A 57,671-nucleotide genomic window follows, 5' to 3' on the forward strand; every position below is an offset into this window, starting at 1 on the left:
CATGACCCTGATGAAAGGCTTGGACTAAGCACAATGATTTCAATCACGTGGGCTCTTGGTTTTGTACTCGGGACTCAAATCTATCTTTTCCAAACAATGCTGGAAAATCACGGATTTACACCTGCCAAAGCATTTCAAACGGTTACCGTACTGTATGGTATCATCGGCTTCATATTCATGTTATTACCAATCGTATTTATCGACGAAAAGCGCTACTGCGAACAGCATACGGTCAACGAAGGTGGTTTAGAAGCAATTGTCACAGCGTTCAAAGAAAAGCATTTCGCCATTTTCGTTATCCAAGACCTTCTTTACTGGATAGGACTAACCGGCATAAGCCTTGGCCTTGTATATTACGTTACGGTACTTTTGAAACTTCCAAAGGAGCAAGCATCTCAAGTGCAAATGATAATGTTCCTCTTGTCATTCCTTTTCTACGTTCCAGTGAACTTCTTAACCAAGAAACTTGGTAAGAAGCAGGTCCTTATGGTTGGTTTTCTCGTATTTGCAGTCAACTTTGGCTTTGCAGCACTCTTAGGTAAACTCAACTTTTCACCGTATGTTCAAAGCTACATTGTGGCCATCCTTGCAGCCATCCCTCTTGCGATATTTGGTATTCTACCAAATGCAATGGTCGCCGACATTGCAGAAGCACACGGTAGAAAGACAGGGAACTATAAGGCCGGAGTTTTCTTCGGTGCCAGGACATTCATGCAAAAGATGGGACAAACAATCGCAGGACTAGTATTTCCATCGATCTACATTCTCGGCAAAAACGAAATCAACGAATTCGGCTTAAGAGTAAGCGCTATCATTTCGTTGGCTTTAATGATGCTCGGATATATCGTTATGCTGTTTTACAATGAGAAAGAAATACTTGAAATACTGAAAACAAAACTTGCAACGGAAAAAGAATAGGTGCGTCGAAAACGAAAAAACAAAGTAAATACCAAGTTTTATTTGCCCCTATATCTGTGATTATATCACGCGATATAGGGGCTTATTTAACACATCTTTTTTGAGAATATTTTCACAAATCATCTTGACATTCCGTAGTTACAGTGATAAAATAACAACTGGAATGTGAAAAAAATCACGACTGGGCAGAGTGATTATCTATAAGTTGGAGTGACTATTTGTAAGGAGGTTAGGACGCATGTTTGAAAGAAAGGTGAACATTTACAACGTTTTTGAATTGAGATGCAAAACAACATGTTACTTTGGTGTTGGCGCATTGCAGAAGATGAAAGATATTTCCGAGTATCTTTCAGTACGTGGTTTGAAAAAAGTGATAGTTGTGACTGATCCTGTTGCCTACAAAGTAACTAGTGCGTGGGAAGTTGTTATAAAGTACTTCAAAGAATACGGTATAGAATACGTACTGTACGATAAGGTTACACCAAATCCGACAGTTGAACAGATAGACGAAGCAACGAAGCTTGGAAAGGAATTTGGAGCTCAGGTTGTGTTTGGTATAGGTGGAGGTAGCCCAATAGACACTGCAAAAAGTGTTGCAGTGCTTTTAGAATACGAAGAAAGAACAGGTGCAGAACTCTACGAAGGAAAATTCCTTCCTGAGAAAGCTAAACCGATTATTGCAATAAACACAACGCATGGTACAGGTACGGAAGTGGACAGATTTGCTGTTGCATCGATACTTGAAAAAGAATACAAACCTGCGATTGCGTACGATTGTATCTATCCACTATTCTCTATTGATGACCCACAGTTGATGGTCACACTTCCCTACAAACAGACACTTTACACAACAATAGATGCGCTTAACCACATAACTGAGGCATCGACAACGCTTTCCAGGAATCCGTATTCGATATTGCTTGCAAAGGAAACAGTCAGACTTATTGCAACATACCTACCACAAGCACTAAGTAATCCGAATGATTTAAATGCCAGATACTGGCTACTCTATGCCTCTGCAATTGCCGGTATTTCTTTCGACAACGGACTACTCCACTTCACACACGCACTTGAGCATCCACTTAGTGCAGTAAAACCAGACCTTGCACACAGACTTGGACTTGCGATGCTCCTTCCTGCAGTTGTAAAAGAAATATATCCTTCCGTTGCTGAGATACTCGCTGAAGTGTACGAACCGATAGTTCCAGGTCTTGAGGGAAAGCCAGGAGAAGCTGAAAAAATTGCAAAAGGAATTGAAGATTGGCTATTTAACATGGGTGTGACGGAAAAGCTTGAGGATGTTGGATTCAATGAAGAACATGTTGAAAAACTAACGGATCTTGCGATGACCACACCATCTTTGGGACTATTGCTCAGCCAGGCACCTATTAAGGCGGAGAGGGAGGTTATAAGAAGAATATATAAGACTTCTCTGAAGAAAATATGAAGAACAAGGAAAAACAAAACCGGGGAGCCACACCCGGTTTTGTTTTTTGTCTTACGATATTTTTTATACTCTTGATTCGAAGAATTCAGAGATTTCGAAGATTCGCCTTCACTATTTCTAAGATGTAATGGCAGATATCTACAACCTCCACATAGTCTATATTTGACTTGTTTTCGTCCAATTTTGTTGATATGAGTAACTTTTTATTTTTAACAGTTAAACTTATTCAATCGTACTTTAAGAAATGTTTCTTTAAGTCGTACGGAATTTCTTCTATAAACTCTGGTGGTTTAACAATGAAAAGTTTTGAAAAATCGTCTGTTTTAGAACTCAAAAGAGAAAAATTAGTACTACGCGGCGCGATTACGAATTCTGGTAAGCCTGTATTTAAACCTTCTAAAAGGTAACAAAAAAATTTTTAAGATGAATTATTATCAACTGTATGAAGTTCAAAATAGAAAATCTTCTCAACCACATTTTCGGATACAAAAATATTTCTCACCCGTATGTTTATGCCGTTAAACGCTGGGTTCATTTGTGCGATTCCGTTGATAAAGAGTGCTCGAACTCCATGTCATAACCGATGTACTTGTACCCTAAAGTTTCAACACGCATCTGAAATTCGCGATTCTTTTTAAGTTCTCTTTTTAATACCAGAAAGAAAATCAGGACAAAAAGCAGAAGAACAACCCATATCACGTCTAAATCACCTACGAGATTCTTCATCATTTGCCTAATCGTACATCCGCAAAATATCTAAGATTTCCTGGCAAATGTTCAATGCCCTAAACAGGTCTTCGTGTCTTTCGTACTCCTTGGTAATCAGAAGACTGCCTTTTGTGAGTATAACTGAGATGCGTTTGTACCTGAGAATTTGCTGTTTTAAGTCTTCGGGAATATTTTCGCTCGCCTCTGTGGGGATGACCTTGTAGCTCCTATCAAAAGCGGCTTTCGATTTTGAAAACAACGCTGAAAGCGGTGGACGGGGAACTACTGAGCAGTCTGGGAGTTGGGAGGTGAAGTTTTCGTGCAAAAGGCACAGGTACTTTTTGCGATAATTTTCCGCAGTTACGGTCAGTTCGAAGAAGAGGACTTGACTATCTTGGTCTGGGAACGTGGATATGTTCTTCACCATCAATTTCTTCCATTTAAAATACGGGTTGAGCTTTGCAAATTTCTTTGAAAATTCTTTTTCGAAAGCTATATCCTTAGGTCCAACGTATCGGTATCCTTGTGCTTCAATGCGATTTTTTAATTGTTTATCTCTTTCCTTTCTTTCCCTTGTGTATCGGACGACTATCGCAAGTACGAAAAGATCTACGAGCACAACGATAAGTATTACCGTTAATACCATTGGATTCATCGCTTCCATCCCCATTTTCAGTCTTCTTCTTTTCGCCTCTTTCCAGTTATGTGTTCCACCACCAATTTTACCACAGTTGTATTTGCACACTCGCGTTCTAATTCTTCGATGTTTGGTTGTGAAAATCTCTCGTAAAGTTGTGGCGCGTATTTATGGATAAGTTCCAAGAGCGCCATTTTCTTTTCTCCACCCTCGATTATTCTTGCTTGCCCAAAAGCGATGACACTATCGTAAGCTGTTGATAATTTATCTGGCAATAGCTTAGATTTCGTGACGACAGAAAAACTTGCGTTCTTTTGAAAAGAAATATTGTCGAGCTTTTTACCAACACTTGCGCAGTGGAAATATATGGCACCGTCTTTGTATACATAGTTGACAGGTACGGCGTACGGGTACTTCCCATCCCAAGTTGCTAAAAATCCATATTCTCCGATTTTCAAAAGCTCTATCGCCTCTTTGGTAGATAGTTCTCTATCCTTTCTTCTCATCTTAGCAAACACAGCAATACCTAAGATTTGCTTAACGCAATTGATTAAAACCCTTGGTGGGAGCTGACTGACGATTGCGATATTTCTATTTGTATAAAGCTTGAACCCATCCATGTTCAGCCCACAACCCAGTTCGTAGGCCTGCTCGTATTTTTCAAAAGCCTCGCTTTCGTTTTTGAGTTCGACTTCGACCATGTATTTGACCTCAACGTTGTACGGCACATCCAATTCAATAAACTCATCAAGCACGACTTCTGCGGGGGTTTCGGAAATAAAGTATCTCACCTTTGCAGTGACAGGACTTTCGGATAGTCTTTTGAAAAATTCATCCCAAAATTCATCCGTTTGATTTTCAACGACGTCGGTTAATTCAAATTCTTTCTCCGCTCTTTTAAATCCCTCAGACAATTCCGATTTGAAAGCGATGATCCAACTCTCTTTTCCTGATTCATCGACGGTGTAGCGCACTCTACATTCCTGATGTGGCATATCTTCCAAGTTACGAAGTAGTGCTAAAAAAGAGCAGTCCAGCAGATACCACTGGACTACTCCAAGCTTTTGTTTTGAAATTGACCTTAGTTTTTGAGCTTTCTCCTCATTGATGAGGTACTTCTTTTCACGTTCAATTCCGTCGTTCATATATAAACGCTCCTAATAAAGTCACATAATCGTTGCTGATTCGACGGGATAGTCGATTTCTTCGAGCTTTTGGACAACTTTTTCGATGTTGTTCGTTTCTATGATAATCTCCTTTTGCGCAACTCTGATTTCGAAATCGTTTTCTCCGATTTCTTCGAGCGCCTTTGCTATTCTCATCTTACAGTGGTTGCATGAGATGTCTGGGACTTTCAATAAATACTGTGCCATTTTTACCCCTCCTTTTAAGTGTTCTTTGCATTTTTTGAGCGTCCGAAAATATAAGAACAACAAGATGAAGTGTTTACGAAGTTTTCAAATTTTTGGAATTTCTTTCTGATGTTCATAGAATTCAAAATAACCGTTATCGAACTCATCGCCATGGCACCTTCTGCGATAGCTGGGTGCAAAAGCCCCATCATCGCAAGTGGGATGGCAATTATGTTGTACAAGAACGCAAAAAGAAGGTTTGTCCTTATCGCACTGAATGTTACTTTTGAAATGGATATCACATCGGCTATCTTCGATATACCACCTTTGGTCAATATTATATCAGCGCTATCTATGGCCAAATCGCTTCCACTTCCGATGGCAATCCCAATATCGGCTGCCTTCAAAGCGGCAGCATCGTTGATACCATCACCAACCATGATTACCTTCTTGCCTGTTGATTGGTACTTCCTCACGATGTCCATCTTTTCTTCAGGTTTTACACTTGCGTAAACTTCATCTACACCAACGATTTTTGCTACGTGATTTGCCGTTTTCTCGTTATCACCGGTCACCATCACAGGTATTATACCATGCGATCTTAACCTACGAATCGCTTCTTTCGCATCTTCTCTTACGGTATCCTCCAACGCAAAGAAACCAATTACATCACCATTTTTGTGTACTTCAACTATCGACATACCTTTGGATGTGTACTCTTCGTACATCGAAGAGTCCCTTGGCTTTCCAATCAAGTATTCATCAAAACCTATCCTCGCTTTTAAACCTCTGCCGTGTATCTCTTCGAATTCTTCAACTGCTTGATGTGTATCGTACCCATCCAAGTACTCCGCAATAGCTTTCGAGAGTGGATGGGCCGATAATTTAGTTACATGTTTTATCTTTGGCTTTTCTTCTTCCGGTATATTTTGCACCACTACGCGTGGCTTACCGTACGTTATCGTACCAGTCTTATCAAGCAGCACGTATCCAACGCTTTTTACCGTCTGAATTGCCTCGGCATTCCTTATCAAAAGCCCTTTCTTGGCTGCGAGTGAAGTTCCCACTATCAAAGCCATTGGCGTTGCCAAACCGAGTGCGCAAGGACATGCTATCACAACAGTTGTTAAAAAAACAAATACTGCAAACGAAGGTCTATCAGCTGTATGCAACGACCATGGAAGTACCATTCGGATGGAGTGTGTTAAGTTGTTTAAGTAATCAAAATTGAAATACCAAAAGGCAGCGCTTAACAATGCCAAAAAGATGATTGTGGGAACAAAGTAATTCGTTATGGTGTCTGCAAGCTGTTGTATGGGAACTTTGGCACCTTGGGCTTCTTGGACGAGCGAGAGCATTTTCGACAAAAATGCGTCCTCGCCAACTCTTGTGACTCTTAACTTGATTGCTCCTGTTAAATTCAAAGCACCACCGACTACTTCATCATTGATACCCTTTTCAACTGGAACTGACTCGCCTGTTATCATCGATTCATCTATCAAAGAAAAGCCTTCGATTATTATTCCATCGGCTGGTATTCTCTCACCGGGCTTCACAAAAACCACGTGTCCTTGCTTGACTGCATCGATTGGAACCAGAAATTCTCCTTTATCCGTAACGATTCTCGCTTCTTTTGATTGAAGTGCGAGCAACTCTTTAACTTGCTTTGATGCCTTATCTCTTAGTGAAGATTCGATGTATCTCCCAACAAGGTGCAACGAAACAATCATCGCACCTATCGTACCAAACGGATGCACATCTACACCAAAGTAGGTGATTACATTAGTTAGCCAAGCAGTTACTGCACCGAAGAATATCAATGTGTCCATGTTAGAATGCTTATGCAAAAGTGCAATTGTTGCACCTCGTATGGTATCCCTTCCTGCGTAAAATATAACGATTGCAGAAAATATAAGCTCGATTTCTTTGAAAAACGGGATATGTTCTCCAGCCATGTGAAGAAGCATAAGTACCATAAGCGGAATGGTTACAAACAGAGCGGTAAATGTATTATGCTTAATTCTTCTGAGCCTTTTTTCTTCGATAGCTTCAATTGGTTCATTTGAAATCCCATATCCTACGCTTTCCACAGCTTTTTGAAAAACATCGTCTGAGACCTCTTTTTCCGTTATCACAAAAGCTGTATTCGTAGCCAAATTCACCGCAGCGAATTTAACTCCATCGATTTTCAAGAGTGATTTTTCCACTATCCGAGCACAATTTGCACAAGTCATCCCGGTAATTTTTAAGCTTTTCTTTTGCTCCATTTCTCTGCTCACCCGCCAGGAAGAACGATATGATTGTCTAAGACAACTAAAAGCAGTAAGAAGCCGCTTTTTTAATCCCAATAACATTTTATCAGTTTTCTCACATAAGTCAATAAGTACAGACTAAGTACTTGTGTAAAATAAAAATCGGCTTGTGGATTGAAAAACGTAGATTTCCAAGATTTAAGAAAGCTTTCAAGGTCAGACCTTCAAATTCGAGGCGAGGTAGAAATAAAGTCCGTTGTTTTTTGCGTGGTACATGGCTACGTCTGCCATCAACAGCAGATCACCGAATGACTTTGCATCTTTAGGGTAAATCGATATACCAAAGTTAGCAGAGACAGTTATTATATTACCTTCACAATCGATAGGTTTTTCGATCTCTTTGATAACTCTTTCAATGAATTGTAGGTATTCTTTGCAATCGTAGAGCAGATAAACGAACTCATCACCACCAACTCTGGCAACGAAGTCACTTTTTCGAGCAACCGAAATCAGCCTATGACCTATTATAGAGACAGCACAATCTCCGACCTTGTGTCCGAATCTATCGTTAACGGGTTTGAAATTTTTCAAATCCACATAAATTACGCACACCTGCTTTCCTTCCCTATCTGCAAGTGCGAGCATTCTGTTAGCTTCGGTTTCAAGAGCCCTTCTGTTTGGAAGGTCTGTGAGAGGGTCCCTTAATGAAATGTATTCAAGGTATTCTTTTTGTTTTTGGAGCTCTTCTTCGAGCTTGATTCTTTCAAATATAACCCCTATTTGGTTTGCAAAGACCGTTGCGATTTTTACAGAAAACCGATCGAACGCTTTTTCGCTTTCGAAGTTGTCAAGATTCAGGAAAGCCACGATTTCGTCTTTTACAATTATGGGGACAGATAGCATAGCTTTAATCTCTGAAACTCTTCCGTATTTAACGAGGATCTCCAACCGTTCATCTGCGATTTTTGCGGAGTCAAAACTGTCAAGGCGTGTGAGGACCTTTACTCGTTCATCCATACTTTGTGCGAGTTCCTCGGGTCTAAATTTCACCTTCGACAGTTGAGAATAGTCGTAGCCTACGCATGCTGCAAATTCGTAGAACTCATCATTTTTCACCAGTACCGAGCCGGCTTGGGCACCTGGGATTATTTCAACGGCCTTTTCAAGTATGAATTGGTAAGATGGCACTAATATACCTTTTAGTAGTCCCTGAGACAGTTCCGCGATTGCTTCAAGTGATTTGCTAAGGATTTCTTCCGTCTTGAGTAACCTTTGAGTTTGCACTGTGTTCATTAGCAAAACTACCAAGAACAAAAGAACTATTAAAGTCAAAAGGAATGAAATCTCTTTTGTTGATAGAGGTCGTTCGAACTTAAGACCGTAGACAAAATCCTTTGAGAATTCCCTCTTATCGGTAACTATCCTCACACCTTTGATTTGATATTTTTCCAAAATACCTTCTGGATTAATTTTTACAAGTGCTGTTTTGTCGGGTATGTATTTTTCAAAAAATGAATCGGTAATCTTGAATCTAAAAACAAGTAAACCATCTTCGGACGTGATTTCGTAGAAATCTTTCGGAGGATTAACGGAAACAAACTCAATGCTGACAACATAAGGATTGTCTTTCTTTATCATTTTGTTCACATTCTCGATGAATTCTTTATCGTTTTTTAGAATCGCTTCGTATAATTCAGTCCATTGAAAATAAGAAAACGATAAAACCCTCGCTTCGTTTTCTATAGCCAACTTAGCAATTTTTCTTATGCTATCATCCTCTGTTCGGATGTAGACATTCAGCATTAGAACAAGTGCAGCAACGCTTATTAAAATAAGAAGCACATATCTCCAATTCCTGAGGTATTCAAACATAGCTTTGAACATCTCACCCCGGGTTTTTGATTTTCAGTGAAATTATAACACGTTTTGTGATTTTTTTGATAAAATAAATTCAGATAGCTTAACTAAAGAGGTGAGAAAAGATGATCTTCACTTTAACTATGAATCCCTGTCTTGATAGGTATGTTTACGTTGATGAGCTTGTTGTTGACGATACTATCCGGGCAAAAAAGGTTGTCGATTACCCTGCGGGGAAAGGTATCGATGTCTCGCGTGTGATCAGGGAACTCGGAGGGGTATCTATAGCTATCGCACTTGTTGGGGGTGAAAACGGAAGAAGGCTCGAAGAGATGCTTGATAAAGAAGGGGTCATATACTCATCGATCCGAGTTCCGCAAGAAACGAGGATGAATATTATATTGGAAACAAGCAAAGGGCAATACAGGATAAGTATGCCTGGAGAAAAGATAAGTGCGAAAAAGCTCCAAATTGTTCTCGAGGTGCTCAACGCTCTGGTGCGTGAAGGCGACGTAGTTGTTGTGTCTGGTAGTCTTCCAAAAGGTGTTGCCGCAGAATTCTATACAGGAATAATATTCTCCCTAAAACAGTGGGGCGCAACAGTTTACTTTGACGCAGATGGAGATAAATTGAAAGCCGGTTTGATAGGCCAGCCTGACTACATCAAACCAAATCTGCATGAATTCCAAAGACTAACAGGAAAACATGTATCATCACGTGAAGAGATCATATCAGAAGCTAAGAAAGTGATAGAAATCCACGAACTGAAGGGTATACTTCTAACACTTGGAGGCGAAGGGGCATATTTTATTTCTCAAGAAAAGGTGCTTTACACCAAGACAATAAAGGTGCCTGTAAAAAGTGCCGTTGGTGCTGGCGATTCGTTCCTTGCAGGTTTTGTACTAAAAAAGACTGAAGGAGCAACTGATGAAGAAGCGTTGCGGTGGGCAAATGCAGCGGGAACAGCCGCTGTAATGACGCCGGGTACAAGGCTGTGCAGAAAGGCGGATGTGGAGAGGCTCATTGAAAAGGTTGAGGTTGAAAGAATAGCTTAAACTTTGCGAGAGCAAAAAAAGAAGGGGATTTTTCCCCTTCTTATTCAAGGTTTTACCTTAAGTCTTTTTACACCACTCTAATACCTTTTCTACATCTATTGTTGCAAGTGCTATGTAGTTGTCTGCTGCACCATAATATATGTAGTACTTCCCTTTGTATTCAACCATTGCATCGCTAAATACAACATTTGGTACTCCACCAAAAACTTCCCATTCTTCTTCAGGCTCAAGAATAGGTTCTTCGCTTCTTTTAATAACTTTTGTTGGGTCGTTTAAATCTAATAACATAAAGCCAAGTCTGTAAACGGGTCGCGGGGCTTCCTCGACCCCGTGGTAAAGTAATAACCATCCGTACGGAGTCCTTATCGGTGGTGCACCTGCACCAATTTTTAAGTTGTCCCAGTATCCCTGTCTGGGTCCTGCTATGCTCACATAGTCTTTCCAATTGTTTAGGTCTTCTGAAAATGCTAGCCAGATATCTGGTTCAAATCTGTGCAACATAACGTATGTTCCGTTTATCTTTTCAGGGAATAGTGCAGCGTCCTTGTTGTTTATCTCGTCTTTAATAGCGATTCCGTATCGTTCCCAGGTTATAAAGTTCTTCGTCGAAGCTAACGCAACCCTCGGACCCTTCGGAGAATAGGCAGTATAAAGCATGTAATATCTATCGCCGATTTTCGTAACCCTTGGATCTTCCACACCGTAAAGCTCATCTTTTGTAGCAGGCGCAAATACAGGCTTTTCAAGTCGATTGAACCGAATTCCGTCCACGCTGACTGCATATCCTATCCGAGAAACCATATCAGCACCCTGAGCCCTATAAAGCATATGGAACAGTTCACCGTCGAAAACTACTGCACAGTTGAAAACAAACTTATTCTCCCAAAGATGCTCGGGTACAGGTTCCAGTATCGGGTTGAGTGGATGTCGCTCGAGTTTTAGTTCCATATCAGCTCGCCTCCTTATCTTGACGAAAAAGTTTATCTGAGTGACATCGATATGCCTTGCAAGAAGTAGTTTCTGAGTAGTAAAAAGATGATAACCATCGGTACAGTCTGGATTACAGCACCGGCAAGTACAGGTCCTATATAACTTGCGTACTCATGGTTGAATGAAGCCAGTAAAACGGACAATGGCATTTTTTTATAGTCTTTCATCACCATCAACGGCCACAAGAAATTGTCCCAGACACCTATGAAAGTGAATAATCCTACAATAGATGCGGTTGAGCGACTTAGTGGTAACATGACACGTAGAACAACCCAGAAGTTATTTGCTCCATCTATTTTTGCAGCATCAATATAATCCTGAGGTATAGTCTTGAAGTTCTGTGCGAACATGAAAATACCCCATGAGCTTGTCAAAGAAGGTACGATCAGAGCCTGGTATGTATTAAGCCAGCCAAAGGTTCTTATCAAAACAAACATTGGTATAGTGAACATGAACCCCGGAAAGAGCATCTGGTAGATAATGAAATTGAATAAAAACTTCCCAATTCTAAATCTTATCCTTGAGATTGCATAGCCTACAAGCATAGATGTGAATATAACGGAGAAAGTCACTGTTGAAGAAATGAAAAGGCTGTTTAGAAAAGCCCTAACAAATGGTCTTTCAAACCTGTCTGCCATAACAAATATGAAGCGATAGTGTTCGAGTGTGAACCGCTTTGGGAAAAACGTTGTAAATATATCCTCTGCAGGTTTGAATGATGAAATAAACAACCAGAGATACGGATATATCCAAACGATCGCAAGAAATAAAAGAAGAAAGGTTACCACATACGAATAAATCTTTTCACGCCTCATACAAAGCTCACTTCTTTCTCAAAGAACTTACGAATTAACATAACTATAACGTAGCTCGTCAAGGCCGTTACAATTGCCACGGTTGTTGCATATGACGGGTCAATTCTTTTAAAAGCAGTATCGTACATATAAATCAAAAATGTCGTTGTCCTTTGCATTGGACCTCCGCCGGTTATTAAGTACGGTTCTGTGAAGATTCCGAAAGTAAGCATTACGGCCAAGACTGTTACCGTTATAAGAGAAGGATTAAGCAGAGGCAAAGTGATTTTCCAAAATATTTGACTTCTATTTGCACCATCAAGTTGTGCAGCTTCGAACAAAGAAGATGGGATTGACAAAAGACCAGCGTAAAGAATAAGTCCATAATATCCTATAAATTTCCACGTGATTATTAGGCATATCGAAAAGACTGCAAGCTGTGGATTAGAAAACCAAGGGATCGTGATTCCAAATAAGCGATCCAGCAATCTGTTAATCGGCCCATTCACCGCAAAAAGATTCGAAAACAGCAGTGAATAAGCAACTCCAGAGGACACGTTAGCCACCAAGAAACTCAACATTATGAACGTTTTTCCAAATCTGACCTTTGTTAGCGCAAGAGCAAAAAGTAGTGAAGCTGTTAATACCATCGGAATTAAGTATGCTAAAAAATTCAAAGTGTTGAGAGCAATTCTTAGCACGGTACTATCCGTGAATATTCGCATGAAATTTTGGATTCCGAAGAATCTTGGTTTGGAAAAATAGTTCCACTTTGTGAACGCCAGAATTACCATCCATATAAACGGATAGCCCCAGAAAACAGCGGTATATGCTAAGTATGGAAACACTATCGAATAGCCGAATAAACGTTCCCTTCTACCGAATTTCGATCGCATTCGCAACGTTTTCACATCCATTCGAAAAGTGTGGAATCTTAATAAGTTTTAGAAGAGAATCTTGTTAATTTCCTTCACAGCTTTGCTTAATATATCTTCCGGTTTGCCTTTCAAATACATTAAGGGTTCTATTAAATGTGTTGTCATCGCCTGTTGCAAGTCAATAGTTTTGTCTATTAGTGCGGGTGGCACGGCATAGGGAACAAAAGACGCGTAAGCTTTGAAAAATTTGTCGTTCATGAACTTCGCAAATGCAGGGTTTGTTGTTAAATCTTCTCTCGCGGGAGGCATTTGGGTTTTCTCAATCCACAGTACGTCATTCTGAACGTTGGAGAAGACCCATGATATAAACTCAAATGCTGCTTTCTTATCCTTACAAGTTGAATAAATAACAAGCCCTTTGGTGTCTGCAAAAGTGTATATAGGCTTATCCTTCGGATAGTTATCTGGAACTGGGGGTGCTGAGAACCAGATATTTGGAACCACCTTTGGGAAAGTTTCTTTAGCCCAGTTAACTTCCCAAGGACCTGTTATCTTTGCGAGTATCGTGCCATTGTAGAATGGGTTTGTACCCAGCTCAACGGCAGTCCATTTATTTTGGAACATCGTATAGATAAATTGAGTGATAGCCTTTCCTGCTTCATCACCAAAGTTAACCTTGCGTTTTTCAACGTCGATGTAGGGTTTTCCACCGGTAGCAGCATAGTAATAGGTAATAAAATCAAACCACCGATCCCACCAGTTTCTGCCTGATATAACTTGCATTGTGAAATTTTTCTTACCGTCTGCGAACTTCTTACTGACTTCGTAAATCTCACTGTACGTTCTTGGAGGTTCTTTGTAACCAAGATTCTTTAGAATATCGCCACGCCACCAGAAGATCATTGGGTTAGAATAAATTGGGAAGACATAATACCTACCCTTGATCTTCCATGATTCCATGATACTCTTCATTTTCCTTGTTTCAATGAGTTTTTGAAAATCCGCTCCAAAGTTGTCGAACGCATAAATTGCGCCGATCTCGGCAAGCTGTGCTGCAAAACCGCTGAAGATATTTTCTGAGAAGTCAGGTGCGTTTCCTGCGGCTATTGCACTTAAGATAGCTTCTTCAGAACTTCCAGCGGCCGGAATAGTCTGAACTTCAATCTGGATATCAGGTCGTAACTTATTCCACTGGGTGACGACTGTTTTCCAAAATTCTTCTTGAAATGCGTTTGGTGCCGTCCAGAAGGTTAGTTTAACTGCAAAGCTGACCAATGAAACCATCACTATCAAAAATAATACGGATAACTTCTTCATACTAATCCCTCCCTCGGATGAGTAAGATGGTACTTCTGAGTTTAAACTACATAACTGAACTATTCCTCTTGATGTACGTCGTGTAAATGCATTGTTTGTAAGGATGTGCAGATTGCTTGCTGAGAATTTCATTGATTCTTTTAACAGCATTTACACCTAGTTCGACCTTTTGAACACGTAAAGTAGATAATCCTTCCTTTTCAGCAGCTGGTATATCGTCAAATCCGATTATACTTACATCTTCTGGAACTCTATAGCCCCACAGTTTTAGTTTATTAAGCACTTTAATGGCTATTGGGTCATTTGAACATATTATTACCTCTGGTACCCAATCACGGAGAGCTCTTCTCAAAACAGAATCGATTTCCTCATGCAAATCATCGTATTCAAATACTAATGGAAGCTTTCCAAACTTTGTCATTGCAGCAACGTAACCGTTGTATCTATCACGAAAACCGTAGTATTTCAAAGGCCCGTGGATGTGAATAATTCTATTAAAACCACTGTCGATGAATTTCTTGGTTATATAAAATATCCCATCGTAACCATCGCTAACTATACTGTCGACCCTAAGCCCGTCTATGTAATGATCCACTAAAACAACCTTAGAACTTCGAGAAAGCTTTTCTATCTCCTCTTCAGAAGCATCACTTCCAACAAGTATGTAACCGTCATACGTCCTATGCTCACCTGCGATGACTTCTTCTAACAAAACAAGGTCGACAGAGACTTTATAGATACTTGCGGCATTTTCAATAGCCTCTAGGATAATCTTATAGAAAATTCCAACATCGCTTTTGATCAACTCACTTATTCTTTTGCTTATCACAACCGCTACGCTAAAAGTCTTTTTGCGAGCTAACGTTTTGGCCAAAGTGTGCGGAACATATCCAAGTTCTCTAACAGCCTTAAGGACTTTAATCTCAGTTTCTTCCGAGACATACCCAGTTCCGTTTAATACCCTGGAGACTGTTGCAGTTGAGACTCCAGCCTTTTTCGCTATATCATCTATGGAAACCATGATTTTGTCACCTCCGAGAAGATTTTGCCAAAGAAGCTGTTGAACAATGTTTCTTATTGCCAATCTGTAAGCGTTTACATATCGAGCATATTATATCAAATTGTATATTACTGTTCCAAAAAAACTTTTAGATAGAAAATGCAAGAAAAAATTTGCTAATAGAAGAAATTTGAAGATTAAGATTTGTGTTAATTAATAATTTAAGATTTTCGTGTTCGTTTAAATTTCAGATTATTACAACAAAAATATATAATACGGTAAATGTGTAAACGCTTACATATTTATTCCCTTCTTTCAAACTCTTTCAAGGAGGTGGGTTGGTATGAAAAGGTTAGCTATTTTATTTGTCGGCTTGCTTGCTCTGATGGTGTTCGCTGAATCTGTCTCTATTCCAGTTATCGCCGGTCAAGTGGAAGTACCAGTAGTTTTACAAATGGGAACCTTGTCGGAGATGATACCCGAGGATTTTGAACCCGACTGGACGAGTTTAAAGGTCTTAGTCGAGGGGAAGGAAGTACCCTTCCAGATTGAGGACGTCGATGGTAACAAACGTGTATCTGCTCCAGATTATCTGGTTTTCATTGCTAAGGGTAAATCGGAGATCGTAGTTCAGGATACTTCTTCAAAAGCGGTTGTATATCCGAAAGCATTTGATGTTGTAAAAGACACTAAAGAATGGATCATTAAGGCTGTTGATGGAACAATCGAAGCGGTAGTTAATGACCACGGGTTGGTACAAGTTACTCGATTCGGCAACGTGAAGGCCAAATTGGTTGACGAAATTGGAATAGCAAGGGTTAGTGGCTGGTACAACTCCACGTATTATGTTGACGGAAAACTCGGTGATCACCACGAGGAAACAAGTGGTGCTTTCAGAGTTGTTTCTTTAAAGGTATTAGATCCTGGCCCTGTGGCAGTAGGTATAATCGCCGTTCTTAAGTCGGAAAAGTTCAACGGACTTAGACAGGAATTAATTACCCATGTTTTTAAGAATGGGGACATACTTGTCGATAACAAGTTTGTCTTCGAAACGTACGCTGATATGATGAAGGTACAAACAATGGTAACAAGACCCATAATTCCAGCTTTCGATGATACGCTTCATATATTACCAGTTTTCAGAAGACTTGTATGGGCTGACCAGCTCAATATAACGCCGTATGAATACTGGCTGCAAAGAAACGCAGTTACCTGGGTTAATAACATGCCATATATAGTTTTCCCGGCTGGTAATAGCATGAAACCACTCTGGTGGGGAGCTACTTACATATTTGCTTCAATGGAACGCTGGAGAAGCAACTTCTCACCAAAGGGGAACGTTGGTATCGCTGAAATTCTTCCGGAAATCCCAGTTATTCCTGCAGACTACAAGAAATGGTTAGACGGTGATACTTGGGTCTACGAAAGCCTTGAATTCCGCGATGGAGTTTTCAAATGGATGCCAGGTGAATTCGACGCTTATCCGTCAACCACAGGAGTTTATTCGATGAAAGTTGAAGACATGCCTAATAGGTACAAAGCAGGAGATGTTGTTCAACATGTCAGATTGTTCAGTCTGTACAACGCAAAAACTGTCGAGGAAGCGGTCAAGTTCATAGAAGCTAAGAGTGAATCGTTCAGAAACTTAAAGATAGGGGAATGAAATACTAAAAATTTTCTGGAGGCCGCGTCTTCGGCCTCCTTTGTTTAATTTTCTAAAAGTTTTTTGGTCGTAGAAAGGGTGATCTTTCGAATGAACAAAATGCTTGTTATTACGCTTTCAGTTTTTATTTCTTACATCTGCTTTGGTGCTATAACTTTCGACAATACACACCTTGAACGGCTTAGCCAATATTTCACTCTTAACGGAGAAATTGTTAAAGGGTACTGGGTTTACGCTGATAACAAAGGGGACAGATTTGAGGTAGCGACAGCTCCAAATGAAGGCGACTTTTGCGTTGATGATGTAGCTCGTGTTGTTCTACTGTACACGGATGCTTACGAGATTCTCAAAGATGAGAAATACCTTTCTCTCGCAATCGAGGCTTCGAAATTTGTACTTCAGATGCAAGCCATCGATGGTGAATTTTACAATTTTGCATGGCAAGATGGGACTATAAACAAACACGGTTTAACAAGTGAAAAATCTACGTCTTGGTGGACTCTACGTGCGTTTGCAGCACTCTCAAAACTTTCTAAATATTACAAAGATGCAAGTGTTCTGAACGCAGTGAAGAAGACTTACGGTGCAATTAAAAAATCACCACCGGTCTACGGTGACCAGCTTGCGATGTATGTTCTTGGACTGTCGTATTATGTTGATTCAATTAGGGATGAAACTGCTAAGAGGGATTTAAAAAAATATGCAGATGAGCTTATCAATTACCAGTGGAAAGAGTACAAATATCTACCAGGCTTCTTTTCAGTTTACCAAGATAGGTTTAGTTGGAACGGATGGGGTAATCATTACGCTGAGGCGCTTATTGAATCATACAAAGTGTTAGGTGATAATCGTTATCTTTTGGTTGCTCAGCAATCTTTAGATTATCAAGTTCCTTTACTCGTTTCAACTGGGTTGATTTATTCAATCGGGAAATATATCAAACTTTTTCCTGAACTTTCTTATGCATTAGAATGTGTGACCGTTCCTTCCATTAAATTACATGAGCTTACACAAGATGAGAAATACGCTTACTATTCTGCACTTTTGACTTCCTGGTTGTACGGAGGGAATAGGTTAAACGTAAGAATGCTTGGCGAAAATGTGGAAGGTTACGACGGTTTAGAATACATGCACTACAACCGCAACGCAGGTGCCGAATCAACTATTTGTGCCTTAAGAACCTCTCTATACGCCACAAAGCTCCCGGCTGATTTTCAGGAGTTTTCAGTTAATCCGATTATCTTAGGTAGGAATGGTATCACTGTCTTGGAGGTTGAATCCTTTGATCCAGGACTGTCTGATGTGCGATTCATCAATGGAGATTTTGGGGCTGGGGCAGCTTTCCAAATTGAAGGCAAAGCGAGATTGAAAAAAGAAATTTCGGAAATTTCAGAAGGCCTTTATAGTGTCCTTTTATCTGGTAGTTTTAGAAATACAACGGTAACTGTTTCTTCAAAACTGCAAGTCAAAAAGGAAATCACAGGAACCGGGCTTTTTGAGTTAGGTGAAATTGAGGTTTCTGGGAATATAAGTTTATCAACTTCTAACTCTTGTATTGTTGATCAAGTGATATTGATACCTGAAAAAATGGGCGTCTCATTTAAGATAGCAAGCGAAACAAAAACACTTTATTATGACTTCAAAGATAAACGGACTAAAATAATTAACGATGTTCTGTTTTTGAAAAAAGAAAAGGAAATGTCTACAACGTTGATACCGGAAATGATGGTTATCGATAATTTCACAATCCTTAAGTTAAGAGAACTTTTCAACAACGACGGTTTTGCCGTACCTCAAAAACCTGGGAACTTTGACAACCTTGGAGGTATCGTAGGGGCGTATTTACCTGAAAACGAGATATCAGAAGGAATAATAACGATAAAAGGGATACCATTTGAAATTGTAACAAGAGGCAACGACAACATACGTTGCGCTGGGCAGAAGATTATCTTGAATCAGCCTATCAGCAGTGGTAAGGTATACATTTTGGCAGCTGCGAACCATGGTGATTACAGAGTTGAGTTTCTAATAAATGAGAAGGCCTATGTAATTACGATAACTGATTGGTGTAACCGGCCAGATGGAGTTGTATTCGATTATCGGTACACACAAGGTGGGGAACGACAGTTTATCAGATGTGGATTGAGCCTTTACGAGTTAGACATTTCAAACATAGGAGAGCCATTAAAAGAAATAGTTCTACCGCGTGAAATCAACGTCCATATTTTCGGAATAACTTTGAAATGATCAACTTCAGACAATGCGAAATGGTAATACAAGAAGGCGCTGCGTTTAGCGGCGCCTTCTTTTTCAATCAATTTTCCTCTGATTTTAATTAGAAGTTCTGGAAAAGTTTCCATAGTACGTAAAAATTTCCAAGTGATATGAGAAAATATTTAAGATAAAAGTACTACACTCTGTAAAAAGGAGGGGTATGGATGGCGTGGATGAAGAGACTATCCATTTTGTTACTCTTAGTTAGCGTTTTATCGCTTGCAGCTCTGAAAGTAGAGGGGAACAAGGTTATCTTCACATTTACTTATCCACAAGCAAGTACGGTTCACCTCGCTGGTACGTTCAACAACTGGTCTACAACAGCCAATCCGATGAAAAGGGAAGGTGACACGTGGATCACAGAACTCGAGCTGAAACCGGGAACGTATCAGTACAAATTCGTTATCGATGGCGGTAAAGTTTGGAAAGAAGATCCGGACGCACCAGGTTACACGGATGATGGATTCGGTGGGAAAAACGGTGTCTTTACTCTTGCTTCAAAGGATGGAAAGTTGGTCATCCTCGCACCTGCTCCAGATATCGCTGGAAAGATTGAACTCAACGAACAAAGAGAAGAGAATTTCTCCATAGAAGACAACACATATGTTGTCATTCGCTTCTACAAACCGAGCGCAAAATACGTCTTTATCGCTGGTTCATTCAACAATTGGAGTTCGACAGACACAGAATGCTACAGTGCTGGTGACGGCTGGTGGGAAGCTGTTCTTGAGTTGACACCTGGCGTTTATCAGTACAAGTTCGTCGTCGATGGAAAGGATTGGACTACCGATCCAAATGCACCAGCATATGTGGACGACGGTTTCGGTGGTAAGAACGGTGTATTTGAAGTTTGGAAAGAGAACGGAGTATTAAAAGTCGGTGCTCCGAGAGTGCAGATGCAGGTAGAAGAAGAAAAGAAAGTTGAAATGCCAAAGGAGAATGTGGTAAAGTCTGTCGAATATTCAATTGATGGAAAGCTCACTGAAACTGAGAAGAAAACTGCGTACTTTGAAGGAACGGGTGTCTTCAAAGTAGCTTACATTGCAAGAACATCATCAGCACTTTATGTTGCCGTAGAGCTTGACAAACCTGCAAAGGATTATCTCAACCAAGATTTACTTGTTGAGGTATACACGGACTCTCCAAGAATGTCGGCTGTGAATACGAGAACCTTCAACGGAACGGAACTTGCTAAGAAAGTAGGTTTCAGATTCTCAATTAACATGAAGACATATGCAGCGAGAAAGCGCGGCTCATTCTTTGCGGCAATGGGTGATAATACGTGGGTCCTCCAAGCAAATCCGTTCAAGACCGCTGTCGATGAAGTCGTTGAATTTGAAATACCTTACGATGTAATCGGTGTTAAAAGCGGGGAAACTTTCAACGCTTTCGTGGTGGTTTCGGTTGCGGGTAAAGATCAAGTAGTGCCAGCACAAGGAGTTGCGGTCAAAACACCAAGTATGATCTCTGGAAATGTTATAGCTAAATTCGTCGACAAAGTCGGTGATGATTACGGATTTGGTACGTACACGTATCCAAAAGATCCAGCCTTTGCACCTTACAAAGGCTTGTGGGACATAACGGAAGTCACAGTCCTTGAAAACGAAGAAGCCTACGTATTCGCTATTAAATTTGCTGAGATGACTAATCCGTGGGCGTCACCGAAAGGATTCTCTCACCAGTTGATCAATATCTACCTTGATACCAAACCTGGCGGAAGAACGAACACTTACAAAGAAGGTGCAAGGGTCCAATTCAAAGAACCTTGGGATTACTTCATAAAGATCGCAGGTTGGCCAGATTATGGTCAAGTCTTTGCGACCGCTGACGGAAAGGAAATGCCTGAGGCTATAAACTACGAGGCTGATCCAGCTGATAAAGTGATATATGTTGTAATCTTCAAAAAATACCTGCAAGTAGAATCAGGTATCAAAGCGTACATCTTGTCTATGAGCCAAGACGGTTTTGGAACAGACCACATAAGGGCTGTAACTGCAAATGCTTCGCAGTGGACACTTGGAGGCTATCCAGCCGATTCAAAGGATTACGCACCATGGGTACTCGATATCATCGTTCCGGAAGGATACACACAAGAGCAAGTGCTGAAGTCCTACATCCCCGGCCAAGCCTACGCAACACTTGTACCAATTGTAGTTAAATAAGCATAAGTTGAATAATTGTTTAAAACCTGCCAGTGTTGAGCTGGCAGGTTTTTTATTTTTACTGTTCTTTCAGCCGAGGTTTTTCTGATGAAATTTTGCCAAACTTTCGTTTTTTTGTGGTATAATTCCAAGTAAGATATTTTTTAGCTAAGGAAAACAGAGCGTAAAATTCTTAGTTAACGGAATCTCAAATCTCCTATGCAAAGGAGGGAAGAACTATGAAAGGCTTAAAACTGAAGCACATTCCTATCGTGCTCGGACTAAGTTTAGTTGTTATCTTGTCGATTACATTGCTTGTCTTTTTACAGTCGAGCAACCAAGTCAATTTGAAGTGGAGTGAATTGTACAAGGAAGCGGCGCAAAGAGATGTTGTAAACAAACTTGACGCAAGGATGGAGTTATTGCGCGTGCTTTTAAATTCTCTTTTGAACGACCAAAAGGTCATCGAGCTTTTCAAAGAAAGGGATAGGGAAGCTCTCTATCAGTATTCAAAAAACTATCTTAATACATATGCCAAATCTGGTGTTAATTTAATCCATTACATTGATCCCGATATGAAATCATTCTTGAGAACCCACCAGCCGGATAAATTTGGAGATGATCTTTCATATAGAAAACTTGTTAAGAAAGTAGCAACAACAAGACAAGAAGTGGCTGGCTACGAGGCTGGTAAATTTGGTGTTGCGATGAGATACATCGTACCCGTAATTTCCGAAGGTGAATTCGTTGGTATTGTAGAGATTGGAATATTGCTTGATAAGGCTTTCCTCGAATCGTTAATCGGTGAGAACGAGGTTGTCATTTTCTACGGTGAGGGTGGTAAGTTGTCAACACCGATGATTGTGAAAGAAAACGAAAATATAGAAATTTCAGGCGAGATGAACATAGAAAAGTGTTTAAGAACCGAGGGGTATTGCGAAGTTAAAAGCGGGTATCAGTACTTGTCTTATCCTATTAAAGATCCAGATGGAGAGACGATAGCGGTTATACTAACGCGAGTTTCAATTAAAGACGTTGAAGAACTTAGCAAACGTTCCATCACGATTGCTTCAGTATCGCAGGTTGCTGGTATTGTAGCACTGTTAACATTGGTGATTTTACTCACAAGAAGTGTCGTAGTACAGGTTTCCAAAGCACGTGAAGGAATTTCCAAATTTGAAACCGGCGATTTAACTGTCCAATTTGATGTCACTTCGAGTAACGAGATTGGCGACCTTGTAAAAGCTATATCTCAGGCAGTTGAGAAATTACGCAATGCTTTCTTAAATATCGAAAACACCTTTGGGACGATGAGGAAAGTTATCGAAAATTACAGCAGCTTGGTAGATAATCTAAGTAATGTTATTGAGCGTGCGGATAAGGTTTCTGAACAAGTTTACACGACTGCAGAAAATATTTCTTCAGCGTTTAAAGAAACGAACATGGCCGTTGCTGAAGTTGCCGAAGCAGCCCAAAACGTTGCTAATACAGCTCAGCAAATATCAGCATTTACGAATTCTGCATTCGATGAAATATCCAACTCGGTGGAGCTTGTAAAGGAACTCGTTGGAAAGATAGAAGAAACGATAAAGACATCAGAACGTTCTATGATGGTTACCGATTCACTTGTAAGTTATTCATCGCAGATACAAAACATAGTTGACACCATAAACTCGATAGCAGAGCAAACGAACCTACTTGCACTCAATGCTGCAATAGAAGCTGCAAGGGCAGGGGAAGCGGGAAGAGGTTTTGCAGTGGTCGCAGATGAAATAAGAAAACTTGCAGAAGAGAGTAAGAGGTCAACAAGTGATATACAAAAGATCCTAAGGAATATCAAAGATGGAGTGGAGCAAGTCGACCAGACCGTGAAGCAGAACGCAGAAGTACTGGGGACATCACGTGAGAGTGTGGTGAATGTACAGAAAGCGTTTGAGAGGATATACAAAATTATGGAAGACATCAATTCAAAAACTCAATCATTCGCAGCCGCAAGTCAAGAACAGAGTGCTTCAAGCGAAGAAATTAGTGCGGCAGTCCAAAGTGTTGCAGATAATGTAAATGAGTTGGTTGGAATACTAAGAAATATGATGGACGAAATGGGAAGAACAAGGGAAATGATACCGGAAGTAGAGATAGGTCAGGAAGCTCTCAAATTAGAAATAAAGATGTTTGAAGAGACGATGAAATTCTTTAAACTGCGTTAGTAGAATTAAAAACCTGCCAGTGTTGAGCTGGCAGGTTTTTTTGTTATCCTATTTCAACGTTCTTTGTCTCGATTGCTAAAAGAAGAACTATTACGGCTGCTAAAATCGACAATCCAGCGAGCCACGAGAAGATTTCAAGAAGGGATTTGTTCATCGAGAACATATATCCTGCGAATTGTGGAGCTAATATGCCTGCTATCCTTGCGACAACACCTGCCATTCCGTTGCCCGTTCCTCTCATTGTAGTTGGATACAACTCTGGAGTGTAAGCATACACAAGTCCCCATACGCCAAGTGTGAAGAACGATAGTAGTAAAGCGACGATTATCAACTGAACTGTATTTCCCACAAACGCCCAAAGTATTGCACTAACAGACATGCCAATAAAGTATATCGCAAGGGATTTCTTGCGCCCGAGCTTTTCGATGAAGTACGCAGCAGACAAGTATCCCGGAAGTTGTGCAACCATCATGAAAAATGTGAACCAGAGCGATTTTGTTGCGCTCAGGCCTTGCTGAGCGAATATCTTTGGTGCCCATGAAAAGAGCGTGTAGTAAACAAAACTCACAACAAACCAGCTTGCCCAAATCATTATTGTTCTTGATAGATACGGCCTTTTTAGTAATTCGATAACAGCAACTTTGCTCTCTGGTATAGGTGCGACATCGTAATGTATTTTCGCCTTTAAAACCTTTTCCAAACCGTCTTTCCCGTGCTTTTTGAATGCGAACTTTGGTGACTCTGGTAATTTGAGTAAAATCGGTAAGAGAACTAATCCCACGGCAAATGCCCAGTATGTTATTCTCCAGCTTATCTGCGCTGTTGTCACCGAAACAAGACCTATAAGGATACTTCCTATCGCCCAGCTTGCTTCAAGAAGGACAAGGTAAGCACCGCGTAGCCCTTTTCCTAAGAATTCTGCGAGGTAAGCATTCACGGATGGCATCAAGCCGCCGTATCCGATACCAGCAAGCAAACGTAAGAAAAGGAACGTGGCTGCAGAGTTGGTGAATCCAAGAAAGAGCGAAAATACCACGGTGAAAAGGGAATACACAATATTTGAAATCTTTCTCCCCAGAAAGTCAGCGACGAATCCTACACTCAGTGCTCCGATGAGCATTCCAATGAAAGTCGCACTCAAGATGTTGGCAGATTGTTGCACAGTCAGTGCCCACTCTTTACTTATCGCTGGGAGTGTAAAAGAAAGTGCGAGCACGCCTGCAGCGTCAAAAGACCACATCAGTGATGTAATGAAAAGCAGCAGTTTTCTTGTCTTGGAGTTTACATACGTCTCGACTATCTCATCAACGGAGAGTAGTTTTCTACTCGAGCCATGTGCCAGTTTTTCAACCATTTGCCGGCCTCCCTTCGCCTGATATGTCTTAACTACATTTTACCTTCGATGTAAAACATTGTCAATTTTTCTGATTTATCATCGATTGCAGGAGGCTGGTTTATGAAGGTTATAAAGCTGAGGAACTTACCACTTTTACTTACGGTTATATTGACATGTGCTTTCATGGTTATGTATTTTGTGAACCAACACTTTTCGAATCAGATTATAAAAGGATGGTCGGAGAAGTATAACGAAGCGATTGTCAAGATTTTGAAAGAGAAAGTGGAGAGCAAGGTTCCGATTTTTTCGATACTAACAGAAATATTGCAAAACGATCCGAACTTGATAAATATTATACAAACAGACGATAAGGATTCGCTGCACTATTATCTGGAGTATACCTTTGATACTTATAAACAATACGGGCTTAGTATTCTGCAATTCAACAGACCTGATTTGAAGGTTTTTCTAAGGATGCACGATAAGGAAAAATCAAACGACAGCATAGCCGCCAGAAAGCTTGTAAATAAATTGATCCAAACAAAAGAGAAGGTTATGGGATATGAAATTGACCTATCTGGGTTGGGGTTAAGGTTACTCACTCCGCTCGTATCCGAAGATTTGGTTGCAATCCTCGAAGTTGGTGTTTTGGTTGATGAGAGGATACTTAGTGACCTTGAAGGAACCAATGAGTTGGTATTACTTTACGATGAGAAGGGTAAGCTTTACAAACCTAATTTTCTTAGGGTTGATAAGAGTGTTAAAATAGCGGATGAGGTAAATCTACAAAAGTTTATTAGAAATGAAAAGTACTACGAGATCAAAAACGGCCAGCTTTATATAGCTCACCATTTTAAAGATATAGACAACGAAACTATAGCGATTCTGCTATCGAAGTTGCCTCTCACAACCATAGTTGCTCAACAGACTAAGTTGGGTGTTGCAAATATCGTGCTTCAACTGACCTTGATAGGAATGGTGCTCACTTTAGTTGTTGTACTACTAAGAACTGTGGAAAGACAAGTATCCGTTGCGAAGGCATGTATGGCAAGAGTTGAAGACGGTGATCTAACGGTTGAATTTCCAACAACTGTGCAAAACGAAATCGGGATTTTGATAAGCCACATTTCTCAGGTGGTTGAAAAGATCAGGGATACGCTATCGAGTAGTTTAGATATCTTTGATGAGATTAACCATGCTATGAACAAAAGCACATCTTTCATTGAGCGGGTAGACGAGTTGATTCAAAGGGTTGATTCGGTTTCCGAGAGGGTGACTTTGATGTCCAACACCGTCTCTGCCTCAGTTGAGGGTACAAACATGCAAGTTAAAGAGGTTGTCGTTGCAGCTCAGAATGTAGCTAATAGTTCTAATGAGATTTCTTCACTTGCCAACCTAACATTCAGCAAAATAGAAGATTCAACAAAACTCATAGAGGACCTCGTTGGGAGAATTGAAGAGACAATAGATTCGGCAAAAGAGTCGATAGAAGTTACCAATCTGGTAATGAGTTATTCTTCTCGAATAGAAAGTATAGTTGGGACTATAAACGCTCTTGCAGAGCAGACCAATTTATTAGCGCTAAACGCGGCGATAGAAGCTGCAAGGGCTGGGGAAGCGGGAAGAGGCTTTGCGGTAGTAGCAGCTGAGATAAGAAAACTGGCAGAGGAAAGTAAGAAATCAACTATAGAGATACAGAGCATACTAAAGAATATCGAGAACGGGGTAAAGCAAGTTAACAAAGCTGTACTGAAGAGTGGAGAAGTGCTTGAGGCATCAAGAAGTAGTGTTAGGAACGTTAGAGAAGTTTTCGAGCGCATTTATGAGCTCACAGAACACATAAACTCCAAAGCTCAGGCACTTGCCGCAGCAAGTCAGCAGCAAAGTGCGGCAGCTGAGGGAATAAGTACCGCTATGGAGTTTGCAACAACCAGTGTCAATGAAATAATAAAAATGATGAACGAACTTGACGAAGAGATAAAAGAAGTTGTTAAAATTTTCCCTCATCTGCGCAAAGTTGATAGAAAGGTTAAAGAGACTGTACAAAACTTTTCGGAAGACTTGACGAAAAAATTCCGGCTGGGAAACGATGTCTTGGTTCAAGAGTTAGAATTTTAAAAATACAAAAAGTCGAAGAAGTGGAAAACTCACACTAAACGGTTATGTTAATACGAAATTGATGATTTGAGAGATGCAAAACTCTTTTTTAAAAAAGTTTGTGCTATAATTATTTAAAAAAATCTGTCACCTCTACGGTCGTCTTTTAGTTTAAGAGTGAGTAGGAGGTGAAGAGCATGAGTGAGAGCAAGAACAATAGTAAAGAAATTTTTTCGGAGATTAAATTCATAAGAATCAGCTTGTTGTTTCTAACCTTCTTCGTTTTGTTTGCTGAGGTTTTTCTGGGATATATGATTTATAAAAAACGAACAGAATACTTTCAAATAAAAGTGGTGTTCGATAAAATTAATTCAGTCGTCCTCGATCATTCAAAAGCCGAAGGTCTCATTGAGGTGATGGAACGCTACGGTTTTGAAACTTCTGAATTCATAAAAGCGATCAATTCAAACGATTCCCAGACTATAGCAAAGCAATTAAGAGACTTTACCTCATTTATGCGCGAGTATGAGGCAAAGAGTATGCAGGGTGGATTCAAGTTCTTTATGTGGGTTATAACCGTTATTCTTCTATCAATGTTTCTGATTCTTTTAAACTTTAAAGGTAAGTATTCTCGTATACAATCATTTTCGATGAAACTGTATGAAATATCAAGGAGGATTTCTGAATCTTTATATATCGAGAATATACCAACTATTCAGCCCGAGACATGCAAAGAAGAGTCAGTCTTAAATGCTATGATAAAGGAAGCCAACATGAGGAACGGGATAGTTAGTTATTTTAGAGAACTTCCATATGTTGATACAATTGAAGAATATATCAAACTCGTTGGTGAACAAGTTTGTAGCTTTTTTGAAGTGGAGAGGTTCTCACTTGCTTTGATATCAGATGATGAAGTGATTGCAGAAGAGGCGTACTTTTCAGAACCGGGACATAGAGCTTTTTTGCATAAAGGTTTCAGACAAAAGCTCGGTGAGACATCACTTGGGAAAATTGCGAAAGAAGGGCTTAAGTATCGTATCATCAACGATTTGAGAGCTGTTAATTCCAAGAGTGCAGAACTCATAGTCAAGGAAGGATTTTTGTCCAATTTAACAGTTCCAGCAGTTGTCGGTGGGGAAGTAATAGGGTTTTTCTTTTTGACATCGAAAGAGGTTAACCATTTTACTGAAGAAGACGGAAAGCTATTCCATATAATTTCTTTGATACTTTCACCTAAGTTGTTTTACGCATTGGCGATTCAGAACGTAGTGGCGAATTTTGGTGAATCCCTGGTAAATCTCTCAGAGTACAGAGACAACGAAACAGGCAATCACATTAGGAGGGTTTCAACTTATGCGAAAATATTAGCAGAGGCTATGAAGCTTGAGCCAAGGCTGGTCAGAGAAATATATCAGTTCGCTCCATTGCATGATATTGGGAAAATAGGTATACCTGACAGCATACTACTCAAACCAGGCAAGCTTGACGACGACGAATGGGAGGTTATGAAAACACACGTGATGATAGGTGTAAGAATTATCGAAGATTTTGTTGAGAACAGTCGGAAAATCATGTCTGGCAACTCGCTCAAGACGGCGATAAATTTGATTAGAGACCACCACGAGAAATGGGATGGAAGCGGGTATCCGTTTGGAAAGAAGGGAGAGGAGATAAGTATCGAAGGGAGGATACTGGCAGTTGCGGATGTGTTCGATGCTTTGACATCGAAAAGGCCGTACAAAAAGCCATTCTCGTTTGAGAAAGCGGTTGAGATAGTAAAAGAAGGTAGAGGGACGCATTTTGATCCAAGAGTAGTCGATGCGTTTGTTGAGAATATAGAAAAGATAAAGGCAATTTACAACGAGCTTAAAGACACTGAGAGTAACGAGATTTCCGAGCCAGACAAAGAAAAGGCAGGTAACTAAGCTGGATGGGTGATTGGTGAGTTATGGCTGATAGATTTAACAAAATAGAAAGTTCGAGAACAAATCGTAGCAAGAAGGTAGCTTTTCTTGGAATCTTTCTTGGGTTTCTTTTTGTTTTTCTTTACATCGGCAGTCTAACACCGAGTAAGTGGACTTTCCTTATCGTTGCGTCGTATTTGCTCTATGGCCCGTATTTGATATTCGATTCATTTTTTATGGGGCTTTTGGAAGTGTTTGGTTTAAATGTGTTGGCCTATTTGTTCATACCAAGAATTGGATATGTGACCACCTTTGCTTTCATGTCTTTCTACATTCCTATCAGATACCTTTTAGAAAGGCATGAAAAGGTACTTTCGTGGGTTGGCAAGTATGTGTATTTCAACTGTGCGTTTTTTATTTGGCTTTTTGTTCAAGGCGTCGTATTGGACATCGACATACTCTCACAGACAGCTCAAGCAATTCAAAAAGTTGTGATTATTGATGAAAAGCTTGTTATGTACGGCATAGTTATTTTCGCTAACGTGTTTTTTGCTGGCTATGAGATTCTGTTTGAAAAGGTTGTTTTGGAAATGAAGAAATGGATTGAAAAATTTCTCGATGTTAAATGATAGAGCGAAAATTCTCGTACCGTGGAGGTGTATTTTGTGCGAAGTATATATGAGATACTTAACATTCCAGAAGATGCAACACACAGTGAGGTTGAAAAGTTGTATAATGAATACCTTGAAAAGTACAATCCAAAAAGGTACGAAAACAGCCATTTAAAACCTATTGCAATTGCAAAGTACAATGAGCTTGTGGAAGCCTATAGCGAGTATTTGGAGAAAAGAAAGCTTGAACAACCTCTTGTAAACAATCCTTCGGTCGACAATTCAGAATTTTTAGGTCAACATGTTTTGAGGGGATATCGTCCTGGCTATTACCGAAGAAGTAGTGGTTGCTGCGATGACGTGTGTAGATGTATTGGATGCATGTGGGTTGGCGATACGTGTTGTGAATGTATGGGTGGAGATTGTATTTCATGTATGTGAGATTTTTTTAAGTAGGTGCTGGGATGTTTGGGTATGTAAGACCTGTTAAAGATGAGCTGAAAGTTAGAGAATTAAACGAATTTCGTGCTTTTTATTGTGGCGTGTGCACGAGTTTGCACAAAGCAAGATACCTTGCAAAATTCTTTTTAAGTTATGATTCTGTGTTCTTTGCACTGCTTTTGACTTCACTCAGGGGTAAGGAGTTAGAGTACAAGAGAAGGTTTTGCGGTATTGAGTTGAGAAATATCAGTTATTTTGAAGGTGAGGAAATACAACTTGCCGCAGGTAATTTTCTGTTGCTTTTGAAGTACAAACTTTTTGATGATGTTGAAGATGAAAGGAACTTTGCCAAAGCTCTGCTTTTGAAAGTTTTCAAGGATATTCCTCCAGTTCAACCTTCCGTGGAGTTTCGTCTCCAAGCTCTTCTGAAAGAGCTTAATGAATTGGAGAAAAGAAGAGAACCATCTATCGATAAAACTGCAGAGGTGTTTGGTGATATCGTGGCTTTGTTCTTTGAGAATTTCCAAGGCCTGCCTTCTGAACAAATAACTGTTTTGGTGCATTTGGCAAAGCATCTCGGAAAGTGGATATACGCGCTTGATGCGTTTGATGATCTGCGAAGAGATTTAAAGAAAGGGAACTACAATCCTTTCGTTACCCAGTATGGTTTTAGTTCAGGTATGGACGTTGAAGAATTTGTAGACAGCATAAGGCCAGAGGTTAGGAAATATCTTTTCAGAGTTTTGGATGAAGTTATCCTTGCCTATAATTTGCTTGAGTTGAAAACGTACAAGGGAATTTTGGACAATATAGTCTATCTAGGACTGTTTGATGAAACAGAACGTGTTCTAAGTGGAAGAAAGACATGTGGAAAGGTTCATAGAGCTTGATTTTCCTTAATTCTTTCTTTTGCTATGTTGTTTCATACTTTAAAAATATGGACAAATATGTTAAAATATTTAGGTCGTTTGAAAATAAAAGCGCTTGAAACTTGCTCAGCTTTAGGAGGTTTTTTGCATGATAAGATGGAACCTTTATTCTTTTGGAGAGTTTATCCCACATTGGTATAAGTGGGAAGACGGGACGAAGTTTGTAGCTGTTTATGGAACGTACGAAATCGGAGATTGGGTCTTCCAGGATTCAAAACTGGAGATTGAATTAATCGAAGTACCTGATGAAATCAGAGATATGAGGGAAATATATGAATTCCCATGGGAAAGGTTCAAGATACTACCAACAGAAAAGACGGTAGTCGTTAGTCAAGGGAATTTGGAAGATATCGCGGAAACCGAATTCGAAAAATTCGTTTTGGGACTACATGAGCAAAATTGAGATTCATTTTCAATGAAAGCTGAGGGTGATATCACCAAAAAAGCGGGCGTACATCTGCCCGCTTTTTGTTTTACTGTAGTGGTCTAATTATTTTCCTGTCGTGATTTCCATGAAGAATTTTGTAGTCTTTCTGAGTATTTCATCCTCAATTTGCTCTATTTCTTCATTTGACGGTTGGTATCCGACCGCTTTGAATAGGTTGATTGCGAATGTTTCATAGTCGGCACAATCGACATCGAAGAAGTCGTCTAAGGGAGACTCAAGTAGTGAAGTCAGCCTTGTTGAGAATAGGAAGTGGATTTCTTCAATTTCACCACGTATATCTTCGATGATGTGGTCTATGTTCTTGTCACCAGATAGTATGTGTTGGTACAATCTCAATATCGCTGTTGAACATGCAAGGGGTAGCCCTGCGCCCATTGTTAATAGTGTGAGTTTGGTGGTGTTTTTCTCCATGATTATTGGATCTGTGCCTGCGATGTACATTCCAGCTAAGATATATGGGAAGTTTTTCGTATCCGCAACGGTAACGTCTTTTAAGATCGGCTCTGTTTTAGTTAATCCCAAAAAGTCTTCAACGATGAGTTCTCCATCATCGTTGGTGGATTGTACGATAGTTTCGAGGGCATCTTGAAATGGGAATTCTATTTTTTCCACGAGCTCTTCAGATCCTTTCATTTCATTTTCAAACTCATCGTCGTATTTTCTCTTGCCTACGAAGAACTGGATTCTCTCAAAATTTTCGCGAAAATCGTCCTGTACTTTCTCAAAAGTTTGGTAAGCTTCCTCGTAAAGTCCCAACCTGCGCTGGAGTATGCCCAGTTCGTTTAGCACTTCTGGTGTTTCGTACTGTTTGGAAAGTTCGAGCAATAGTCCGTAAGCTTGAAAGTGTTTTCCAAGTCTTGTTAAAGTGTAGGCAAGGTTATACATGATCTCGGGTTTTTTGGCAATTTCGAGGCCTTTTTTGAAAATCTCTTCGGCTTTTTCGTACTGCTGACGGAGGTTATAAACAACTCCAAGTCTCAAGTAAGCTTCGGGCATTGGTTCGAATTTTATCCCTTCAGCAGATAATTCGCTTGATTCAAGTTTTTGCACTATAGAGCGGTATATAACTTCTGCATCGCTTAGTTGTCCCAGCTCCATGTAGATGTCCCCGATTTTCAAAAGCGGGAGCAAGAAATTTGGGTCTGTTTGATACGCTTTTGTGTAAGCTTCCATCGCTTCATCGTAATCCTTTTTGGCAAAGAGCACATTGCCAAGTTCATAGTAAGCAAGTGAAAAGTTTGGATTCAGAGCTAACGATTGTTTGAATTCAATTTCTGCAAGCTCATAATTTCCAAGTTTAGCTTGCAAGATGGCATTGTAAAAATAATAGCGGTAGTCTTCCTGAAGGTCTCGAGCTCTTTTTAGAACCTGCTGTGCCTCGTCGAATTTGCCTTCGTTGATAAGTATTTTGAATTTTTCATAAAGAAAGTAAAGTAAATAGGATTTCCAGTATTCACTCTTTTCTATCGAATATTGCTCTTCAAGCCCTCTTAGTATCACATCGATTGGGATGCTGTTTTGATCTGTTATGAGCAACAGGTCCTCAGCAAGAACGGGTAACTTCACTGGTAAGTTCAGCCTTTTTGCGACTTCCGGTTTAATGGGAAGGTACACTATCGCCTTTATTTTCTCCACCTCGCTTTTTGAAAGCTAATTATCCAAGAGGTCCCAGTTTCCTTCCACCGATTATGTGGAAGTGTATGTGGTGCACTTCCTGGCCGGCATCTTTACCGTTGTTTTGAACGATTCTGTAACTTTCCAAACCATTTATTTTCGTCACCGTCTTAATTACTTCAAATAATTTCCACATCTTTTGGCTGTCTTCCAGAGAAAGCTCACTAACTGTTGGAACATGCTTCTTGTAGATAGCCAACAAGTGAACGGGTGCCACAGGCCTTATGTCTTTGATGACTATGAAATCGTCATCTTCGTATACTTTTTCTGAAGGTATCTCTCCGTTTAAGATCTTACAAAATACACAATCAGCCATATCCAGCCCCCCTCGAACGAATCATTCTTCTGAGATTTTTACAACTTTCTTTACGTTGCTCTCAATTTGATAGTATTTCCCATTTCCGACATTTAATTGGTCGATGGTTGTTTTAAAAAGGTAAAGCACAGCGTAGTTTTCAACTTTTGCACTTTTTAAGGAAGAGCTTTTGAATTTCAACACGCTACCTTTCGATGTATTTAATGTTGATACTTTCGATGATACGAGTGATACGGAAGATAAGTCAGAAACTAAGAGTTTATCGAACTGTGAGTTGTAGGAAATTACTTTGGAGAGAAGTCCCACATTAAAAATGTTCGCAGCTGAATTGTTTATCACGACATGGCCACAGTTCTGGATTTGAAGTTCGTCGATTGTGGAGTCAATAATGTAGACAGCGTATGCGCCGTTGATCGAAACTTTACTAAGCGATGTTTTTCTAATTACTACGAAGTTCGTTAAGTTAGCATCAATGCTCCTGAAGTTCGAAGCATCTACAAAAATCAGAGCCCCTCTATCTGAAGTTATGTCCATCTCAGGACCGATAGCGCTAATGTATGCAGAACCATTTTCAGAAACATTCAACCTTCCGCTTCCAAGAAAACTCACAAGACCAGTTGTGACTAACGTACCTTTGATGTTTAGTTCTGCGTTGAGTGCGCTTATCACTGTGACACCGGATTCTAATATAAGGGCACTTTTTTCTGGGAGCACAGTCTTGCTGATTATCCTGTAAGGTGACTTGGACGAAAGTAGGAACTTTCTGCCAGAGATGTTTGTAATCGGGTTCTGTGAGTCGAGTATGTCGAGTTTTTCGAGTGTTGGAGGTACAAATGCCACATCAGCGACGTTACCGAATTCATCACTGGCAACAGCAAGATAAAACTTGTCGGAAAGTTTGATCTCGTTAGATCTACTTAGCGGTTTTAGGGCTCTTACGTTCGGATCAAGGAAAGTGACCGTGCTGTCAAAAACGTACGTATAAACTTCTGTTAAGCCGTTCAAACGTAGTTGGTCAGGCACTGTCTTTACCTCTACAGTGAATTTCTGTCCGTTATATGTGATATTTCTCTTACCATCTTCCAGAAGCATTCCGTCGATAAACTTAAATGGATAGTTTTTACCATCGACTTTGATTTCACCAGTTAGTTCTATCCGTTCAATCCCCAGTCTTGTAGGAATAACAGTCCCGGCGATCGATGTGACCACCGGGAGTATTAATAGCATAAGCGCTATTAAAGATATTGAAGTACTTAGACCAAACACATGGGTGTGCAAAGTTTTGATTCTCTTCATCTTATCATCTCTTCTGCCCTTTTTAAATTTTATATCCTTTCACCTCTGAGCACAGCGGAGCATCGTGGACACGTTTCTGGGTGCTGCTCATCTTTTCCAGTGTCTGGATGGTATTTCCAGCAGCGTTGACATTTTTGGCCTTCTGCTCTCTGAACCATTACATTTGCAAACTGGCCATTCAGTCCTGAGACGTTATCAGATAGTGTTACTTTTGAAACTATGAAGAATTCTTCAAGTAAAGGTTCGTACTTTTTGAGCAGAGCCTTTAGCTCATCGTTCTTCGCTTCGATAATTACGTGTGCATCAAGCGAGTGGCCTATCACATCCGACGACCTGGCGCTTTCAAGTGCTTTCAGTACGTCATCGCGTATGAGTAGTAAGTGGTTGAGCTCCTCAAGAAGGTTCTCATCAATAAATTCTTTCCTAAACTCTGGCCAGTATTCAAGGTGCACACTTTCGTATTTCTTCAAGTGACTTTCTTGATAAGCCTCTTCCGCTGTGAAAGGAATGATGGGCGCAAGAATCTTTATCAGTGCTTCAAGTATGTAGTGCAAGACGGTCTGCGCGGACCTTCTGTATATCGAATCTTTTGCCTCTACGTATAGTCTGTCTTTGAGTATGTCCAGATAGATTGCGCTTAGCTCTGTTGTACAGTATTTGACGGTTGCGTTGTAGACTTTGGAGTATTCGAATTCGTCGTAGTATTGCGTTACTTGTTCAATGAATTTCTGGAGTCTGCCAAGTGCCCACTTGTCTAGTGGGAGCAGTTTTTCATACGGTAGTAAATCAGCCTCTGTGAAGTCGTACAAATTACTGAGTAGGTATCTGATCGTGTTTCGCAACTTCCTGTAAACTTCAACCTGCTGTTCGATAATGTTCTTTCCAACTCTGATGTTATCGAAAAAGTCCGTACTCGCAACCCACAATCTCAGTATATCTGCACCGTACTTGTTCACTATCTCCATAGGGTCTATTACATTACCCAGTGATTTACTCATTTTTCTGCCTTGTTCGTCTTTGATGAATCCGTGAGTTACAACCGCTTTGAATGGTGCTGTTCCCGCCTTTGCAGTTGAAAGGAATATCGAGCTCTGGAACCAACCCCTGTGCTGGTCATCGCCTTCAAGGTAAAGGTCAACGGGGAACTTTTCACCTTTTGAGCGTATCACTGCTTCCCAAGAGCATCCAGAATCGATCCAGACATCCAGTGTATCGTGAGTTTTTTCAAAATTTTTGCTCTTGCATGATGGACAATGGAAATCTGCAGGAACCAGTTCGTTGACATCGAGCTCAAACCATGCATCTGTTCCTTTTTCTTTAACTATGTTCGCAAAATGTTCGATTACTTTTGGATCAAGTATTACTTCGCCGCAGTCCTTACACTTGACCGCTGGAATGGGCACACCCCAGACTCTCTGACGGGAGATAGTCCAATCTGGCCTTTCTTGCACCATAGCTGTGATACGATTTTCGCCCCATGAAGGATACCACTTAACCTTCTTAATCTCTTCCAGCACCTTGCCACGAAGGTTATTCTTATCAACTGAGATGAACCACTGAGGCGTTGCGCGGAACATAACTGGTCCTTTACAGCGCCAGCAGTGTGGGTAGCTGTGGCTGATCTTTCCCACTTTTATCAAAGCACCGTTGTTTTTCAAATCATCTACTATGACTTTGTTAGCATCCCATATTTTCAAACCTTCGTATTTGCCTGCTTCTTTTGTGAACCTTCCCTCATCATCTACGGGTGAAAGCACGGGAAGGTTGTATTTTAAGCCCGTTTGGTAGTCCTCTTCACCATGTCCCGGTGCCGTGTGGACACAACCAGTACCGTCTTCGAGTGTCACGTAATCTGCAAGAACGATAACCGAAGTTCTGTCGTAAAGCGGGTGCTTTGTGAGTCTTCCTTCAAGCTTTTTTCCTACAAATTTTTCAACGATTTCAAAATCAACGCCCACATCTGCAGCGAATTTCTGGAGAAGTCCTTCGGCAACTATCCAGTATTCTCCGTCGACCTTTATTTTGACGTACGTATAATCCGGATGGAGTGCAATGGCAACGTTTGCGGGAATAGTCCAAGGTGTTGTAGTCCAGATAACAACAAAAGTATTTGGCTCGTCAATTATCTGGAATTTCACGTAAATTGATGGTGACTCGTGGTCGTGGTATTCTATCTCCGCTTCTGCAAGTGCGGTTCTACATGTTGGACACCAATAAACAGGTTTGTTACCACGGTAGACATTTCCGTTTTCTACCAGTGTTTTGAACACATCAAGGATGTGATATTCATAATCTGGGTCAAGCGTTATGTAAGGATGTTCCCAGTCACCTTTAACACCAAGCCTCTTGAATTCTTCTCTTTGAATGTCGACGTATTTCAGTGCAAATTCCTTACATAGTTTTCTAATCTCAACCGGTGTTTTGTTCTTTGCTTCTTCACCAAGCGAAGTTGTAACCCTGTGTTCAATGGGCAATCCATGAGTATCCCAGCCCGGAACGTACGGTACCCGATAGCCGCGCATCGTCTTGTATCTTGTAACGAAATCTTTTAGGACCTTATTCATGGCGGTTCCAAGGTGGATATCTCCGTTTGCGTACGGAGGACCATCGTGGAGTAAGTACGTTGGTGCACCTTCTCTTGTTTCTAATGTTTTCTTGTAAATCTCTTTCTCTTCCCAGAACCTCAGCATCTCTGGTTCCTTGTTCACAAGGTTTGCTTTCATCTGAAAGTTCGTTTGCGGCAGGTTCAATGTAGCTTTATAGTCCAATTTGAGCACCTCCTATGACCAATCTATCGATTTTCACCGATTACACAATACAAAAAAAGGGGTGATGCCCACCCCTTTTTTAAAAGGTGTGGGCATCATTCACATGTTAATTAAACGGCTAATTACTTCTTTTAGTTCTGTTAAATCCGATGACTTTACGATGTAGGCATCTGCAGCCCAAGAGGCCATGTCACTTTTGTAATGTGAATACGCTGTCAATAAAACGAGTTTCGCTTCACGCCTTATTTCTCTTAACTTACCTGCAAGTTCCAATCCGTTCATGCTACCGGGCATTTCTATGTCGATAGTAACAAGGTCGTAGGGCTTTTCGGAGAATTTCTTTAGTGCTTCATCAGCATTTTCTGCCTCATCTACTTCGTAACCTGCGTCCATTAATTCTTCAGCTATCAAAAGTCTCATGTTTGGTTCGTCTTCAACAACAAGAATTCTTTTGGGCATAATTCTACCCCCTTTCTCGGGGATATTATACCACAAGCATTGTTAATATTTCAACTCACTTTTGACAAACTTAGATTAATTCTTGTTAATGTGCCTTGTACATCACCATAGCGGATATCGAACCAACGTCTATCTTGCCACTAACTTGATACAGTACATTGTTCCCTGCTTTGCGCTTGTCCACAACAACATTCCATGTGCCTTCAGGAAGCGTGAATTGTTGGTCCTTTGTATCACCGTTGTAGATCACGAGTATCTCTTTCCATGGGTCGTTTTCGTCTTTGATTATAAACGCTACCATCTTCCTTGGAGCAGGCAAGAACGTGATTTTCTTTCTTATGTCTTCAGCTGTTCTCTGTCTGAACGCAATGTGTGATTTTCTCATTTCGATGAGCCCTTTGTAATAATTGAAGACATCAATAAATTCTGCCTTTCTCGCGTAATCAAAGCCGTTGATTGATATTGGTGAACTATATGAGTTTTCATCGAATTTCTTCGTTCTTGCGAAGTCTTGACCGCCGTGCAAGAATGTTACGCCTTGAGATGTAAGAAGTATAGCACCTGCGAGCTTTTGTGCATCTTTAAGCATTTCTTCTGTCCATTTCACAGTTGTATCGGCCTGTGCTGCTAAATAATTCTTGTCCCAAAGTGTATGGTTGTCGTGGCATTCGACGTAATTTATCGTTTCTTGCGGGTCTTTTGCAAAGCTTTTGATAATTTCATCGTATTCGATGCTGCCCACAACGCCACGCTTTACACCAGTTTCTTTTGCAAGAGCGCCCATGAGGAAACCTTTCACTGTTGCGTTGAAAACGGAACCGCGCAGTGCATCCCTGAATTCGTCGTTGAACGCTGCGATACCTGTTCCTCCAACGTCCGCTTTTCCGAACCTGACGGGTGCACCCCAACCGCCCCAAGGTTCACCATACAGAAGAACAGTCGGTTCTATCTTTTCAAGCTCTGATTTTATTGCAAGCATTGTTGTTTTATCCATCAAGCCCATTTGGTCGAACCTAAAGCCATCAACTTTGTATTCTGTGACCCACCATTTCAATGTATCGATTATGTATTTTCTCATCATCGGTCTTTCGCTTGCAATAACGTTTCCACAACCGCTTTCGTTCAAATACGCACCCGTTTTATCGATCCTGTAGAAGTAGTACGGAACAGCTTGATCGAATGGGGACATCACACCAACGCCCCAAGTGTGCGGGAAGACCATGTCAAGGATTACCCTTATGCCGTTTTCGTGGAGTGCCTTTACCATCTGCTTCACTTCAATTATCCTCGTATAAGGATTGATTGGATCTGTTGAATATCGACCTTCTGGTACAGTAAACAGGTACGGGTCGTAGCCCCAGTTGTAGCTCTTTTCGAAGTCCTTGTCAGCTTCATCACCTGTCCAGAAGTCGAACATCGGCAGGATGTGGACATGTGTGACACCGAGTTCAACAAGGTGATCAAGTCCTGTGGTTACTCCATTGGGACCCCTTGTGCCTTTTTCAGTAAGGCCCAAGTACGTTGCTTTGTTCTTAACTCCAGAATTATCGAGCCCTGTTATATCTGCGATGTGGATTTCGTAAATTATCGCATCTTCTGGTGCTGCCAAAGGTGGTCTTGCGACCTTTTCCCAATCTTGCGGATTTGTTTTGCTGAAGTCGATTATTGCACTCTTAGCTGAATTCTTAGTGACCGCTTTTGAGAAGTAGTCAACGGCTTCTCTGTATTCTCCGTAGCTGAAGTACCTAATTTTGTAGAACCAACCATCCCAGTTACCTTCAAGAACAACTTCCCATGCCCCATTTCCTATGTATTTCATCGGAACAACTTTCGTTGGTTCTTTGTCATCCCAGTTCTTGTAAAGCAACAAATCAACAGTCTTTGAAACAGGTGACCAAACTCTGATCGTTGTCTTTGTAGGTGTGTATTCGAAACCAAGAGGTCCATCGTAGTAGATTTTATCGAGTATCTCCATCATCACGACTCTTGCAGCCTTGTAACCTTCGATTTCTACTTGCACATCTTTGTTGACATCTTCGAGTTTGATAGGTTCTGCAAGCACAACCTTGACGTGGTTTGTTTTTGAAATATCGGTAGGATTAGCCTTCTCAACGCGTGCGATCTTGAGAGGTTTCCCATCTACCGTTACTTTTGCACCTACTTTTGTTGTGTCCACTTGGCCTGTTAAGTATGCTTCGATCGTATTTTGGTCTCTTGCCTGTGCAAAGAGAACCCTTGGACTTGTGTCTGGTTTTGTTGTGTAAATCTGTTCAATTCCTTGCAAGAGCCACACCTCCGCCTTTCCGTCTTTGATTGTTATAAACCTATCCATTGCAACGTCTTTTTCTTTCCACTCTCCAAGTCTAACTATAATTCCTACTTTCGTCAATGTTTCTTGGAATTTTACCTTTGCCACCACTCCGAAATCGTCTCTTTCGGTGAATTGGTAAGCGGCTCCATCTTTTGAGATAGGTTCTACCCACCAAATCCACAAGTTCCAACCGTCGTAGTTACCGTCCCATCTGTGGTAATGGATGATGAGCTCTGTTTCAGCAAAACCTACTGACAATGAAAGCAAAACAAGAAAAATCACAGAAAGTTTTTTCAGCATACCTATCCTTGAATCTTTGAACATAGCCGCGCACCTCCCTAAGTAGGGTTTTTAATCTGATAAGAAAACGCCAAGATCCATAACCGAAAGTATTATACATGATTATATGATTATTTTCTACCTATTCTTGGAACTATTTCCAGAAGAATCGGTTATGGCAATGTGCGTTCTTAAAAATTCTTAATATACCAAAAATCTTCCTTAATTAATTGCTGAGAAAATTAGAGCGAACTTTAAAAATTGGAGGTGTTATGTATGAGAAAGTTCTTCTTAACTGTATTACTTGTTTCGCTCTTTGCGGTATTTGGTTTTTCAAACACGTTAGTTATCAAAGGTTCAAACACACTCCTTGACGTTGCACAGTTGTGGGTTGAAGAATTCAGCAAAATGAATCCCGGTATCAAGATCACACTTGAAGGTGCTGGAAGTTCAACAGGAATTGCAGCACTCTTCAACGGGACGACAGACATAGCAAATTCTAGCAGATGGCTTAAAGACTCCGAAGTTCAGAAGATGCTTGAATTGAAAAAATGGTTTGCTCCAGTTCTTGTTGCATGGGACGGTATTGCGATTGTTGTTCACAAGAACTTACCTATTAATAACATCACCATCGACCAGTTAAGGGATATCTACACTGGTAAGATCACAAGGTGGAATCAGTTGAATCCTAACTTGCCAAACGCTGAAATAGTCCCATTCTCAAGAAACACTGCATCAGGAACATTTGAAGTCTTTAAAGAAAAAGTCCTCGGCGATGAAAAAATGTCACCAAGAGTTAGAATGCTTGAATCATCGATGGCAGAACTTGAGACCGTTGCAAAGACACCTTACTCAATTGCTTACTTTGGAGTGGGGTATGTTGATCAGAGCGTTAAAGTAATCTCTGTGAACGGAGTAATGCCAACAAAACAAAATATCCTCTCTTACAAGTATCCACTCTCAAGACCATTGTTCGTCTTTGTGGATGTAACGAAGGGATGGCCAGAAGAAGGACCAATTGCCGATTTCCTGAGGTTCATAGTATCAAAGAGAGGTCAGGAACTTGTAGAAAAGGCAGGATTTGTTGCAGCTCTTGGTCAGTAAGAATTGCTAAAATAAGACCGTTTTGAAGATTTGTTGAGGAAAGGGGATGCGATGTGCACAGAGAGATAAAGGACAAGACGCGTAAAGCATTGATGGGAATATCTTCAATTACAGCGATCGCTGCTCTCTTTGGGATATATTACTACCTTGTGAAAGAATCTTTACCAGCTATCCGCTCCGTTGGAGCGGAGCTCTTTTTGTCTGATCAATGGTACCCGGTATGGGAGCCTGCAGAATTTGGAATGCGCGCACTTATCATCAATTCAATCATTGTAACCGCTTTAGGAACACTTATTGTTGTACCTATAGCGTACTTTATGGCAATATATTTGCACGGATTTGCTTCTAAGAAGGAAAAGTCTGTGATAAGGCGATTAATCGAGTACCTTTCTGGTATTCCATCGGTGATCATTGCTTTCGTATTCTTGACCTATCTAAGCCCAGTTTTCCCTAAATTGGGTATATACTCACCGCAGAACTTGCTACTTGCACTGATAGGATTGTTCTTTTTAACGATACCGATAAGCACGGTTTTGATATTGGAGTCTTTGGATAATGTTCCAAGGGAATTGGAGGAAGCAAGTGCAGCACTTGGGGCATTGCCGTTGAAAACATATACGAGAATTACAACAAAGGCGGCCTTACCTGGTGTTTTGAATGCTATCGTTCTTACAGCTAACCGAATCGTTGGTGAAACTATCGTCGTGCTGCTTCTTGGTGGTGGAGCTGCGATGGTACCCAGAAAATTGACCGACCCGATGAAGACGTTAACGGCTGCTATAGCGAGCGAAATGCCCGAGGCAGCAAGGTTCTCTTTGCACTACAGTGCGTTGTTCTTCGCTGGATTAGTTTTGATAATCTTTTCAACGATATTTGAACTAACCTCTGTTGCGCTGCTAAGGAGGAGTCGCAAATGAGCCCTGATAAAAAGAAACTCAGATCAAAGGTCTCAGAAAACAAGAAGGCACGTATTGTTTTAAGAACACTGACGTACGTAATTTCGGTTCTTATCGTTCTTGTCTTCTTACTAGCGTTCGTTCCAGGTTTTAAATACTGGTCTTGGGAGTTCTTCTCTCAATTTCCTAAAAACCAGATGACGGATGGTGGGATATTCCCAGCGATTTTGGGTTCGGTACTGTTGACAGCTGTATCGTTGGTGGTTGCCGTTCCACTGGGAGTATTACTTGGTATTGTGCTATCTGAATACAATTTAACCTACATAAAATTCGCGGTGACGGTCCTAAGTGGTGTTCCATCGATCGTGTACGGACTTTTCGGATTGGGGTTGTTCTGCATAACCATGAATATGCGCACTTCGATACTTGCAGGTGCGTTGACTTTATCACTTATGGTTCTACCCGTTATTTCGTCTTCGGTTTACGAAGTTATGCAATCCATACCAAGAGAGCTCAGAGAAGCTGCGTATGCTCTTGGTGCGAGAAAGAGTGAAGTAATATTCGACATGTTGGTTCCTTCTGTAAGAAACAGTATTTTAACTGTATCGTTCGTGAGTGCCGGTCGTGTTATTGGTGAAACCGCACCGTTGATCTTAACTGCTGCGGTTTTCTATTCACCACAGCTACCGAGAAATTTACTTTCCCCTGTTATGACACTACCAACACACGTATATTACTTGGCTGCTGCGTACGGCAGTAAAGCACGCTGGATGGCGGAAGGTACATCGTCTGTTTTGATACTATTCGTGATACTTGTTTATACAATAGCATTCATGTTCAGGAGGGAAAAGAAATGACAGATTATGTAATTGAAGTGAGGAATTTCAACGCATACTACGGTGAAAAACTTGCAGTTAAAGATGCTAATTTGAAAGTTCAAAAAAATAAGATCACAGCTATCATGGGGCCATCGGGTTGCGGTAAGTCAACGTTGTTAAGAAGCATGAACAGGATAAACGACTTGATTCCAGAATTTAAAGTTCAAGGTGAAATACTCTTTCACGATAAGAACATATATGATCCCGAGGTTGATGTTTACACACTAAGAAGAAGGATAGGAATGGTCTTTCAAAAGCCAACACCGTTCCCTATGTCCATCTTTGAAAATATCGCGTACGGTTTGAGATTGATAGGTGTTACGGATAGAAGGGAGTTAAAAGAAAAGGTAAGGACCGCACTTGAGATGGCTGCATTGTGGGACGAGGTCAAAGATGACCTTGAAAAGAGCGCGTTAAAATTATCAGGTGGTCAGCAGCAAAGACTTTGTATAGCAAGAACCATTGCAATTGAGCCAGAAGTGATACTCTTTGATGAACCAACAAGTGCCCTTGATCCCGTTGCCACGCAAAAAATAGAAGCTTTGATTGAAGAATTAGCAGAGAAATTTACAATTGTGATCGTTACGCACAACATAGGACAAGCTTCAAGAATTTCAGATTACGTCGTTTTCATGTACCGTGGAGAGATAATTGAACAAAACGAAACCTCAAAACTGCTAACAAATCCGCAAAACGAAATCACACAGCAGTTCTTAAGTGGTAAAATAGGATAATGGAAAGTACAAAATAGAAGGAGGAATACATATGACCGATGAAAGACACCATTTCGAGAAAGAGTTTTCAATGCTCAGGGCAGAGCTTTCAAAGATGGTTTCACTTGTAACTGACTCCATAGAAATGGCCTCCGTAGCTTTCGAAAACCTAGATCGGTCGATGTCTAAGAAGATTTTGGACCTTGATGATGAAATAGATAATATCAACAGAGAAATAGAAAATCTCGTCTTAGATATAATCGCAAGGTTCAATCCCCTTGGTAAAGATTTGAGATACACGATTGCAGCGATGAAGCTGGCCAACAACCTTGAGAGAATAGGCGACCACGCGTGCAACTTTGCTGAAAAGACGCTCTGGATTTCTGAGAATTTGCCTGAGTTTAAACCTTCGAACTTGGTTAAACAGATGTTCGGAGAGGTTATCAATATGCTCCAGAAAACCGTGCTGGCCTTTTCCAGAAGGGACATAGAGCTTGCCAAGGAAACGTGGAAAATGGATGACATCATCGATGATTTGGATAAAAAAGTTACCAACGACGTTGAAAGGTTTGAGCCCCATACGTTGGTTTTGAACGTGCTTTTTGCCAGGGATTTAGAACGTGTCGCCGACCATTTGACAAATATATGCGAAGAAATCGTGTTTATAGAAACCGGAAAGGAGCTTAAGAACCTGCTATGAGGGTGCTCGTTGTTGAGGATGAACGTCTACTTGCTGAAAATATAAGTAGGATGCTGAAAAATGAAGGATTTGAGGTAGAGGTCGCTTACAACATCGGTGAGATGTACAGAAAGGTTGAAAAGTTCAGTCCGGAATTGATAGTTCTGGACCTCATGTTGCCTGACGGAAACGCGTTGAACGAAATACAGGAGATAAAGGCCGAGCTCCCGGATGTCGGTATTATCGTTATATCCGCAAAGAACACTGATCTGGATAAGATAATAGGCATCGAACTCGGTGCCGACGACTATGTCGGCAAACCTTTCAACACGAGAGAACTCGTCGCACGAGTTAAGGCGTTTTTCAGAAGAACTAAAGGACTTAAAGAGGTTATACGCTACGGTAAGTTAGAGATATTTCCGGAAGATTACACTGTGTTCTACGATGGAAAAAAGATAGAACTGACATCGAAGGAATTTGAAATATTAAGACTACTTGCTCAGAGACCAGATAGAGTTTACTCCAGAGAGCAGATCCTTGAGGAGTTGTGGAAGGATGAGTTCGAAGTCTACGATAGGGTCATTGATGTGCATATAAACAGCTTGAGAAAAAAACTTGGTAAAAATTGGATCGTAACGGTTCGTGGAGTTGGATACAAATTCTCAAAGAAAGGGGATACCTCCGTTGAATCAGATGGAACCGAGAGAATCAACGAATCAAATGAATCAACAAGTCACTAAATCAGTGAGTTGTGAAACTACGTTGAAGCTTTTGGATCACGTACAAGAAGCGCTTCTTTTCTTAGATGGTTCGAAAATCGCGTACGCAAACAAAAAGGCAAAAGAGTTCTTTGGAGAGTGTGAAGGTTCTGATCTGTTCGAACTTCTCATTTTAGAAAAAGGAACTTTGCTTGTTGATAGTATTCATTCCGATAGTTTGCAAGGCAACTTGGAATTTGAGGATAAGGTGTTTTCAGGGAAAAAGGGTGGATGGATTCATTTCCACATCACTTACGTTAAGCAGCTTTCTGCTATAATCCTTCGAGATATAACTCAGGAAAGAATTCTTCAAGAAGCAAAAGATAACATGTCAGTTCTCGTTGCGCACGAGCTGAAAAATCCACTTAGTGTGCTGCTCAGCACTATATCTGAGATGATAGAAGACGAGGACGATGAAGAAAATCTAAGAAAACTGCTTACCGTGGAAAAGCAGGCACTCAGACTCAGAAGAATCGTAGAGCAGATTGAGTATATAACCATGGCGCAGTTGGGTTTGTACACGCCCAAACCAGTTTTTATTAATGTGAAAAGATTGCTTGATAGCGTTCTCGATGATATCATCGAACTTGCGCAAAAAAAGTCAATCACTATAGAAAAGCAAATTAGTATTGATAATATCGTAGCTGATGAGTTCATAATTAGAACCATACTGAGAAATCTTATTTCAAATGCCGTTAAATACTCATTCGAAAACTCAAGAGTTATTGTGAAGATTACGCAAGATTACATTTCAGTGCGTGATTTCGGTGTCGGTATCCCCGATGAGGATATTCCGAAAATTTTCAATAGATTTTACCGCACGTCTACAGCTGTCAAAATGGCTTCGGGCTCTGGCCTTGGGCTTGCTGTAGTGAAACATCTTGCGAACATTGCCGATTACAGAATAGAAGTTAAGTCTCAGCGCATGATAGGAACGGAGTTTATCGTTTATCTGAGATAGTATTTTCACAAAGAATGATTTTGACACTTGAAAAAAGCCAGATAATTCTGGCTTTTTTATTTCATTTTTAGGTTTCTTGCTCAGCTATTACGTCTCATATCATCTTGTAGAAAAACAACTTGGTGAAGACGGGATTACAACTCTGCGAGCAGTTAGCGTTGGTATAAGACCGTCTGATATGGAGCGTGTAGTTACAACGATGTCCGATGAAATACCTGAGTACGAAGAAATCCACTCCTATTTAAACAAAGTTAGGGTAAAAACAGGTTTGAAATACCTTTACACTTTTTTCTTTAATCCAGACGGTAGTATCACGTACTTAGTAGATGGCTATCCAAAGAATTCGGAATTTTTCTCAGAGATAGGTAGCAAAGATGATGAACCAGCCGTTTCTGAGAAGGATTTTGGAACAAGAGACTATGTGTTTACAAATATAGCTTACTACCAGCAGTGGGGATATCTGAAAAGTGTCTTTTATAGGCTTCGCAATTTCGCAGGAAAGACGGTCTATCTTGGAGCTGATTACGATGCCGATTTTATTAGAAAGCTCGCAATTTCTAATTCATTAAAAATCTCACTCATAATTACTGTATTCGAGGTCATCTTTGTTTTCTTCATAGTCTATATACTACGAAAAATTAAGTTAGTGTCAGAAGTATCGAAAACATTGTCCCAGGGAGATTTGACGAAAGCAGTTGCTGTCAAAGGGAAAAATGAGGTCTCAGAAATGCTAAAGTTATTTGAAGTTCTGCGAATGAGTTTGGTAAAACTGATCAGTGACGTAAAAAATAGCATAGAGCTGGCCGATTCGGAGATACGAGCAAATCAAAGTGTGATCGAAACCGTTTCACAAAATTTCCAAAGCAATATAGAAGAACTCAGGAATATTTTCCAAAATATATCCGCAGCGATAAACAATGTCACTGCCAGTACAGAAGAGATTGGTGCCTCCGCTTCTTCGATGATCGAAAGCATCCATAGATTCATTGGTGATTTGGAAAGTGCTGCAAAATCCTTAGAATTGATGGCAAGAAATGCTGTCAAATCGAAGGAAATGATGACCGAAAGTGTTTCCGCTCTTGAAAGCGCAAGAGCATCGAGCGAAGAGATTTCAAAACTGGTGCGTGAGATTTCTGGGAAGAATGTAAAGATAGATGATGTTTTGAAAGGTATAACGGGCATAGCAGAGCAGACTAACCTACTTGCACTAAATGCTGCGATAGAGGCAGCAAGGGCAGGTGAAGCAGGACGAGGCTTTGCGGTAGTTGCTGATGAGATAAGGAAACTCGCAGAGCAAAGTAAAGTGTTCGTAGAGCAAGCGAAAGGTATACTTGAGAGTATATTTGAGGATATAAGGAACATAAACTCGGATTATTCGGAAACACTCAAGAAAATAACTGATAGTGCAAACAAGATTACTTCTGCTTCAGAAAGCTATAATTTGATAATTGAAGAAGCGGAGAAAATTTCAACCGTACTCGACAACTTGACAGTTGAAGGACGCGGCCAGGGGGAGACTGTCGGAGAGATAGCTGATGCGATAAATGGATTGGTAACTTCTATAGAAGAGATCGCTAAACTGGTTCATACCTTTGAAGAATCGGTAGATTTTGTTAGAAGTTCATTTAAGAAGATAGAATTATCTTCTGTATCCGTTAGCGAAGCATTTACTAAAGTAAGAGAAGACATCGGAAAATTTAAAACTTAATTGTGCAAACCTCTTAGAGGAAAATGTGTGTATTTACTTAAAATTTAAATGTTAAAACGCCACCTTTCACAGGTGGCGTTCGATTTTTTGATTATTCTTGAGTCGAACTTTCGGAATCTTCAACGAGCGCAGTTAATTTCCTTGGGACTTTCTTTATGATGTAGAATTCCAGTTCGTCGCCTTCCTTTATATCGTCAAAGTTCTGGAATTTGATACCGCATTCTTGCGGTGCGCTGACTTTGCTAACATCTTGCTGGTAATGTTTCAAACTTTCTATCTTTCCTTCAAAAACAAGCGCACCATTTCTGTATATTCTCACAAAACCACTTTTTTCAACATATCCGTCGTAAACTTGAACACCTGCTACATTTCCGTACTTGTGGATCTTGAACACTTTCTTGATTTCCCCAGTTCCTGTTTTTTCTTCAACTTCCTCAGGCTCAAGCATACCTTCAAGTGCGGCTTTTAAGTCTTCGAGAAGTTTATAGATTATCGTGTATGTCTTTATCTGAACGCCTTCCGATTCGGCCAACTTCGAAGCTTGTGAATCAGCTTTCACTCTAAAACCAAGTATGATAGCTTCGGAGGCCGAGGCAAGCATGACGTCGCTTGTGTTTATGGCACCAACTGCAGCGTGGACGATGTCGATGTCGATTTCATTTGTCCTAAGCTTAGATATCGCGTTCTGCAGAGCCTGGAGTGAACCTACGGTATCAGCTTTCAATATGAGCCTTAATTCTTTCTTTTCGCCTTCCTGCATCTTTTTAAGGATCTCTTCGAGCTTTATTTGTCTCTTTTTTCTCAGTTCTCGTGCCTCAATTTCCCTGACCTTTTCAACGGTCTCTACGGCCTTTTCTTTTGATTCTACAACGTAAATGATGCTGTGCGGGTCTGGTAACTCTTCAAAGCCAACTATCATAACAGGAGTTGACGGTTCGGCACTGTTGATACGTTTTCCCTTGTCGTCTATGAGTGCCTTCACCTTTCCGTAAACTTTTCCAGCCACGACGTAGTCTCCAACCTTGAGTACACCATCTTTTACTATTGCGTTCGCAACAGGTCCGTAGCCTTTGTCGAGCCGAGTCTCTATCGTGACTGCCCTCACAGGCCATTCAGGTATGCACCTTATATCCTGCATCTCAGCAACTAGAAGAATCATTTCAAGCAAAGTATCGACGTTTGTACCATTCCTTGCAGATATGGGGACAACGATCGTATCGCCACCCCATTCTTCTGGGATGAGGTTCAGCTTTGTGACCAAATCTTGTTTTGTGAGTTCTATGTTCGCATTTGGTTTGTCTATCTTGTTGATGGCCACAATTATCGGCACATTAGCAGACTTTGCGTGGTTATAGGCCTCTATCGTCTGTGGCATAACACCGTCGTCTGCTGCAACTACGAGGACAACGATATCCGTTGCTTGTGCTCCCCTTGCACGCATTTCTGTGAAGACCTCGTGCCCAGGTGTGTCGATGAACGTGATCTTCTTTCCGTTGACGACAACTTGGTAGGCACCTATACTCTGGGTGATTCCACCCTCTTCTTTCTCTGCCACTCTTGTCTTTCTTATGTAATCCAAAAGCGTTGTCTTACCGTGGTCAACATGTCCCATTACTGTGACAACTGGTGGCCTTGGAACGAGCTTTTCTTTATCCTGATAGAGTATTTCAAATTGCCTCTTAAGCTCATCAAGAGGATTTTCTAACTTGACTTGTTCTTCTTTACCTTCCTCTTCTTCGAACGTGAGACGCACGTCATACATTTTTGCAATCTTCTTTGCAAGTGAAACGGAAATCTGTTGTCCGGGTCTGAGGACTTCACCTTTCATGAAGAAGTCTTGGATGATTCTATTCTGCGGAACCTTTATCTTTTCCGCAAATTTGTCAAGCTTTAAGTCTTCCTCGGTTATATGGACGGGAGGCTTTTTAGCCTCTACTTTTTCCTTCGTGGGTTCCTTTGATTTGGTTAACGTCACATCTTCCTCCTCGTCGAGTGTTTCTTTGTATATCTCGAGGAGGATATTCACTGTTTCTTCATCTATATAACTCATGTGGCTCTTCACTTCAATGCCGAGCTCTTCCAATTCATGGAGTAATTCTTTTGTATCCATATCCAGCTGTTTTGCGAGTTCGTAAACCCTTAATCGTGCCAAAAAATCCACCTCCCGTATAGCTCAAACTATATTATAACACATATTCTTTGGATTGTTCAATTCGTTCAACCAATTGAAAAAATCGTGTATTGAATCTTCAACTTTTCTAAGTCTATATGGAATTGTGGATGAAATTTTCGCTTTTGAGAACGTGTAATTCAAGCGTAACGTGTGGAGTGCATAGGGCACGAATTCCGTTGGGATGGAGAAAAGTACATTAGCAATTAGGGAAAGTGTACTGAGGATATCCCCGGAAGTATCGTCCAACACTTTAAATGTCTCAAGACCACACAATTTTGGCAGCTGCACAAAATCGATATCGTTTCCTGAAACTATGAAACGTTGCTTTGAAACTTTACAGTTGCTATAAGACTTTAGTAGTTCATACAACTTGACAATTGCTTCAGCCAAATCCCGAACATCAACGAAATCAAATTTTCCATTTATCGTATAGCGCAGCTTTCCAGTTTTGTACTTTATCAGAACTCGAGAAAAGTGGGAGAACTTATAATCGTACGGTCCAAATATCCCCGTGGGGAAGACAATAAACCCATCAAGGCCTTCGCTGAACGCCTTCTCAACCTCTTTAGTTGCAATCGCTTTTGATTTTGCGTAATCCCCAACGACAAGATTTTCATCGACAGGTGTTTCTTCAGTGATCATACTTCCTTTCTCAACTTCTGCGAATGCGTGGACACTGCTGATGTATATCAGCGGTACTTTCTTTTTCTTTGCAAGCGTAATAACATTCCTCGTGCCTTCCACGTTTACCGAATAGACAATTTTTTTCCTAGAGGGTGTTATTGATATCACGGAAGCAAGGTGGAAAATTGCTTCAATGCCATTCAGAGCACTTGAAAAATCAGCACGAACGTCTGAGTAGAAAACCTCAACCGGAACAAGCTGCAATGGAAGAAGGCTATCACTCGGATGGACGAGAATCCTTACCTTTTCACCTTTCCCTATGAACTTCTTAACCAAGACATTTCCAAGGTGTCCTGTTGCACCTGTTATTAAGAGCATAATTAATCCCTCCTATGCATTTAATCGTTGTTATTAGCTTTGCTTTTGAATTCGGTTATCATTCTTGAAAACCTAACCATTGTTTCAAAACCAATCTGTAGTTTCATTATCTCCTCTTTAGGAAGTGATACTAAGAGCTGCTCAAAGATACGACCAAAAGCCTCAAGCAGTTTATTGTAAACATTCTTGCCTTCTTGCGACAGGACAATGTGAAAGTGCCTTCTGTCTTCTTGCGATTGAACGGTTTTAATAAGTCCCTTTTTTAGAAGTGATTTGGTTGCTATACTAACCGCGGCTTTCGAAATATTCAGTTGTTTTGCCAAAATCCCATTTGAAACCTTGTCAGAAACTGCGGAGAACAAGAAAACATATAGCTCCGTTGTACTCATATCTTCCAATTCCGGGATTTCCGGAATAAGAGCGACCATTCCGGTTACTATCTCGACAACACTTTTTAAGATATCCTCAGTGCTAATATTCAAATTGCCAAGATCGTTTTTACTTGACCCAGACATGCTATAAGAGTAATCTGCACACACCATCTCACAGCACCCCCTTGTCTTTGCCTTCTATATATTTAGACTGTTAATTTTTTAAATCGTTTAGCTATTTAACTAATTTTTTTGACAACTTTCCGAACAAATATACACCTGATAAGTTCATCCTTTCGATGAAAATGTTTGACGATTTAATTTAAATGGCTTAAATGTGTGTATGCTCGTTTTATCTTGCTGATTTTCGAGTATGCGATGTTTATAGTTTCAACAAAACAGTACTAAAATTTATATGCGGTGTTAGAAAATTTTTTAATAGAGTTAATTCACATGTCTTTGTAGATCTCAGAGGGGAGGGTTTTTCGGTGGCGACCAAGGGACGATGGCAGTGGGCAGAGGTAAACAAGTCAAATTTTTCTAAGATTAGAACAACGATTGAGGCAGCTTTCTATGGGAATAATGTTGAGCTTCTTACGTCAAGAAGAGAAGCTTACAAAAAGGCTATGAAATCGCCTGGAACGATAGTCACAGACCTGCCTGTTTACAAACCAGAACTGTTGAATTTGGATGAAGGAACGCGCATTCTTCTTTTCAACGATGGTGCAACGGTTGGAAGGTTCGCAGGGGCAAGGAAGATTATAGGTATGCCAGGTGTTAATGAAGATGTACTTGCAGAAGTGCTTAGGGAGGCTGTCTATGGAACTAGGTATAGAAAGATGTACCATGCCATTAGCTATACGGGGTTGCACGAAGACTTCATTGTGAAAAACCACATACTTATTCCGGAAGGTTTCGAGAACACTGTTTATAATTGGTTGCTGAATTTCCAGGACTTAACACCAGAATACGCTGCGATGTACGAAAGGTCTAAGCTGATTAAAGAACCTGACATTTATATCTTCGCGGATCCTGATTGGTCTCATCCCGATTTTCCTGGTGGACTTGCGCTCTTTGATCCTAACAACAACTGCGCTGCCCTTTTAGGTTTAAGGTATTTCGGGGAGTTTAAAAAGGGCACTCTCACACTTGGCTGGTCTGTTGGGAATAGACAAGGGTACGTGGCTTGCCACGGTGGTTTGAAGAAGTACGAATTCGATAACAGCAAGTATGTTGCCGCGTTCTTCGGGTTATCCGGTTCAGGGAAATCCACGCTGACACATGCAAAGCACAACGGGAAATACAAGATCACGATTGTTCACGATGACGCGTTGGTTATAAACCTACAAGACCTTTCATCCATAGCGCTTGAGCCTTCGTACTTTGATAAAACCTCCGACTATCCATTGACAAGTGATGATAACAAATACCTTCTAACCATTCAAAACTGTGGCGCCACAATCGACGAACTAGGAAGGGTCGTTCCCGTTATGGAGGATATCAGGAATGGTAACGGAAGAGCAATAAAATCAAAACTTTGGTCACCAAACAGGGTTGACAAGATTCAAGAGCCTGTTAATGCGATATTTTGGATAATGAAAGACCCTGTATTGCCACCGATTGTCAAAATAGAAGACCCTGTGCTTGCTTCCACGATGGGAGCCACGCTTGCAACGAAACGAACATCCGCAGAAAAACTACTTCCAGGAGTCGATCCTGAAGCGCTGGTTTTCGAACCATACGCCAACCCATTTAGAACTTATCCGCTCTCGGAAGACTACCAAAAGTTCAAAGCACTGTTTGAAAAAGGTGTGGAGTGCTACATAATCAACACAGGATTCTATTTAAATAAGAAGGTTCCAAAGGAACTCACCTTGGAAATTCTCGAGCACATTGTTGAACGAAAAGCGAATTTTGTTGAATGGTTTGGTGGGCTAAAGATAATGGAAATTTCAGGTTTTGAGGTGAGAACCTCTGATTACGAATACAGGGAGCTACTTAAGATTTCGCTCGAAAAAAGGCTAGATTTCCTAAAATCGAAAGATATAGAAAGCCAGGGATACGACAGGTTACCCGAAGAATGCAAACGTTCTATTCTGGATTTGATATCTCATCTGTGACATAATTTAAAATAATCTCAGTCGCCATAATATTGTATTTACAAAAAAGAAACATTAAAGACGTTGAAATTATTTAGACAAGGTATAAAATAAGAATCGATATAAGAACATAGGTAGGTCAAGGGCCCTTGAAAGAGGGCCAACAAAAAGCGAAAAAGCAAAAGTGAAAGAGGAGGTGTTGTTATGGGTTTACCACTCATAGGTGATAAGGTTCCTGAATTTACGGCAAAGACAACGCACGGTGTTATTAACTTCCCGAAAGACTACGAAGGCAAATGGGTTGTGCTCTTCAGCCATCCAGCAGACTTTACGCCGGTTTGTACAACGGAATTTGTTGCATTTCAGAAAAGGTACGACGAGTTCAAAGCACTCAACACAGAACTTATTGGGCTGAGCATCGACCAGGTTTTCTCACACATCAAGTGGGTCGAATGGATCAAGGAAAAGCTCGGAATCGAGATTAAATTCCCAGTTATTGCTGATGACAGAGGTCAGATTTCCGAACTCTTTGGAATGATACATCCGGGTAAGGGGACAAACACAGTTAGAGCGGTCTTTATTATCGATCCGAAAGGAATTCTCAGAGCCGTATTGTACTATCCACAGGAACTTGGAAGAAACATGGATGAGATTCTCAGAATGGTGAAAGGATTGCAGGTTAGCGACGCAAACGGTGTTGCAATACCAGCGAACTGGCCAAATAACGAATTAGTTGGCGATGAAGTAATCGTTCCACCAGCATCAGATTGTGCGACCGCTGCAAAAAGGCTCCAAGAATACGAATGTTACGACTGGTGGTTCTGCCACAAGAAACTGAAGTAAGCTCAAGTAATCTACTGAATAAGAAATGCGGGGATTTCGGTCCCCGCGTTTTTATTTTTTATAACTCATGAACTTATACTCTTTGTGTTTTCCAGATATCCCTAACGTATTCTTCAATCGTCCTGTCGCTTGAGAACTTTCCACTTCTTGCGATGTTTAGCAGTGATTTTTTGTTCCATTCCACTTTGTTCAAGAAAAGTTCTTCAACTTTTTTGTGTGTTTGTTCGTATGCTTCGAAATCAGCTAAAACAAAGTATTGATCTGGCATTGGCGCGTATTTACCATATAGCAGGTTTTCGTATATGTCTACGAAAAGTTCAGGGTTGTCTTTGTTGAAGTAGCCGTTTTTAAGCATATCGAGTACTTCGCGTATCTTCTCGTTTTCTAAGTAGATCCCGAATGGGTTGTATATTCCTTTCTTTCTTGCTTCTTCTATCTCTTCTGCTTTCAAACCGAATATAAAGATGTTTTCTTCTCCAACCTCTTCAAGCATTTCAACGTTTGCACCATCGAGTGTTCCAACTGTTAATGCCCCGTTTATCATGAATTTCATGTTTCCTGTTCCTGATGCCTCAAAGCCAGCTGTTGAGATTTGCTCACTCACATTAGCAGCTGGAATTATTATTTGCGCTGCCGATACGTTGTAGTTTGGGATAAATACCACTCGTAGCTCTTTGCTAACTACTGGATCATTGTTTACAACGTCTGCAACACTGTTGATTAGCTTGATTATCAGTTTTGCCATCTTGTACCCAGGTGCCGCTTTTCCAGCGAAAATGAACGTTCTTGGGACTTTCAGATGTTTACCTTCTTTGATTTCGTTGTAAAGGTGTATGACGTGCAAGATGTTGAGAAGTTGCCTTTTGTATTCATGAATTCTTTTAACTTGGATATCGAAAATGGATGCCGGGTCTAAGTTCACGTTGATTTTTTCTTTCACATACCTTGCAAGCCTTTCTTTGTTCCACATCTTTGCTTGATCGAGTTTTTCCAAAAATTCGGAATCGTCAAGGAAAACTTCCAGTTTTCTAAGTTCGTATAGGTCTACGATCCACTTATCTCCTATCGATTCTGTAATTAGTTTTGCAAGAGGTGGGTTACATTCGAGTAGCCATCTTCTTTGCGTTACACCATTTGTTTTGTTATTGAACTTCTCTGGGTACATCTCATAAAAGTCTCTCAGTACCGTTTTTTTCAGTATTTCGGTGTGCAGTTCAGAAACACCGTTAATTGAGAACGAGGCAATTGAGCAAAGGTTTGCCATTCTGACCTTCTTTACGTGGCCTTCTTCAAAAACCGACATATTGATGATTTTATGCAAATCTCCATTGAACTTTTCAGCAACTTCTTTCAAAAACCTCGCGTTTATTTCCTCTATGATTTGATAGTGCCTTGGCAACATGTTTTGAAGTAACGGAGCTTCCCATTTTTCCAGTGCTTCTGGCATGACCGTATGGTTTGTGTAGGCGATCGTGTTTTTGACTATCTCCCATGCTTCTTCCCAACCATATCCTTCTTCATCAAGGAGTATACGCATCAGCTCTGGTATAGCGAGCGTTGGGTGTGTGTCGTTGAGTTGGATAACTTCTGCTCGCGCAAGACTTCTCAAATCATTTCCAAACCTTTTCTTGTGCCTTCTGATAATATCTTGTAGGGCGGCACTTACGAAGAAATACTCTTGTTTAAGTCTTAGTTCTCTTCCTTGGAAGAACGCATCGTTTGGATACAGTACTTTTGATAGCGTTTCAGCAAGGTTTTTCTCCTGAACCGCCTTTTCGTAGTTGCCTTTTTCAAACTCCGTGAAGTTGAATTCATTAATTGCCTTTGGCTGCCACAGTCTGAGAACAGAAACGATATCGCTGTTGTAACCTGTTATGTATATATCGTACGGAACAGCCAAGACATCGTACGTGTCTACCCATCTGAATCTTAGATGTCCGTTCTCATCAACGTACGATTCACTTCTGCCGAAGAACCGAACTTTGACGGCCTCTTCAGGTTTTGGAAATTCCCATGGATAGCCGTTCTTTTGCCAGTCGTCAGGTAGTTCTTTCTGGTATCCGCTTTCGATCTCCTGTTTAAAAAGTCCATACTGGTACCTTATTGTGTAACCATAAGAGAGATAACCCAGCGTTGCTAAAGAATCAAGGAAACATGCTGCAAGTCTACCAAGCCCGCCATTACCTAGTGCGGCATCTTCCTCGAGTGGGGCTATTTCATCGAGCGAAAGACCGTGAAATTCAAGCAGCTTTTTTACTTCGTCTTCGACTTGTAAGTTTAGGATGTTGTTGTAAAGAAGCCTTCCTATAAGAAATTCCATAGAAAGGTAGTTCACAATGCGCAGGTCTTTTCTTTTAAAAATTATATCCTCTGTATTCAGCCACTTTTCTACTACCAAATCCCTGATTGAATAGGACAGCGCAAAAAATTTTTGTAGAACTGTAGAATATTCGTTGCGCTCTGCAAGTGTATGATTCAAATGATATTCAAACTGTTTCGGAATTTTCACATCGATCGCATTTAAAGAATTCATAGCTTTTGACCTCACCGCCTTCGGCACAGTTTCGCACCCCTTTTTCAAAGGTTCTTTGTTCTTTGATGCTCTTTCGCTGTTAATTTTGTCCAATTGTTTGAACCGGTTCCAATATATGGGATAAAAAACAAAAATTCCAGGATAAAGTTTACACCAAAAACCAAAAAAAGTCAAATTGTATCTATTTCAGAGTAAATAGAAATGTTGTACTTTAAATTGTGACTTGTTGGTTGCTTTTTCTCACAGTTTTGCCCGATAAATCACAAGAAGTAGTCTGTCAGTTCTGGATGGACCTCCACATCGTATTCTTCAGGTCTAAACTCATCGTCGAAATATACTTCAAATAGTCTTTTGAGCGCAGCTTCTACGAGTTGATTAAGTGTAAAATCCTTTGTGAGCTCGCTGTTCACAAGTGCGTAGACTTTGTATTGGTCAAGGATAACGGCAACCACGGGTTTCGACTCGTCGATTTCGATTATTTCGGTATCGACCACGTGGAAGATCTTGTCGATAACGATTGCCGATTGGTCGTCTTTTTCCATAAGCCATTCGATAGGGTTATCTGACGTAAGAAAACCTGTGAGTTTTATCGTT

The 57,671-nt window shown here is 40.6% G+C and carries 46 protein-coding genes (2 of these 46 cut by a window edge); 23 read left to right on the forward strand and 23 right to left on the reverse strand.

Annotation, left to right across the window (positions count from 1 at the left end; translation table 11 throughout):
- Together CBS1_RS06225 and CBS1_RS06230 are read left to right on the forward strand one after the other, a co-directional pair.
- Positions 1 to 918 carry the 3' portion of an MFS transporter gene (locus CBS1_RS06225; protein WP_090221720.1) on the forward strand. The gene continues 450 nt to the left of window position 1, outside the view, so 918 of the gene's 1,368 nt are visible here — the last part of the coding sequence; its start codon lies off the left edge, out of view; it ends in the stop codon at positions 916 to 918.
- A gap of 238 nt (positions 919 to 1,156) precedes the next feature.
- Positions 1,157 to 2,365, forward strand: a complete 1,209-nt coding sequence (locus CBS1_RS06230) for an iron-containing alcohol dehydrogenase (RefSeq protein WP_090221721.1) — start codon at positions 1,157 to 1,159, stop codon at positions 2,363 to 2,365.
- A 531-nt stretch (positions 2,366 to 2,896) separates the two neighbouring features.
- On the opposite strand, the gene CBS1_RS06235 is transcribed toward CBS1_RS06230, so the two are convergent.
- The 6 genes from CBS1_RS06235 to CBS1_RS06265 form a co-directional block, all read right to left on the reverse strand.
- Positions 2,897 to 3,094, reverse strand: coding sequence for a hypothetical protein (locus CBS1_RS06235; protein WP_090221723.1), 198 nt, complete (start codon positions 3,092 to 3,094; stop codon positions 2,897 to 2,899).
- A gap of 4 nt (positions 3,095 to 3,098) precedes the next feature.
- Positions 3,099 to 3,728 carry a hypothetical protein gene (locus CBS1_RS06240; protein ID WP_128998126.1) on the reverse strand — a complete coding sequence of 210 codons (630 nt, stop codon included), beginning with the start codon at positions 3,726 to 3,728 and terminating at the stop codon, positions 3,099 to 3,101.
- 17 nt (positions 3,729 to 3,745) lie between these two features.
- The gene (locus CBS1_RS10655; RefSeq protein WP_241685490.1) at positions 3,746 to 4,855 is read right to left on the reverse strand and encodes a pyridoxamine 5'-phosphate oxidase family protein; all 1,110 of its coding nucleotides are present in this window, start codon (positions 4,853 to 4,855) and stop codon (positions 3,746 to 3,748) included.
- A gap of 21 nt (positions 4,856 to 4,876) precedes the next feature.
- The gene (locus CBS1_RS06255) at positions 4,877 to 5,083 is read right to left on the reverse strand and encodes a heavy-metal-associated domain-containing protein (protein ID WP_033192270.1); all 207 of its coding nucleotides are present in this window, start codon (positions 5,081 to 5,083) and stop codon (positions 4,877 to 4,879) included.
- Positions 5,084 to 5,097: 14 nt separating this feature from the next.
- Complete coding sequence (locus CBS1_RS06260; RefSeq protein WP_090221726.1) at positions 5,098 to 7,329, reverse strand: heavy metal translocating P-type ATPase; 2,232 nt, start codon at positions 7,327 to 7,329, stop codon at positions 5,098 to 5,100.
- A gap of 201 nt (positions 7,330 to 7,530) precedes the next feature.
- The gene (locus CBS1_RS06265) at positions 7,531 to 9,186 is read right to left on the reverse strand and encodes a GGDEF domain-containing protein (RefSeq protein ID WP_164969254.1); all 1,656 of its coding nucleotides are present in this window, start codon (positions 9,184 to 9,186) and stop codon (positions 7,531 to 7,533) included.
- 110 nt (positions 9,187 to 9,296) lie between these two features.
- Here CBS1_RS06265 and CBS1_RS06270 point away from each other — a divergent pair, with 110 nt between their 5' ends.
- Complete coding sequence (locus tag CBS1_RS06270) at positions 9,297 to 10,226, forward strand: 1-phosphofructokinase family hexose kinase (RefSeq protein WP_090221730.1); 930 nt, start codon at positions 9,297 to 9,299, stop codon at positions 10,224 to 10,226.
- A gap of 57 nt (positions 10,227 to 10,283) precedes the next feature.
- Here CBS1_RS06270 and CBS1_RS06275 read toward each other — a convergent pair whose 3' ends face one another.
- Genes CBS1_RS06275 through CBS1_RS06295 form a run of 5 tightly spaced genes read right to left on the reverse strand, consistent with a single transcriptional unit; the run spans position 10,284 to position 15,226 of the window.
- A complete protein-coding gene (locus CBS1_RS06275) occupies positions 10,284 to 11,174 on the reverse strand; it encodes a glycoside hydrolase family 130 protein (RefSeq protein WP_090221731.1) in 891 nt (296 codons plus the stop codon).
- A gap of 32 nt (positions 11,175 to 11,206) precedes the next feature.
- A complete protein-coding gene (locus CBS1_RS06280; protein ID WP_033192274.1) occupies positions 11,207 to 12,031 on the reverse strand; it encodes a carbohydrate ABC transporter permease in 825 nt (274 codons plus the stop codon).
- Positions 12,028 to 12,906 (reverse strand): carbohydrate ABC transporter permease, encoded by an 879-nt coding sequence (locus CBS1_RS06285; protein WP_090221800.1) that lies wholly within the window; start codon positions 12,904 to 12,906, stop codon positions 12,028 to 12,030. The genes CBS1_RS06280 and CBS1_RS06285 overlap by 4 nt, the downstream gene beginning before the upstream one ends.
- A 48-nt stretch (positions 12,907 to 12,954) precedes the next feature.
- A complete protein-coding gene (locus tag CBS1_RS06290; RefSeq protein ID WP_090221733.1) occupies positions 12,955 to 14,205 on the reverse strand; it encodes an extracellular solute-binding protein in 1,251 nt (416 codons plus the stop codon).
- Between the two features lie 46 nt (positions 14,206 to 14,251).
- Positions 14,252 to 15,226 (reverse strand): LacI family DNA-binding transcriptional regulator, encoded by a 975-nt coding sequence (locus CBS1_RS06295; RefSeq protein WP_090221735.1) that lies wholly within the window; start codon positions 15,224 to 15,226, stop codon positions 14,252 to 14,254.
- A gap of 322 nt (positions 15,227 to 15,548) precedes the next feature.
- Here CBS1_RS06295 and CBS1_RS06300 point away from each other — a divergent pair, with 322 nt between their 5' ends.
- The 4 genes from CBS1_RS06300 (at position 15,549) to CBS1_RS06315 (ending at position 23,490) form a co-directional block, all read left to right on the forward strand.
- The gene (locus tag CBS1_RS06300) at positions 15,549 to 16,868 is read left to right on the forward strand and encodes a hypothetical protein (RefSeq protein ID WP_090221736.1); all 1,320 of its coding nucleotides are present in this window, start codon (positions 15,549 to 15,551) and stop codon (positions 16,866 to 16,868) included.
- Between the two features lie 90 nt (positions 16,869 to 16,958).
- Positions 16,959 to 19,115, forward strand: coding sequence for an AGE family epimerase/isomerase (locus tag CBS1_RS06305; RefSeq protein WP_090221738.1), 2,157 nt, complete (start codon positions 16,959 to 16,961; stop codon positions 19,113 to 19,115).
- Between the two features lie 200 nt (positions 19,116 to 19,315).
- On the forward strand, positions 19,316 to 21,304 hold the full coding sequence (locus CBS1_RS06310; RefSeq protein ID WP_456263881.1) for a glucodextranase DOMON-like domain-containing protein: 1,989 nt from the start codon (positions 19,316 to 19,318) through the stop codon (positions 21,302 to 21,304).
- A gap of 218 nt (positions 21,305 to 21,522) precedes the next feature.
- Positions 21,523 to 23,490 carry a methyl-accepting chemotaxis protein gene (locus tag CBS1_RS06315; protein WP_090221741.1) on the forward strand — a complete coding sequence of 656 codons (1,968 nt, stop codon included), beginning with the start codon at positions 21,523 to 21,525 and terminating at the stop codon, positions 23,488 to 23,490.
- 43 nt (positions 23,491 to 23,533) lie between these two features.
- Here CBS1_RS06315 and CBS1_RS06320 read toward each other — a convergent pair whose 3' ends face one another.
- Positions 23,534 to 24,844, reverse strand: a complete 1,311-nt coding sequence (locus CBS1_RS06320) for an MFS transporter (protein ID WP_090221743.1) — start codon at positions 24,842 to 24,844, stop codon at positions 23,534 to 23,536.
- A 102-nt stretch (positions 24,845 to 24,946) separates the two neighbouring features.
- Here CBS1_RS06320 and CBS1_RS06325 point away from each other — a divergent pair, with 102 nt between their 5' ends.
- The 6 genes from CBS1_RS06325 to CBS1_RS06350 all read left to right on the forward strand — a co-directional run bounded on the left by CBS1_RS06325 (position 24,947) and on the right by CBS1_RS06350 (position 31,211).
- Positions 24,947 to 26,944, forward strand: coding sequence for a methyl-accepting chemotaxis protein (locus tag CBS1_RS06325; protein ID WP_090221745.1), 1,998 nt, complete (start codon positions 24,947 to 24,949; stop codon positions 26,942 to 26,944).
- A gap of 176 nt (positions 26,945 to 27,120) precedes the next feature.
- On the forward strand, positions 27,121 to 28,848 hold the full coding sequence (locus CBS1_RS06330; RefSeq protein WP_090221746.1) for an HD-GYP domain-containing protein: 1,728 nt from the start codon (positions 27,121 to 27,123) through the stop codon (positions 28,846 to 28,848).
- A gap of 23 nt (positions 28,849 to 28,871) precedes the next feature.
- Entirely contained in the window at positions 28,872 to 29,456 is a 585-nt protein-coding gene (locus CBS1_RS06335) for a hypothetical protein (RefSeq protein WP_090221748.1), read from the forward strand.
- A gap of 36 nt (positions 29,457 to 29,492) precedes the next feature.
- Positions 29,493 to 29,879, forward strand: coding sequence for a hypothetical protein (locus CBS1_RS06340; protein ID WP_090221750.1), 387 nt, complete (start codon positions 29,493 to 29,495; stop codon positions 29,877 to 29,879).
- 23 nt (positions 29,880 to 29,902) lie between these two features.
- Positions 29,903 to 30,769 carry a DUF5685 family protein gene (locus CBS1_RS06345; protein ID WP_090221752.1) on the forward strand — a complete coding sequence of 289 codons (867 nt, stop codon included), beginning with the start codon at positions 29,903 to 29,905 and terminating at the stop codon, positions 30,767 to 30,769.
- Between the two features lie 127 nt (positions 30,770 to 30,896).
- The gene (locus CBS1_RS06350; RefSeq protein WP_033192285.1) at positions 30,897 to 31,211 is read left to right on the forward strand and encodes a hypothetical protein; all 315 of its coding nucleotides are present in this window, start codon (positions 30,897 to 30,899) and stop codon (positions 31,209 to 31,211) included.
- Between the two features lie 87 nt (positions 31,212 to 31,298).
- Here CBS1_RS06350 and CBS1_RS06355 read toward each other — a convergent pair whose 3' ends face one another.
- The 6 genes from CBS1_RS06355 to pulA form a co-directional block, all read right to left on the reverse strand.
- A complete protein-coding gene (locus tag CBS1_RS06355) occupies positions 31,299 to 32,891 on the reverse strand; it encodes a tetratricopeptide repeat protein (RefSeq protein ID WP_090221753.1) in 1,593 nt (530 codons plus the stop codon).
- 19 nt (positions 32,892 to 32,910) lie between these two features.
- Positions 32,911 to 33,246, reverse strand: coding sequence for a histidine triad nucleotide-binding protein (locus CBS1_RS06360; RefSeq protein ID WP_090221754.1), 336 nt, complete (start codon positions 33,244 to 33,246; stop codon positions 32,911 to 32,913).
- Positions 33,247 to 33,267: 21 nt separating this feature from the next.
- Complete coding sequence (locus CBS1_RS06365) at positions 33,268 to 34,542, reverse strand: hypothetical protein (RefSeq protein ID WP_090221756.1); 1,275 nt, start codon at positions 34,540 to 34,542, stop codon at positions 33,268 to 33,270.
- Between the two features lie 29 nt (positions 34,543 to 34,571).
- On the reverse strand, positions 34,572 to 37,310 hold the full coding sequence (gene ileS, locus CBS1_RS06370) for an isoleucine--tRNA ligase (RefSeq protein WP_033192287.1): 2,739 nt from the start codon (positions 37,308 to 37,310) through the stop codon (positions 34,572 to 34,574).
- A 99-nt stretch (positions 37,311 to 37,409) separates the two neighbouring features.
- Positions 37,410 to 37,769 (reverse strand): response regulator, encoded by a 360-nt coding sequence (locus CBS1_RS06375; RefSeq protein WP_033192288.1) that lies wholly within the window; start codon positions 37,767 to 37,769, stop codon positions 37,410 to 37,412.
- 85 nt (positions 37,770 to 37,854) lie between these two features.
- Entirely contained in the window at positions 37,855 to 40,380 is a 2,526-nt protein-coding gene (gene pulA / locus CBS1_RS06380; protein ID WP_164969289.1) for a type I pullulanase, read from the reverse strand.
- Positions 40,381 to 40,635: 255 nt separating this feature from the next.
- On the opposite strand from pulA, the gene CBS1_RS06385 reads away from it, so the two are divergent.
- From CBS1_RS06385 to CBS1_RS06420, 8 genes are all read left to right on the forward strand, one after another.
- Complete coding sequence (locus CBS1_RS06385) at positions 40,636 to 41,463, forward strand: phosphate ABC transporter substrate-binding protein (RefSeq protein ID WP_090221759.1); 828 nt, start codon at positions 40,636 to 40,638, stop codon at positions 41,461 to 41,463.
- A 53-nt stretch (positions 41,464 to 41,516) separates the two neighbouring features.
- On the forward strand, positions 41,517 to 42,380 hold the full coding sequence (locus CBS1_RS06390) for a PstC family ABC transporter permease (protein ID WP_090221761.1): 864 nt from the start codon (positions 41,517 to 41,519) through the stop codon (positions 42,378 to 42,380).
- A complete protein-coding gene (gene pstA, locus CBS1_RS06395; protein ID WP_090221763.1) occupies positions 42,377 to 43,216 on the forward strand; it encodes a phosphate ABC transporter permease PstA in 840 nt (279 codons plus the stop codon). Before CBS1_RS06390 ends, pstA begins: the two co-directional genes overlap by 4 nt.
- Complete coding sequence (gene pstB, locus CBS1_RS06400) at positions 43,213 to 43,971, forward strand: phosphate ABC transporter ATP-binding protein PstB (RefSeq protein ID WP_033192290.1); 759 nt, start codon at positions 43,213 to 43,215, stop codon at positions 43,969 to 43,971. The genes pstA and pstB overlap by 4 nt, the downstream gene beginning before the upstream one ends.
- 31 nt (positions 43,972 to 44,002) lie before the next feature.
- Positions 44,003 to 44,650: a phosphate signaling complex protein PhoU gene (gene phoU / locus CBS1_RS06405; protein ID WP_090221765.1), complete on the forward strand. Its 648-nt coding sequence runs from the start codon at positions 44,003 to 44,005 to the stop codon at positions 44,648 to 44,650.
- A complete protein-coding gene (locus tag CBS1_RS06410) occupies positions 44,647 to 45,369 on the forward strand; it encodes a response regulator transcription factor (protein ID WP_033192292.1) in 723 nt (240 codons plus the stop codon). Before phoU ends, CBS1_RS06410 begins: the two co-directional genes overlap by 4 nt.
- Before the next feature lie 22 nt (positions 45,370 to 45,391).
- Positions 45,392 to 46,348 carry a sensor histidine kinase gene (locus CBS1_RS06415; RefSeq protein WP_241685491.1) on the forward strand — a complete coding sequence of 319 codons (957 nt, stop codon included), beginning with the start codon at positions 45,392 to 45,394 and terminating at the stop codon, positions 46,346 to 46,348.
- Positions 46,349 to 46,424: 76 nt separating this feature from the next.
- Positions 46,425 to 48,056 carry a methyl-accepting chemotaxis protein gene (locus tag CBS1_RS06420; protein WP_062946243.1) on the forward strand — a complete coding sequence of 544 codons (1,632 nt, stop codon included), beginning with the start codon at positions 46,425 to 46,427 and terminating at the stop codon, positions 48,054 to 48,056.
- Between the two features lie 91 nt (positions 48,057 to 48,147).
- On the opposite strand, the gene infB is transcribed toward CBS1_RS06420, so the two are convergent.
- The 3 genes from infB to CBS1_RS06435 are packed head-to-tail and all read right to left on the reverse strand — an operon-like array spanning position 48,148 to position 51,773.
- The gene (gene infB / locus CBS1_RS06425) at positions 48,148 to 50,208 is read right to left on the reverse strand and encodes a translation initiation factor IF-2 (protein ID WP_090221766.1); all 2,061 of its coding nucleotides are present in this window, start codon (positions 50,206 to 50,208) and stop codon (positions 48,148 to 48,150) included.
- Between the two features lie 21 nt (positions 50,209 to 50,229).
- Complete coding sequence (locus tag CBS1_RS06430; RefSeq protein ID WP_090221768.1) at positions 50,230 to 51,231, reverse strand: NAD-dependent epimerase/dehydratase family protein; 1,002 nt, start codon at positions 51,229 to 51,231, stop codon at positions 50,230 to 50,232.
- A 20-nt stretch (positions 51,232 to 51,251) separates the two neighbouring features.
- The gene (locus CBS1_RS06435) at positions 51,252 to 51,773 is read right to left on the reverse strand and encodes a MarR family transcriptional regulator (RefSeq protein WP_052107238.1); all 522 of its coding nucleotides are present in this window, start codon (positions 51,771 to 51,773) and stop codon (positions 51,252 to 51,254) included.
- Positions 51,774 to 52,090: 317 nt separating this feature from the next.
- Between CBS1_RS06435 and CBS1_RS06440 the strand changes: the two genes are divergently transcribed.
- Positions 52,091 to 53,722: a phosphoenolpyruvate carboxykinase (ATP) gene (locus tag CBS1_RS06440; RefSeq protein WP_033192296.1), complete on the forward strand. Its 1,632-nt coding sequence runs from the start codon at positions 52,091 to 52,093 to the stop codon at positions 53,720 to 53,722.
- A 183-nt stretch (positions 53,723 to 53,905) separates the two neighbouring features.
- Entirely contained in the window at positions 53,906 to 54,544 is a 639-nt protein-coding gene (locus CBS1_RS06445; protein ID WP_033192297.1) for a peroxiredoxin, read from the forward strand.
- Between the two features lie 73 nt (positions 54,545 to 54,617).
- On the opposite strand, the gene CBS1_RS06450 is transcribed toward CBS1_RS06445, so the two are convergent.
- Together CBS1_RS06450 and CBS1_RS06455 are read right to left on the reverse strand one after the other, a co-directional pair.
- Positions 54,618 to 57,104 carry a glycogen/starch/alpha-glucan phosphorylase gene (locus CBS1_RS06450; RefSeq protein WP_241685492.1) on the reverse strand — a complete coding sequence of 829 codons (2,487 nt, stop codon included), beginning with the start codon at positions 57,102 to 57,104 and terminating at the stop codon, positions 54,618 to 54,620.
- A gap of 233 nt (positions 57,105 to 57,337) precedes the next feature.
- Positions 57,338 to 57,671, reverse strand: the 3' portion of a protein-coding gene (locus CBS1_RS06455) for a hypothetical protein (RefSeq protein ID WP_033192298.1). Its footprint extends 176 nt past the window's final position; 334 of the gene's 510 nt are visible here — the last part of the coding sequence; the start codon falls outside the window, past its right edge; the stop codon is at positions 57,338 to 57,340.

Source organism: Fervidobacterium changbaicum (assembly GCF_004117075.1).
Taxonomy (GTDB): domain Bacteria; phylum Thermotogota; class Thermotogae; order Thermotogales; family Fervidobacteriaceae; genus Fervidobacterium; species Fervidobacterium islandicum.

Bases quoted from the DNA above. Each gene is read 5' to 3' on its own strand.
- CBS1_RS06445 (WP_033192297.1), top strand. From the start codon at position 53,906: ATGGGTTTACCACTCATAGGTGATAAGGTTCCTGAATTTACGGCAAAG.
- CBS1_RS06430 (WP_090221768.1), bottom strand. From the start codon at position 51,231: ATGCTCTTAATAACAGGTGCAACAGGACACCTTGGAAATGTCTTGGTT.
- CBS1_RS10655 (WP_241685490.1), bottom strand. From the start codon at position 4,855: ATGAACGACGGAATTGAACGTGAAAAGAAGTACCTCATCAATGAGGAG.
- CBS1_RS06295 (WP_090221735.1), bottom strand. From the start codon at position 15,226: ATGGTTTCCATAGATGATATAGCGAAAAAGGCTGGAGTCTCAACTGCA.
- CBS1_RS06310 (WP_456263881.1), top strand. From the start codon at position 19,316: ATGAAGAGACTATCCATTTTGTTACTCTTAGTTAGCGTTTTATCGCTT.
- CBS1_RS06260 (WP_090221726.1), bottom strand. From the start codon at position 7,329: ATGGAGCAAAAGAAAAGCTTAAAAATTACCGGGATGACTTGTGCAAAT.
- CBS1_RS06270 (WP_090221730.1), top strand. From the start codon at position 9,297: ATGATCTTCACTTTAACTATGAATCCCTGTCTTGATAGGTATGTTTAC.
- CBS1_RS06305 (WP_090221738.1), top strand. From the start codon at position 16,959: ATGAACAAAATGCTTGTTATTACGCTTTCAGTTTTTATTTCTTACATC.
- CBS1_RS06330 (WP_090221746.1), top strand. From the start codon at position 27,121: ATGAGTGAGAGCAAGAACAATAGTAAAGAAATTTTTTCGGAGATTAAA.
- CBS1_RS06255 (WP_033192270.1), bottom strand. From the start codon at position 5,083: ATGGCACAGTATTTATTGAAAGTCCCAGACATCTCATGCAACCACTGT.
- pstA (WP_090221763.1), top strand. From the start codon at position 42,377: ATGAGCCCTGATAAAAAGAAACTCAGATCAAAGGTCTCAGAAAACAAG.
- CBS1_RS06285 (WP_090221800.1), bottom strand. From the start codon at position 12,906: ATGCGATCGAAATTCGGTAGAAGGGAACGTTTATTCGGCTATTCGATA.
- CBS1_RS06325 (WP_090221745.1), top strand. From the start codon at position 24,947: ATGAAGGTTATAAAGCTGAGGAACTTACCACTTTTACTTACGGTTATA.
- CBS1_RS06280 (WP_033192274.1), bottom strand. From the start codon at position 12,031: ATGAGGCGTGAAAAGATTTATTCGTATGTGGTAACCTTTCTTCTTTTA.
- CBS1_RS06230 (WP_090221721.1), top strand. From the start codon at position 1,157: ATGTTTGAAAGAAAGGTGAACATTTACAACGTTTTTGAATTGAGATGC.
- CBS1_RS06375 (WP_033192288.1), bottom strand. From the start codon at position 37,769: ATGCCCAAAAGAATTCTTGTTGTTGAAGACGAACCAAACATGAGACTT.
- pulA (WP_164969289.1), bottom strand. From the start codon at position 40,380: ATGCTGAAAAAACTTTCTGTGATTTTTCTTGTTTTGCTTTCATTGTCA.
- CBS1_RS06410 (WP_033192292.1), top strand. From the start codon at position 44,647: ATGAGGGTGCTCGTTGTTGAGGATGAACGTCTACTTGCTGAAAATATA.
- CBS1_RS06290 (WP_090221733.1), bottom strand. From the start codon at position 14,205: ATGAAGAAGTTATCCGTATTATTTTTGATAGTGATGGTTTCATTGGTC.
- CBS1_RS06320 (WP_090221743.1), bottom strand. From the start codon at position 24,844: ATGGTTGAAAAACTGGCACATGGCTCGAGTAGAAAACTACTCTCCGTT.
- CBS1_RS06365 (WP_090221756.1), bottom strand. From the start codon at position 34,542: ATGAAGAGAATCAAAACTTTGCACACCCATGTGTTTGGTCTAAGTACT.
- pstB (WP_033192290.1), top strand. From the start codon at position 43,213: ATGACAGATTATGTAATTGAAGTGAGGAATTTCAACGCATACTACGGT.
- CBS1_RS06240 (WP_128998126.1), bottom strand. From the start codon at position 3,728: ATGAATCCAATGGTATTAACGGTAATACTTATCGTTGTGCTCGTAGAT.
- CBS1_RS06360 (WP_090221754.1), bottom strand. From the start codon at position 33,246: ATGGCTGATTGTGTATTTTGTAAGATCTTAAACGGAGAGATACCTTCA.
- CBS1_RS06265 (WP_164969254.1), bottom strand. From the start codon at position 9,186: ATGTTTGAATACCTCAGGAATTGGAGATATGTGCTTCTTATTTTAATA.
- CBS1_RS06385 (WP_090221759.1), top strand. From the start codon at position 40,636: ATGAGAAAGTTCTTCTTAACTGTATTACTTGTTTCGCTCTTTGCGGTA.
- CBS1_RS06435 (WP_052107238.1), bottom strand. From the start codon at position 51,773: ATGGTGTGTGCAGATTACTCTTATAGCATGTCTGGGTCAAGTAAAAAC.
- phoU (WP_090221765.1), top strand. From the start codon at position 44,003: ATGACCGATGAAAGACACCATTTCGAGAAAGAGTTTTCAATGCTCAGG.
- CBS1_RS06350 (WP_033192285.1), top strand. From the start codon at position 30,897: ATGATAAGATGGAACCTTTATTCTTTTGGAGAGTTTATCCCACATTGG.
- CBS1_RS06235 (WP_090221723.1), bottom strand. From the start codon at position 3,094: ATGATGAAGAATCTCGTAGGTGATTTAGACGTGATATGGGTTGTTCTT.
- CBS1_RS06300 (WP_090221736.1), top strand. From the start codon at position 15,549: ATGAAAAGGTTAGCTATTTTATTTGTCGGCTTGCTTGCTCTGATGGTG.
- CBS1_RS06315 (WP_090221741.1), top strand. From the start codon at position 21,523: ATGAAAGGCTTAAAACTGAAGCACATTCCTATCGTGCTCGGACTAAGT.
- CBS1_RS06275 (WP_090221731.1), bottom strand. From the start codon at position 11,174: ATGGAACTAAAACTCGAGCGACATCCACTCAACCCGATACTGGAACCT.
- CBS1_RS06345 (WP_090221752.1), top strand. From the start codon at position 29,903: ATGTTTGGGTATGTAAGACCTGTTAAAGATGAGCTGAAAGTTAGAGAA.
- CBS1_RS06335 (WP_090221748.1), top strand. From the start codon at position 28,872: ATGGCTGATAGATTTAACAAAATAGAAAGTTCGAGAACAAATCGTAGC.